The organism is Pseudarthrobacter polychromogenes, assembly GCF_014644495.1.
Classification (GTDB): domain Bacteria; phylum Actinomycetota; class Actinomycetes; order Actinomycetales; family Micrococcaceae; genus Arthrobacter; species Arthrobacter polychromogenes.
In genome coordinates this window covers 1-41,964 of record NZ_BMKU01000019.1, presented here as the reverse complement: position 1 = coordinate 41,964, position 41,964 = coordinate 1, and the positions used below count along the sequence as shown (strand labels likewise).

Genomic DNA, 41,964 nt, shown 5'->3' with positions numbered 1-41,964 from the left:
TCCTGGCCTTGTTCACGATGCCTAGTACCCCAGGTGGGACTCGAACCCACAACACGCGGATTTTAAGTCCGACGTCAGGACGTGCGGGGTGGTGCGGCTAGGTGCAAAACCCCCGGAATCACGCGGAACTTACGTGCGTCTACATGCGTCTACGTGCGGGGTCATTTGGAATATAGGCCACCAGATAGGCCACCATTGGCGTCAAGATAAACTTGACGACCGGAGGGGCGTCAACCTACAGTTGACGCATGGCAAAAGACAAAAAACAGGAAGCGCTGGAGGCCATCGGGTGGCCCCTCAAAGCGATCAAACAGGAGGAAGCCCGGCTCCACGGATACGTGCAACTGGCACGCAACGAGGGTGCCTCGTGGACGGAGATCGGAAAGGTGATAGGCATCAGCAAGCAGGCCGCACAACAGAGGTTCGGAAAATGACTACGACAGCTGCCCCTAAGATTGGCCACATGCTCACACCCGCAATCGTTTCTCACTCCACCGTTCCCGGCGGCGCGGAAGCCTACCTGACCAGGCTTTACCGGACCTTTGCCCAGGACGGCCACTCCCCCATCATGGTGGGCGGCATCCCCACATGGGATGACGCCGGACTGGACCGGATCCCCCTGACCCTCAGCCCCAAGTGGGGCGGCAAGACGATGGCCACCGGCCTGCTCAAGCTCAGCGGCGAGCGCCGCAAGTTGAAGGAAGCCATCGAGGACCTGTCACCGGATTATTTCCATGTGCAATACAAGCGCGAACAGATCGGTTTCACGGACCTGCTCGCGCGGCGAGCGCCTGTGGTGTGGACGGAGCACGGTCGATTCCTGCGGGGACCTAAGGGCGCCCTGCTGGCCGCCGGTTACCGGGAGGCGGCGAAGCGCGTGGCTGTGATCATCTGCGTTTCGGCCGATGTCGCCGATGACGTGCGGCGGGTTGTGGGGCCAGGGCCTCGCATTGAAGTGATTGAGAACGCGGTTGACACGTCGGCACTTCAGCCGGCTTCCGACGTTGAGAAAGTTGCAGCCCGTGAGTCTTTGGGAATCCCAGACGGGCTGCCGGTGCTTTTGTGGATTGGCCGACTGGCCGAGAGTAAGCGGCCCCGGTTCGCCGTGCAACTGGCGGCTGCGTGGCCAGGCGTTACGTTGATTGCCGGGGATGGCCCCCTGCACTCGGCCGTCGTGCAGGATGCTTCCAGCGTGACTGGCGTCCGCGTCCTTGGCCATGTTTCCGACACTGGCCGGCTCTACCGCGCGTCCGATGTCATGGCCTTTACGTCCACGGGGGCCAGCGAGGGCTACCCCACGACAACGATGGTCGAGTCTGCTGCCCACGGCGTTCCCATCGTTACGGACGGGCAGTCCGGTGCGTTGAGCGCCGTCTCTGCGAGCGGCGGGTTCGTTCTCCCCTCTGACGCTACGGCGAAGGATTGGGCGGAGGCCCTTCTCGAGTCCATTAGCCCGGAGCGCAGTGCCGCTGTGCGCCGATGGGCCGTGGAGCATGATGTGCGGGCATGGGCCCAGAAGCACGAGGACATCGTCCGGTCCGTGCTCTGAGCCCATGCCCCGTGGCTCCGGCTAGGAGACCTTGATCAGCGAGAGTCCGATGAAGCTGATGTCGGCCGGGAAGGTGTCCAGCGCGTCACCGCCGATGCGGCGGATGCTGAACTGGAGCAGTGGACGGTTGGCCGGATCGACAGTCGCAAGGTTGATCGGATTTGCGAAATCGTTGACTGCAAGCACTGACTGGTCCGGCGCGTCCAGGGTCAGCGACTGGGTGCCTTCGCCAGTGTTCAGCAGTTCGCCATTCACCTTCACCGGCAGGGCCCGGAACTGGATCATGGCGTTTCCGGCCTGGGTGGACTCGGCAGACCAGTACAGGCGAGCCTTGGCGGTGTTCCATCCCAGTGGCGGGTGCATGACTGTGTTGACGATCTCGGTGGCCGCTGGGTCCAGCAGCCAGCGGGGGTATGCCACGGGGGCCGCGCCGGTCAGCGTGGGGGCGCCGGAGACGATCACGAAGGCCGTGGCCGGGATGAAGATAGATGCCGGCGAGTTTGCCTCCAGCCCGGCGGTACGGGTGTCGAGGTCGTTGACTGCGACGTTGGTCTGGTTGTGCAGAGCGGTGTGTCCGCCGGAGCCGGGGGTGACGTTGGTGGGGAGGTTGTAAGCCATGGTGTTCTCTCTTTCCTTAGAAGTTGATGACGGTGGTGCCGGACTGGATTGTCGTGTTGTTGTAGGTGGCGGTCATTCCGGGCGGGATGGTGATGGTGATGGCCGTCGCGTCCCACGCCACCGCTACCGTCCCCCTCGGTGTTTTCACCGAGGCGGAGACAGAGGGCAGCGCCGCGGGGCGGTAGGGCTTTATCTCCACCGTTGAACGGGAAGTGACCTTGATGCCGGCCAGGTACTGGTAGAGCCATGCGAGGTAGGCCCCGTGCATGTGGTGGGACAGCGTGCGTTGCCCGTTCTTGGATCCCCACCCGTTCCACGTGGTTGTAGCGCCGAGTGAAGCCCAGTATCCCCATGCCGGAAAGGTGGTCTGGGAAGCGACCGCATAGGCGGTGTCCGTGAACCCTTCCTCGCAGAGCACCCCGAGGAGATGTTCCTCCCCGAGGATCCCCGTAGTGAGGTGATTCGTGTTGGTCACCCGGACGTTGGCTTCCAGCGCTGCGGCCGCCGACGCCCGGATTCCTGCCGGCACGTACCCGTGCTTGAGTGCCAGCACCGTGGGCGTCTGCTTCATTGCTCCCGTGTAGTCCGGGCCGGGCTTGTAGACGCCGGTTGCGGGATCCATGTTCCTCGCATTCAGCGCGGTGATGATTCCCGCCGCCCGGTCGCGGTAGATGGCCGCCACATCCGGTTTGCCCAACACATCAGCCATGTCCGCCAGAGCCCTGGCGGACTGAATCACGAACGTGGTTCCGACCATGTCCTTGCCGCCGTCGTTGTAGTTCCCCGACGGGCTGGACCAGTCCCCGAAGGCGGAGTCCCATGCGTTGATGGCCGGGTTCTTTACCCAGTAGTCAACGTAGGCCCGCATCCGCTCGAAATTCTGGCTGATGAAGCTGACGTCCCCGGTGAAGGAATACAGCTTCCACGCGATCAGCAGGAAGGCAGCGCACCACTCCGGGGCCCTCGTGCCGCCCATGAAGCGGTAACTGGTGGGCACAATGACAGTGAGCAGGCCGTCCTTGTCGAGGTTGTCTGCCATGTCCGTGAGCCATTTCTTGAACAAGCTGTGCATGTCCAGGCTGTAGATCGCGGAGGTAGCCATGACGTTCGCATCGCCGAGCCAGCCGTTCCGCTCGGTGTGCGGCGTGTCGGTGATGAACCCGTGCGAGTTGATCCGGAAGGACTGCCGGGACATATTGTGCATCTGGTTCAGCGTGGCGTTGGCACACGTGAAGGTCCCCGTCTCCTCGTAGTCCGTCCAGACCGGCACTCCGACCACCGTGTCCGGCTGTACCGGCCCTGTGATGTCCACGTAGTTGAAGCTCTTGTACGAGAACCGCGGCTCCCAAGTGAAGGCGCCGCCTGCCGCAGTGTACTTGTCGGTGTTGATGGTGCCTTCGATTTCGGAGGCAGTGATCTTCAGCGAGCCGTCCGCATTCAGGTTCTCCGCGTACTCAATGGTGAACAGGTCTCCGGCGGTGGCGGTGGCTGAGAGGCGCACCCAGCCGACATGTACGTTGGGGAAGGTGTAGCGCCAGGTGTCGGCGTCACGCTGCACAACGCTTACTGGGGTGATGTCCGCGCCTGCCCGGATCGGCTGTTGCATCTGGGCCACCAAGGCGCCCTTGGGCGCCGTGAGCAGCTCAGCTGCGGTCCATGCCGAGTCGTCGAACCCGGCCGCCTTCCACCCGCTGGTCTCCAGCCGGGCATCGTAGTAGTCCCCGAGGTAAACGGAATCCGCGGTCGTGGGCCCGGTGGATGCCTTCCACGATGCGTCGGAAACAATGCTCTCGCTGGTGCCGTCGGAATAGCGGATGAACAGACGGACAATGGCGCGGGGATGACCCCACCATGGCGTGTTGTTCCACCCCCAGTCGGTAGCAGTAGTGCAGCCGAAGAAGCCGCGCCCCAATGTCAGGGAGACAACATGGTCCGTGGTGTTCATGAGGGCGGTAACGTCGTGGGCGACGTACTGGACGCGCTTGTCGTAGTTGGTGAAGCCGGGCTCCAAAGCATTCGATACCCGGATGCCGTTGACGTTCGCCTCGGCGTATCCCCCGGCGCCAACGTAGAGGCGTGCCCAGGCAACAGCCTTCGTCGTGGTGAACGCTTTGCGTAGCTGCGGGGCCTGAGTGCCAGCCTTGCCGATCCACTTAGCGCCCTTCCAGTCCGCCACGGACCACAGCCCGGTATCGAACGTTCCATGGGCCCACGCCGACACCGTGTCTGTCTCGTCCCATACCCGCACCCGCCAGTAGTACTGGGTGGCTGAGGTGAGAGGTTTGGTCAGCTCGAACTCCTGAGCCGTGCCAAGCTGCTTTCCGGTAATGAAAAAGTCCGATCCGTCCAGCGTGGTCCCAACCTGCAGTTCGAAGGCGGTCTGTTTGTCGCCTGGGACCGTCGAGCTGAGGCGCCAAGCGAGGATTGGTGATGGGTCATCGATCCCCTTGGTGGTACCCGCCCCAGGCAGGTAGGTCGCCGAAACGATCACACAATCACCCCGTCCAGAGACAACCACGCCGGGGCCGAGCCCGTGAGGATCGAGTCGATTTCGAGTGTGGTGGCGGTGGACCGCAGAAGGACGCGGCCGGTATCAGTGGCGGCTATGGCTTTGATACCCGCCGCCCAAGTGCCGCCTGTGGCGATCACAGCCCCCACGATGAAATCTGATGTCCCGGGGGCTAAGTGCCCGGCGAGGTGCGCCTCGCCGAGGAGCACAGTGAAACTCGGCTGGCGACCCCACGATGGCTTGGTGAACCCCGCTCCGAGGACGAGATCCTTACGCGACGTCCCGGAGACTGAACCGCCAGTGCCGCCGGTTACCGCCGGCAGGACTGCCGCCGGTACCTTGCCGTCCTTTAGCACCACCGTGCGCAGTGACGTCAGGACTGCTTGGGCAGGGTCCACGGCGGGGATGTCGGCGAGTACCGTATCCCCGACGAGGTCTGCAGCGTTGGTGTCGTAATACGAAAGCTGGAGTACGTCCCGGTTCAGCGGGTCGATGTAACCCTGAAACTGGGTTGCCTCAGCGACTCGCTGAGGCAGGTGCTTGGCATACATCCGGCCGGAGCTATCAAGGGTGGGTACATCACGAGTTGCCATACTGGCGGGCTCCTTAGGTTGTGATGGTTAGTACATCGGAATCGGATGGTTTGATGACCACGGTTCCGTCGTTTTTCGTGCTGACGATGAGTACATCTGGGTCCGTTGGCTTGATCGCCACGCCTCCGCCACTTGCTGCGGCGGCGGCGTTTTCAGCAGCTGTCCTTGCCGCCGCTGCTTCGGCGAGCGCCGTTGCAGCTGATGCGGCGGCGCCGGTTGCCGCAGTCTTCGCTGTCTCCAACTGGGCCGTAGCTGCCTCGGCCGCTCCGGTGCCGGCTGCTTCGGCGAAGTTGCGGGCCTCTTCGGCTGCTGCCCTTGCCGCAATAGCTTCATCCCGAAGGCCTTTGTAGGAGTTGAAGACACCGGAGAATTGTCCGGACTTCCACAGGCACTGGGGCACTGGGGCGATGCGGCGGCCGATGACGCCGTATTCGTTGGACATCATGGGGTTTGGGATCGGGTTCCCAGAGGTGTCCTTCAGCGCGAGGAGAGCGGTGCCCTCCAAATCGTTGGCGTCATAGATCTCGATGAGACCCCCGCGGACAATGTTGTTGGGGTTGTCCGGGTCAAAGCAGATGTCCAGGTCGTAGAGGTAGTCAGTCACCTGTGGCCGCCTCCTTTAGGTTCTTGGGCGTTACCTTCAGCCGGAGCAGGTAGGATCCCAGCGCGGTCAGGAAGGACTTGGTGACGAGGATCAGCAGGCTGATCCAGAAAGCCTCAGTGGTGACCTCGTGCTCAAGCATGAGGTTGGCGATGCCCCCGCCGATGAGGACGAGGGCATCGAGGATGAAGCCGGTGTAGAGGGTGCGCCAAGCCCGGACCAGTGCGTCGGTGTGCAGCGCCCACCATGGCTTGTCCGTGGCGGCTTCGTACTTGCCCATTCTGGGTCTCCTATCCGAGGTTGATGACCTGACCGGGGTGGATCAGGTCCGGGTTGATGCCGGGGTTGGCCCGGAGGATCTGATCCAGAGGGACTCCGTACTGGACCGCGATCCCGGAAAGCGTGTCGCCGGGATCGACGATGCACTGGCTAACTGCCGCCGGAACCGGGGCCGCCGCCCCGCCGCCTGGAAGGTTCAGGACCTGCCCCGGGAAGATCCGGTCCGGGTTGGCAATGCCGTTCAGCGCGATGAGTCCGTCGAGGTCCACGCCGAACTGTGCTGCGATACCGGACAGAGTGTCGCCGGGATCGACGATGCACTGAGCAGGCGCACCAATCACCTGCCGAGGAGCGGCGGTCCCGGCCGGAACCTTGAGCAGATCGCCGGGGAAGATCCGGTCATAGTTGAGACCGGGGTTCGCTGCCTTGAATGCGCCGAGGTCGAAGCCCCACGCGGCGGCGATGCCGGAGAACGTGTCCCCTGCTTCCACGATGAGCAGATCCGAGCGGACGACGGGCGCCGCGGGGACGCTTGTGGATGCCGGTGCTACCGGGTAGAACCCGCGCCCGCCGGCCAGCTCGGCCCACGCTGCACTATCGCCGTAGAAGACGTTGACGTCGAGGTCTCCGTCCCACCCTGCGAGCCTGCCCGACTGGGCGTGCTGCCACATGGCCACCGTCCACCCGGGAAGGTTTGGGAGGCTGGCGACCGGAGACCATGCGACCGGGGAGCTGGTGGGGTACCAGGCGAGCCACAGCGGGTACGTGCTCTTCACTGCGTCCCAGCCGCCTGCTTGGGTGGTGCTGAGGTTGATGTAGAGCAGGCACTTCCGGCCTGTGGCGGCCGATACCCGGTCGAGGAAGACCTTGGCGACGTCGGGTGACTGGTTGTCGCTTTCGAGATCCAGCACCACGAGGTCGCCGTCGCTGAGGTGCGGGGCGATGATCTGCAGGAAGCTGTCCGCTTCCGCCTCGGGGGTGTTGCCCGACTGGGCGAAGAACCGCGAGAAGTGGTAGAAGCCGAGCGGGATGCCTGCGGAGCGGACGGAGGCCACGTTCGCAGCGAGCTGGGGGTCTGCCCAGCCGACGCCTTCGGAGGCCTTCACGATGGCGAACTGGGCGCCGGTTGCCCCGACGGAGATGCCGCGCTGGTGGTTGCTGATGTCAATGCCGACCAGGGTGCTGCTGACGGCGGGTGCAGCTGGCTGCTGTACCTGCTGCTGGAGGGCGTTGGCTGCAATGACGGCGATGGGGTCTCGGCGGCCGTACATGCCGTCCTGGTAGTTGACCGGCTTCGGGATCATCTCCAGATGGAGGTGGGGGCCCGTGCTGAGGCCGGTGCTGCCCGAGCGGCCGATGACGGTCCCCGCGTCCACCCAGTCGCCGGGCTCGAAGTAGGAGTCGTTGAGGTGGCCGTAGATGCTGATGTGGGTGCCGTGGTCGATCACGACGACGATGCCGGCGTTCTGCGGTACGAGGTACCAACGGGCTTCCCAGCTCCGATCGGCGAGCGCCGTTCCCCAGTTGCTCCAGAGGATGGTGCCGGGGGCTACTGTCCTGACGTCGGTGCCGATGTTGCAGCCGAAATCCGTGCCGAGGTGGCCGGTGCCGAGCTGCCAGCTGAGTTGTTTGCCTTCGCCGAATCCTTGGGTGATGGCGTCTGCTACTGGTCGGGTGTAAGACATGGCGGTTCCCCTTCCGGGCATGAGAAAGGCCCCGGAGTTTTCCGGGGCCTTTCAGGGGTGGTTGGTGTTAGTCCTTGTTACGGGACAGGTTCGAGGGGTGGTCTGCGATCACTACTCCCTCGGGTGGCTCGGGCAGGAGGTCGATTCCGCCTAGCTCTCGGACGACTCGGACCGCGGCATAGATCCAGTCGATGAGGATGCGGTTGGCGTTGGCTGCCTTTTCCGCGATCGCGCGTACTTCCTTGACCTCGGCGACGAGCCCGTCGATGCGTTTGTCCCGCTCCTCCAAGAGCTTCTCGAACCGGGCGAGGAGCCGTTCGTCCGCCTCGATCCCGATCTTGCGGTCCTCCCGGTCGTCGGCCGGGGTCCGCCACTTTTTGCTTAGGGCCGAGAGCGCTGCGGTTATGACTGCACTTGCCAAGCCCACTAGCCCCAGCAGCAGTGGCAATGGCATGGGCAGATCGGCCTCAGTCACCCGGGTCCTCCGTCTTCTCCAGGTACCGGTAGATCACTGTCCGGGATTTGGCTGCGCTCTTGATCATCACCATGCGTGCCAGGATGGCCGAGGCGATGACGTAGCAGAGAGCAATGGCCGTTCCCTTGTCTTGGCCGGTATCTATCCAGATGCCGGCTTGGACGCCGATGAAGACAAGCGGTCCGGCGAGCATGAGAGATAGCCCGGTCATCTCCACCCGAAAGCCGCGGCGGCGGGTCTCGTGTTGCTGGGCCGAAAGCACCAGCCCCACAACGCTGACCCAGAATCCGATAAGCGTGACGGCCAGCCAGGCGACGATGAACCATGCGGTTGTCGCGTTCTGTATGGAGCCGAGCTGGCTTAGCGGGATCATCAGCATGATCCCGATGGCAGCCTTGAAGTGGAGGAAGGCCCAGTCCACTCTGGTCAGTCGCCCGAGTGCCCGTATCAAGGTTTCGCGCTTGTTCATTTCAGGACCCCGACCCCGCCTAGCTGGCAGACAGTTCCGAGAGGGAATGGACCGACGGCGATTCCGCCTGCGTACACGGAATAGACCGCGCCGGAGCGATAGCCGTTCGTGGTCCCTGGCACGAAGGTATGTTCCTTGGGGATCATGCCGCCGGGGAACTTCGCGATGATCCAGCCTTCGTAGATCGTTGAGCCGGTGTAGCGTACGTCGGCTTGGACTTGGATGAATGATCCTCGGCCCATGGTTCGGGCCCTTGCACGGCTGGCTCCGTTGTTGGCCCAGCCTTGTTCAAGGGTTAGCTCAACCCAAGGGCCCGAGCCGTCCTCGTTGACCCAGTCTGCTTCAGTGGCCGAGAGCCGCTCGTATGACCAGACCTCGCCAGCGATCTTGACCTTCGTACCGATCTTGTTGAGGTATTGTCGCGCGAGCGGATCCACGGCGAACATGCCCCCGTTGTTGGACCACACCCTTAGGTCGCGGATCTCCATGGGTGCGGACGTGCCGCCCTGCCATCTCACGAGGGCGATGGGCTGGTCATCCTCTACGCCTGGCCCTACCTTGCGTGTAGGTGCATCCGGGATGACCGGATTAGTTCCGACGTCGATGACTGCAAACGTCGATGGGCCTCCAAGCTCTGGCTGCCAGTTGCGGCGAATTACGATGAGGTCCCAGCGGACCCCGGACGCCAATGGCGGGCAGTTCACCACTTGGTCAATCTCTGCTTCGTCTGTGACGCCGTGGCCGTGTGCCCGTCCCTTTTTCACCAGCACCGCGTAAGGGATAGAGGGATGCGCCGTGACCCTGAAGTCCTCATTCCCGTAGACGCCATACTCGATCCGGCCCGCGGGGTTCTGGGCGCGGTCTGACTCAGTTACCGGGCCGTCGTAGTACGTGCTAATCAAAGGCATCAGCGGGCCATCCTGTCTGTGTCGCCGCGCTCCAGAGCGCGGAGTTTCTTCGCTAGTCGCGTATCGGTGTCATCGCTGCGTTCTCCCAGCACCGGGGTTGCTACGTCTCCGGTCTTGTCCCACGAGAGGTGGACCTCACGCAGGACGTCGGTGAAGAGCTGGCCGTCAATCTCGGCGGTCACCCTGTCGCCCACGCGGAGTCCCTCGCCGCCGTAGCGGAAGTGCTTGGTTTCGGACAGCTCCAGGGAGAGGCCTGCCATGGCAGCTCCCGCGGCGAGCGCCTCGTCCGCTCGTGCTTGGTAGATATCGCCTTCTGCCGTGTCCCGGGCGTCCTGCAGGGTCTCGATGATGTCGTTCCAGTCGGTTTCCCGTGCGGGATCCGAGAATGCGCGGAACTCGCGTAGGACGCCTTCGCCCTGGCCGCCGACCACTACTCGTGTGGTGCTGGGCGCGGTGAGTGAGAACGTGCCACCCACCACTGTCCCGTCCTCGGGTGAGAGGCGGTGCTCGTAGTCGCGAGGCTCGTAGCAGTCGAGCAGCAGTGCCTTGCCTTCCATCCGGACGGTGACTCCGATTCCCGCCTGGTCGACTGCTGGGAACAGCCGGTCATAGATGGGGTGGAATCGGAAGCTGTAGGTTCCGACGGCGCCGCGGCCTTGGTCCACCGCCACAGTGAGCGGGTACCCCAGCCGTGCAGCGTTCTCAGCCATCACCGTTTTCACTACGGTCTCGGCGGGGCCGGTGATGGTCCGGTACTCGACGGTCTGCCCGCCGTTGATGGGAGCCCCCGGCACGGGCCAGCCGAGCCAGTTGTTGACCACCCGGAAGTCGCTCTCAACGGTGAAGGTCAGGTCCGGCCCGAGGGTGAACGGTCCGCCAACACGCCTGACCGGCCCCGACATCTCGAAGCGACCGTGCTTGTAGATCATCACGCGAGCGCCTGGCGCCTTCAGATCTGCAGCGCGTTTATGGTCGGCGTCTATCCGGAAGGTGGCGGTGGACTTGACGTTGTGCCGGATTACGGGCTTGACGTCCAGAGGCCGCCCCACCCAGCCCACGAAGTCGAAGGCCCTGTCGTAAACGAGGATCTCGTAGGGGATCTCCGGGTCCATTTACCACGCCCTCCGATACTTGTTCCGCACCTCAGCCATTACCGTTCCGGTCCCTGTCATCGTGATGGTGAGCGGGCGGTTCTGCCCCCGGGGGATGGAGACGCTGACGGCCGACGTCGGGTCCATTTCCTTGGTTCGGTCCACGGGGGACTTGATGGCCTTGGCGACGTTGTCCCATTCGCCGTACCAGAGCACTTGGCCATCGGTGGGGTCAGTGTCGAATTGGACCGCGTATCCGGCCGGGATTTCGAATGGGACTTTGATCTGCCTGCCTCCGACGCCGAAGGAGACGTCGGTGGTGTGGCCGATTACTGTCCACACTGCGTAGGCCGGCACGTCGCCATCATTGGTGATGGCTGCGGTGCCGAGCTTGCCGCCCGATGAGAGGTAGTGGATTACGTCGGGCGGGTAGCCGTACGTGATCCGGTCTTCCTCAGTGACGTAGTAATTCCGCAGGTCGCTCTGGCTCCATGACCTACGGATTGTTTCGCCCACCCACAGCGGCTTGTCCGCCAGCAGATTGATGGCGTACTGCGCCCAGCCCCGCTGGATCGGATCGTGCTGCATGTCGTCGTCGGATCCCGACAGGCGGAGCGCCAGAGTGCGCTGCCCCCTACCGGGAACCTTGGCGGTCCACGTTCCCTCCATGTCCGGATCGAGGCTGCCCCAGAAGAGGCGGTCCCTCGCCACGAACCCATCCGAGCCGGAGTCATTGTAGAGGTAGAGGGGCCAGAAGACGTCGCGGTCCTTGGTCACGGTTCCCAGATGGCGGGAACCGGCGACCATAGGCGACGAGCTGGACTGCCTCTCAAACTCAGGCAGGTGCAGGCCCCTAACGCCCGGTCTCAGGAACAATCCTGAGGCCGGGCGAGTCAGAGGCCATTCGCTGCCGTCCCAGCCCGTCCATGTGAGGTCCAGACCCCGATACGCCCGGCCCGGTGCTGCCGGTGGCCGGTACGGCACCGCGAAGGCAATGCCCATGTGAACCCCCTAGATTCCGAAGGCCGCGAATGTGTCCCGGCGCTTCGTCTCGATTTGATGAGCTACCTCGTGCGGATCCCACCCGACGTTGCCCTTGAAGATGACATCGCCGCGGCCGCCCCCTCCGCCTGCCAGCTCCGCGCCGCGGGCCGCTAGTGACTGCAGAGCCCGGTTCTGCTCGAAGTTGTAAATCGCCTCCGGCTTGCGGGTGCGGTTCAGGATCGCCGAGAGGCCGGGGTTCAGCACTCCCCCGTTGTCGTGCAGGTACGGAAGCCCTGTAGACCCGATGCCGTCGTCCTTGCCACCTTGACCGGTGACAAATTCCACAGCGCCGTCCAGGATCTTCTTGCCCGCCCCGATGGCCAGGTCCGCGATGAACCCGGCCGCCGGGAAAGCGGACTTGAAGCTGGCGACCAGCCCACCGACGATGTCGGCAATTGGGTTCCAGCCGCCGGAGCCAGCCTCGCCGCCGCCGGACAGGTAGTCCGCCGGGTTGACGTAGTTGGGCCAGCCGCCCTTCATCACCATGTAATGCAGGTGAGGGCCGGTGCTGTTACCTGTCGATCCCACCGTGCCAATCCGCGTTCCAGCCCTGACCGACTCGCCCATCTTCACCGCGAAGGAGTTGAGGTGGGCGTACCAGGTCTGCAGGCCGTTCGGATGGTCGATGTGGATCTCATTGCCGCCGCCGTAGGAGGACCATCCAGCGGACGACACACGGCCCGGCCCGGCCGCCACAATGGGCGTGCCGGTCGGGGCAGCGAAGTCGATGCCGTTGTGTCCGCGGTGGAACGGCTGCGAGACCGTGCTTGCCCGCACCGGGTGCACGAGGCCACCCGTGGCGTAGCCCCGCAGTGACTTGGCCAGCGCGAACAGGTTGCTTACGCCAGCCCTGCTGGTCTCCTCTTTGGTGAAGACGAACTCACCAGCGTGGACCACGCCCGCCGGCTGGTACTTCCCGCCGTCGCCCGTGTACCCGCCGTTAGCGAACCCCTGGGGGAGCTTCACATGCGGAATATCGGGCAGGCCTAGGAAGTTGCCAATCCCGTTCAGCCCGTCGATCAGGCCCTTGTTGATGACCGTATCGACCACGAACTTGACCGGGACCTTAGCCAGCTCCTGCAGCTTGCCCCACGCCTCGCCGATCCATTTGACACCCTGCTCGAAGGCGTTCGGCACGTCCTCCGTGATGAACTTTGTTAGGTTCGCCAGAGTCGGCAGGATGTGCTTGACCCACATATCGCGAGTCCAGCCACTGATCGTGTCCCAGTTTGCGATGATGATTGCCGCGAGTCCTACGACAGCGGCGATCACCAAGGCAATTGGCCAGAACGCGATGACCCACGCCAACGCCATCCGGGCGCCATGGATCATGGACTGCGCCGCCATGAAGGCCCACGCGCCCACGACGATGATGCGACTAACCACCATCGCCGCCGCCATGACCCCCGCAGCCGCGGCAGCAGCACCGAGGACACCGATCAGGATGCCAAGCGCGACAGGGCTGCCAGCCACCGCTGTCAGGAACGGCGAGAGGAAGGTAATCACATTGGCGATGCCGTCGGCCACGAACGTCAGCACCTGCACCAGCGCCGGCCCGAATACGGCGACAATCGGACCTACGGCTGAGAGCAGGTTTCCGAAGGCAGCCGCTAGCCCTGGCATGTGTGGTGCCATGGCCTCGACACCGGCTTGCAGGCCCTCCAGGAAGGTTGTTAGCCCGGCGCCGAAGGTCGGGTCCGAGAACGCCGTGAAGATGCCGCCGATAAAGGTTCCGGCGATTTCCCCTCCCAGCCGCAGGAACTCGGCGAGCGCTGGTGCTCCACGGGTGAAGGCGTCACCGATGGGGCCAAGAGCTGCTCGCAGCCCCTCGGCACCTTCTGCCGCGCCCTTGAAAATGGTGGACATCGTGGTCTGGAAGACCGGCCCCTGCATCACGGCTTCGACGTCCCGTAGTCCGGATGCCAGCCCGCCGAGCGTCGTGGCAAAGCCGCCGGCCTCGGCCGCCTTGTTCAAGGATCCGAAGATCCCTGAGACGGACTCGACGATGGACCACAGGTCCTTCAGCGACTGGATGCCGCCGTCGATCCATGCTTTCAGCCGCCCATCAGCAGCGGCGGTTTGGATGAAGTCGTTGAATCGGGTAGCAATGTCGGCGATGAACTGGGCAAGCCGGGGCATGTACTGCATGCCGACGGTGCCCAGTGTGGCGAAGGACTCGACCATGGGGTCGATGCCCTTATTCAGGATGCCGACGCTATCTGCCACGCCCATCAGCAGGGACTCGAGAACTCCGTTTCCGAAGGACCGCTCCAGAGCCCGCATGAAGATTTGGGCGCCAGCACCAAAGGCGGAAGAGATAGCCCCCACCCCGGTGGCAAGCTGCGGCATGACCGCGTTTGCAAGGGACAGCAGCGGACCGGAGAAGCCCGAAAAGAAGTTCTCCTGCGCAATCCTCCGGATGCCGCCTAGCTGCTCCTTTACGGCCATCAGCGAGCGCACGGCCTCCTGAGCGGCGGGGGTGAGCTTGCCCATCGCCTCGGCAGACTTCTGGGCTCCAGCCGAAGCGGCTTCCGCCTGCTGCAGCTGGACCCGCTCCAGTGCCCGGTGGGCGTCTGCCACGCTCTCGGCGGAGTCCCGCTGGGTGCGTGCCGCCTCAGCTGTCGCATCAGCAATTGCTTGCTGAGCCTCCATTACCCGCTCCGCGCCTTCGCGCTCCGTGGCCGCCGCTTCCTGCACAGCGTCCTCACGGGCCTGCACAGCCTTGCCCGCTGCTTCCCTAGCGTCAGCAAGGGACTGCTCCGCCCGGATGACCTGCTTGTTGCCCTGGACGCCTTCCTGCGCCGCCTGCGCCTGCTCCTGCCGGAGTGCTTCCGCCTCTTCCTTTGCTGTCTCAAGACCGAGTGCTGCCTGGTCGAGGTCGAGCCGGAGCCGCCGCATGGCGTGCGAAGACTCCGAGGCGCCCGACGCAACGCCGGAGTTGAACGCTGCGAGCGCCTCCTCATAGCGAAGGGCAGCTTCACGTTCGGACAGATTCGCCCGATCCAGCGAGCGCGACAGATCCTGTACGCGCCGCACGGCCTCCGCACGGGCGTCGTTCAGTTCCTGCTGGGATTCGGTGACGCGCCTGTTGGTTCGCTCGATGTCCTTCTCGGCTTCAGCTACCCGGCGGACGGCAGCTGCCTGCTGGGCCGCGTTCTGCTGGACTACGCTGGCGAGGTTCTTTTTGGCGTCCTCGACCCGGCGTGCGGCCTGCATCTGCTGCTCTGCGGCGTTCTGCTCGGCACGGGTGATGTTCCGGGCTGCGTCTTCCATTGCCATGGCGTTGAGCCGGGCGTTGCCGACGACTTGGCCGGAGGCCTCGGTTGAGGTCTTCAGGGCTTCACCGACGCCGGAGAAGGCTGCGACCAGTACGCCCGCTCCGGCGCCGATGGACATAAGCCCGGCTGGCACGAGGGCAGCGACCCCGCCAAGAGACCCAAGGGAGGCCGCCAAGGTAAGCACGCTTCCGGAGGCACTGAGGACGGATGCACCAGCGGCACCGGCCGCTGGTGTGATTGCGGAGAGCCCGCCCATCAGGGAAACAAATCCCTGTGTGAAGGCCCGCCCACTGCGGGCGCCTTCCTTGGAGACGTCAGCGCCGAGCTTACGCACTTCCTCTCGGACGCTGTCGCCGTCATGGCGCATGCTGGACACGAGCCCAGCCAGGGGGCTGCCTCCGAAGGCGCTGCTCAGCATGGCGCCGAGGCGGCCCATCTTCGTGTTGGTCTTCTCGGCCTCGTCGCCTACACGCTTCATGTGGGTTTCGAGGTTTGACGCGGCCTGCGCTGAACCGCGCTGGGCTGCGCTGAGATTGTCCGTGGCCCGTGCGAGCGAGTGCTCGGCGGACTCCCGGCTCGTTGTCGCGGCTGCCGCCCGCTGCCGGATGACTTCCAGGCGTTCCTCAGCCGCCGCGATCTGAGAGGCCTTGGCGCGGGAGCTCTCCCGGGTCTCCTGCAGCTTCAGCTCCGCAACGCGAAGCTCCCCCAGTGCTTTGGACTCGGCAGCGGATGCCGTCGCCATCTTGCCCTTGGCCGAGGAGATGTCCTTTTCGGCGTTGGCTACTGCCTTGCCCAGCCGGGCCACCTCGGCCTCAAGCCCGGCGGTCTCTTCCGAGAACGCCGAGGCCATTCCCTTACCCATCTTGGAACCAGCGGAGCGGGCTGCCTTCTCTGCCGCCGGGCCGAACACCTTGGAGATTTTCGCTTGGGTGCCGGTGAACACCGGCTCTACGAGTACTTCAGCGATGCCGACGACGGGCATGGGGTACCTCAATCTCTATTCAGATGTCTGTGGCATCAAATCCGAACTGGGTTACGAAGGATTCCGCCCACTGTCGTTCGAGGGCCGCGATGGCACGGTCTACCTCGGTACGTGGCACGGGGAAGGGCTTGACCTCGCCAGGCCGGCCGCCTGCAGCGCCGATGGCAATCTGGCCGTTGTGCTGGACTGCGTGGAGCAGCTCCCGCAGCAGGTGGGCCTTGAGGTCAAATTCGGCCACGCGGGGTGACCAGGGCGTGGATGGCTTGGGCATCTTCGCGATGACGGCCGCCGCCTCGGGGTCGTTCACGATTGCCTCGTTGAGCCGGCTGGCAGCGGGCAGGCCGTCGATAAGATCGAGCAGCCCCACCCACCGTCCTGCCGCGTACCACTCCGCCAGGTCCACGCGGTACTCGCTAAGGAGGTCTGCGCGGACCTGGGGGCGGTAACGCGTGATCAGCTCGCGGAGGCGATGCCTTCCCCCGCGGTGCCGTAGTGCTCCTGGTAGTACTTGGAAGCAGCCCGCATGACGTGGACCAGCTCAGCGCGGGTGAGCTTCTCTTCCTTTAGCGCCTTCGCGTCTTCAGGTGAGAGCCACTCGTTCAGCACGCTCCAGTTATTCCGGCCGGATTCGAGCTTTTCCAGCAGCTCGTCGGACTCCTCCGACTCAAGCGCGTTGAGGTCCGGGAACGTGATGATCTTCGAGTTGCTCAGCGCAATCGCGTAGGGCTCCGGCTTTTCGATTTCACTCTTGAGAGCGGATAGGGACGCGTGGACGGTGGGCTTGTCTTTTGTTGCCATGGGTGTTTCCTCCGGGTGTTGAGGTGTTGGTTGGGTTACTTGCCGGGCTTGGCCGGCGCCGCAGCGTCTTGCGCTGCTTGGTCCGCTGACGGTGCTGCGGCGGCAGCATCGGAGGCGCGGACCTCCTTCGTCCGAGCTTTGTGCTCGGTGAAGCCTTCAGCGCGGAGCTGTGTGATTTCGCGGGGGTTCGAGGTTTCGACGACGGCGTCGTCCTTTTCGAAGCGGGGGGCCATGGTGACTCCTTTGGGCTATTCGGGTGTTGGGAGGGTGCTGGGGCGCCGCACACCCGGAGACGGCGCCCCAGCGGTCAGTGGGGGCTACGGGCCTACCGGAGCCTGGGTGAAGCCGAGGACGTCCTTGTACTTCACGGCGCCGGTACCGGCGATGAAGTGGCGGACGGGGGTGCCAAGCTCGTCGTCGGTGAAGACGTCGAGAGTGATCTGCGAGGAGACAGTGCCCTCACGGCCCCAGACCTCTTCAGCGGTGCCGGAGAGCTTCACGCGGCCGAAGCCCTTGCCGAGAATCCAGTTCTCGGTAGCGGGGCCGTCATCGCCCAGCACCAGGAGTCGGTACTCGGCGTTGATGGGGACGTCGGGCTCGTCGAACACAATCTCGCCGTTGGCGGCCTGCGTGACGCCGGACAGGTCGGTGCCGTAGGTGAGTTCGAGCATGTGCTTCCGGCCCTTTTCCAGGGGCGTGAAGGACACGGAGCGGGGCACCCGGGTAACGTCCGAGCGGACGGGGGACGCGTAGCCCAAGGCGTCCACGTCTTCCTTCTCGATCTCGCGGCTGAAGTTCCAGCCATCCGGGGAGACGATACCTACGGGGAGGAACCCGGCGGTCTTCAGGTCGATGAGGGAGCCGGCGTTGTAGAGCGTGGTGGGCAGCTCCACTGTGAGCGGGGCAAGGAACCCGATAGCCCGCTGGATCTTGCGGATGAGGGCGCGGGAGTCGGCCTCAGCCATCTGGGTAGCGAATGTAGGAGACATGGCAAATAACCCCTTTCAAGGGCTCATGGTTCTGTGATGAATCCCCGGATGGGGTTAGTTGATCGGCCGCGTGGTGACCAGGACGGTAGCCGCGGCCTTGTTCAAAGTGTCGGACTGGTACGGTACGTCCTCCGGGTTTTCGTCCACCTCGATCTTGTCCAGGTATCCGGAAGGCGTCTCGATGCCCGTCCCGCAAATAGATGCCACGATGGATTCGAGGACGTCCAGCGCCAGCTCACCCGGGGCATAGACCTCGATCAAGCGGCGGTCCACACGGTCCACGAAGCCCGTGGTACCGCCTGGCCTGCCTTGGATGTGCGCCACCGGGTACGGCCCAGCCGGCGCCCCGTAGTCCCCAGCCTGCAGCCACGTGACCGCCCGCACCGTCTCGTCCATGTGCGTGGCCCCGTCGATGAGTTCCAAGAGCGCCACCTTGGTATCCGGAAACACCAATCCGTCGATCACTTGCGCCCCCTAACCCTCATCGCCGCAGTCACACGAACGAGGACCGCGTCCTGCCAGTCCCGCCAGTGCGGCTTCACTTCCCGGACCACAGCACCAGCGCGTTTCTCGTTCGCCCAGCCTGAAGTGACCTTGGCCGCGTGCGCCTCGTAAGTCGAGTCGCCCACGGCGTTGGCATTGCCAGCCAGCCGCTCCCCGATGGCGAGCGCCAGGGCGCCCATCTTCGGGGATTTGCCGATGGTGCTGAGGGCGCCGTTGAGGGGCTTGTAGTGGTTGTTTCGTGACCCGGCCACTATGCCCTCTTCAGTGCGACTTCGGAGCTGCCCGGCCATTCGCCCGGGCGGCCCTCGATTGACCATTCCCCCGCCATCAGCTGACCGGCCGGCACGCGGATCCGGTCAGTGTGTAGGAAGGTGAAGCCGTCCCGTATTAGGACCGCTGAGGAGTCCACGAGGTCCGAGCGGTCCACGGGTTCAGACGTGGACCGCGGGGTGATCTGGCAGTCGCTCAGGGGTATTTCCTGCCCCGCGATGGGGTTGCCCCGACTGTCCCGTCCACCGGCACGGACCACGATAACGTCCACCGTCCACTCGTCCGGCAGGAAGCTGCTCCGGAAGAAAGTTCCCATCAGTAGCTGCCCTCCTTCCAGTGGAAGACCGGCTCATACTGTCCGGAGGGTGGAAATGATCCGACGGGGACCGCGGCCTGCTTCGGCACGAACACCTCGATCATCCAGTCCTGAAGGGTGATGAGGTCGGACTTGCCGCTTTCCAGCGTGACCGACTGCGAGAGCGGGCCCCGGGTTTCGGACCAGGACTTGGCTCCGCGGACAGGGGCGCCGTCGATGATGCCGAGGACCATGTGCACGACGACGTCGGCGACGTCCTCTGTGGCGAGGTCCCCGGCGGCCAGGCGGGCATCAACGTTGCTCCAGCGGCGGCGGATAAGGCGGGAGGAGAAGCCGAGGTAGTACTCGGCCCTCGGCCTCTCCTCCACAGTGAGGGCACGCCATGCCTTCTCCAGATCCGCTACTTCGGCTAGTGGTTCAGCCATGGCGTGCCTCCTCCGCTACTTGCCAGCCGTCTTTGCTGCAGCCGCTGCCTTGGCCTCGGCATCTGCCTTGGCTTTGGCGTCGGCCTTGGCTTTTGCATCTGCGTCCGCCTTGGCCTTCTCTGCTGCGGCAGCCGCGGCCTCGGCGTCGGCATCGCTGGTCTCGGCCGCGGTCACCTTCTCGATGAGCCCGCGCGATTCGAGAAGATCCAGGCTTGCCTGCTCCACGCCCTCGGGGATGATGCCGCCGCGCTTGATGAAGCGGGCGACACGGTTGCCGCTGGCCGGGCCAATGGATACCTTCACGACAGTCGATGCTGCCCGGTAGGTCGTTGCCATGGGTTATGCCCCCGTTCCGGTGAGTACGAAGCCGGCCAGCGGGTTGGTTACCACCGGCACGTGCGGGTTGCGGGCCTGGATCCGCGTCTTGTCCGCCTTCGGCTCGCGGATGGTCGCGACCTCGACCCCGGTGTCCCCGCCTACCTGCCGGTACTCGGGGGACGGGATCGTCTCGCGGGCGATACCGCCGAGGCGGCGGCGGTCCACGAAGGTGGGGTCGGAGAACTCGTCGTCGTCGCTGGATACCCAGGTCAGACCGGCGATGGTCGGGAAGTCACCCGTGAGAGCGGTGTTGTCGCTGTCCGGGAGGACGTCCAGCAGCTCCGGGATGGTCGTCGCGTACTGCTCGCTGTTGAGCACCACGGTGTCGAGCGAGTAGCCCAGCTTGAGGCGGCGGGCAGCTGCCTGGACGCGGAGAGCGTCTTTCAGGATCTGCTTGCCGTTGGTCCAAGCCCCGCCAGCAGCCACAGTCTGCGTGATCGAGGACTGGATGACGCCGAGAGCAAGCTCGTTGGCGCTGAACACCAGCTCGGTCTGCAGGAAGGTCAGGGCGTCCTCGATCGGCTGCCGCAGGCTGCGGCCGATCTCCTCGTCCGTGACCTCCGTGGCGATGCCTTCCTTCGCGGCCGTGTAGACCTCGTACTGCTCAGCGCTCAGCGGCGTGAGCTTGTACTCGGCGCCGGGGGCCACCGTCTCGGCGCCGCGATCGGTGCGGATCTTCTCGTTGGAAGGAACCGCGATCGCGCCGCCCTGCATGCCGTAGCGGCCCTGCAGGAGGAACAGGCCGATGAACTGCTGGGCGGTCAGGATCTCGCCGAGACGGCGGGCCACCAGGGTGGGCGACTTGATGAAGGCCAGCAGGTCCGTGGCGGACGCCTGGGACAGCTGGCTCGGGGTGAAGGGGTACGTCTTCATTACGGGTGGTCCTTTCTCAGGCCTGAAGGACCTGGACAGCGGCCCCATCGGCCGCAGCGGTGAGAGCGATGCCGATGTTGGTTCCGGCGGCGAGGGTCCGGACTCGGCCGGCTCCCGCGGTTTCGAGCTTGGCGCCGAGAGCAATGGCCCCGGCCGCGATCAGCTCGTGGACCGGCTTGCCAACCTCGACGGTGACCTTGTCGCCCACGGCAGCGTCGTGACCGGCAATGCCGACGTACTTGTTGGAACCCGCGGCCGCCGGAGCCACGGAACGGTCCGCGGTACCAACTTCTACGGGGTGGCCACCGGTTACAGCAGCCGTCACGTCGAAGGTGACGGTCTGGCCCGGGCGGAAGAGGGGCAGGTACTGGCCCATGATCAGGAGTCCTCTCGTACGAAGATCTTGGAGTAGATCGTGTCCTCCTCGGAGGACTCATCCACTCCGCCCGTGTAGCCCACGGAGGCGACGGGCACGAGGCCCTTTTCGAGGCTGGCCAAGGTTTCTTCCATGCCCGGATCAGCGGCAAGGGAGTTGAGCCAGTGCTCACGGCGGGACGGGGCGATGCGGCCGTCATTGACGGCGGCAGTGACCAGTGCCTCGCGGCGGTCCTGCAGCTGCTGCTCGCGGGCGGCACGGCCGTCCGCAGCAGATGCCTGCAGTTCGCGGTACTGGGCTTCGTCCAGCACTACTGTGCCCGGGGCGGCTGCAGCGGGTGCTGCTGCCGGTGCGGGGTCCTGCTCGGCGAGCGCCTCGTCCAGTGCGGACAGGAGGCCGTCCTCGTCGAGGACGGAGTCGGCCGGGATGCCGAGCCGCTCACGGAGCCCCTGCTTCAGTGCTTCCGACATGGTGTCGGTTCCTTTCTCTTGGGGGTGGGTGGTTTCCTTCGGCTCGGCCGGAGGTTCTGTGGTGGTCGCGGTGACCAGTTTGTTGACGGTGGCCAGCGCGGAGCCGTTGGCCAGGCTTAGGCCCGGGCGGCGTTGGTGGCTGGTGTTGACCGTCGGGGCCGGTGCGTTGCGGCGGCCGGCGTGGGCGAAGATCGAGAGATCGAAGCGGTTGGTTGCCTCTTCGTCCGACTTGGGGTCCTTGCCATCGACCCGGTCGGCGAGTCCAGCGGCGACCGCTTCGTCTGCGGTGTACCAGGTCTCCGCCAGCATGGCCTCGCGCCATTCTTCTGCCGTTCCTCCGGCGCGTTCGGCGTACAGCTCGGCGATGGTGCCGGAGATGCGGTTCAGGTGGGCGGCCGCGTCGACCATGTCCCGGGCGTCTCCCCAGCAGATGGTGGAAGCGTCGTGGATCATCAGCTCGGTTCCGCGGCCCATGATGACCTCGTCTGCCGCCTGGATGATGAAGGAAGCAGCGGAGGCAGCCAGCCCGTCCACCGTCGCGATGACGTTGGCTGGGTGGCGGCGGATGGCGTTCATGATGGCCACGCCGTCGTAGACCGAACCGCCGGGGGAATTGACCCGAAGGTGGATGGTGTCGACGTCGAGCGCTGCGAGATCCTTGACGAAGCGGTTGGCGCTGACTCCCCACCAGCTATCGATCGCGTCGTAGATGTAGACCTCGGCCGTGCGTTCCCCGGTGGCCTCCATCCGGTACCACGGCGCCCCCTCTGCCGAGGGCTTGAGCATGTTCGGGTTCATTTCATCTCCGTTGCGGGGGTTGTTCTGGGCAGTGGTTCGCGGGCGGTTGCAGGGTCTGCCGCGGGCAGGCCGTAGACCGTCCTGAGGTGGTCGTCGAGCTTCTGGTCCGGCTTGATGGCGCCGCAGTCGACGAGTGCCCGGATAGCTTCTGCCGTTGCGGGGTGTCTGGATCCGATCTCTTCGAACACCAGCCGTGGAGCCGGTTCGCTTGGCCCCCAGTTGATGTCGACGAGGTCCTCGATGACGTGCTGAGTGGTGGTGTCTGCGATCTGCATGGCCACCGTCTGGAGCGACAGCGTGAAGAAGTCGGCGAACGTCGAGCCGAGCGCCCAGGATCCTGTCTCGGTTCCGAGGTTGAGGAAGTGCGCCAGCACGGCCCGGGCAATCTGCTCGTCGTAGTAGCGGATGGGCTTGTCCGCGTCCGGCAGAGTTCCAGTTACACCCTTGACATCCAGCTCCGCGCCGTTGGGGATAGACGCTCCGGAGTTGTCACCAGAGCGCAGACCCTTGGCCAGCTTGAGCCCTGCAGCTACTTCGTCCGCTTCCCGCTTGGTGCGGTCCTCGCCGGTAACCGATTCGGGCAGCTCCGATGCCGTGTAGACCGGGATGCCCATGCCGTTGCGGTCGTTCGTCTGCGCCTGGACGCGGAGCATGCGATCCTTGAGCAGCCAATATTTGTACGCCGGGCGGAGCAGCGACTGGCCCAGCCAGTTGCCGCCTTCACGCTCGTTCACGTACACGGCCAGCCGTTCGACGCCCATGGGCTTCTCGTTGCCGTGCTGGTGGATGGCCACCAGCCCGCCGTCGGACGCGACATCGATGCGTGAGATGGTCTTCGGCGGCCGCCATGCCAGCTTTCGGAGGCGGGCCATACCCGCCTCGTCAATCCTGTAGACCTGCTCAAAGATCGAGTGGCCAAAGGGCAGCATCAGCAGCGACAGCCGCAAGTGTTCAGACCACGAGAACCGATCCCGGGTCCTGATGACGGGCTCGTTCTCGTCACCCACCAGCGGCAGGCCCAAGTCATCGGCCACCTGGCGGGCGACTTCGGGCCGGGCGCCGTTGGGATCGATACGCCACTTAGTGCGCCGGATGGGCAGCGTTACGGCCCGGATCACCGAAATGACCTGGGCGTCCTGCCGCCGCATCCTGTCGTAGACGTCGATGTTCTTGGGCCACTGAAGCTCGGGGGTTTCCTCGTTCCCGATCTCCGTCCACCATGCGGTGGCGCCGTTGGCGTAGCCCTGCTCCTGTACGGGAACCGTCACTCCAAGCTCCTTTCATCAGAAGCCCATCTGGGCAACGTCGTCGTCTGCGTATGAGGCGATGTCATCGGATCGGACCGCTTCCGGCGGAGGCGGCGGTGGTGGTGGTTCGACTTGCTTGCGGCCCATCAGCCACTTGGCAGCGATGAATGCCATGAGCGGCGCGACTTCCGCCGGAGATGCCCGATGGTCCGGGATGGCTGCGCCGCCGCTGAAGATCTTCAGGACGGCTGTGGCCGCTGCGGTGTCCAGCACGGGCTGCGGGTTGTGGCGGACCTTCTCGTCGCGGACTGAGTCGAATACGTCCGCCCAGCCCGCGGTGAGGTCACTGCCGGACCACTCAACGACGGGGATGGTGAACTCTTCGTCCTCGGCGAGACTGACCAGCAGCGGCGAGATCGGGGCACCCTTGGACTGGCCGGCCAGTCCCTTGATCCTGCCGCGGCGCTTGTCGTCCATCAGGTAGCCCTTGACCCAGTCCGAGCCGTGACGCGCCGTCGCGATTTCGATCTGCGGCAGGCCGTCGGCCCGGTAGCCGCCAAATGCCACGTACGTCATGGAGCGGTCGTGGGACTGATCAACACCGGCCCAAACTTCGGAGCCGGGGACGATGCGGTCCTCGGGGGCTATGCCCTGGCTTCCGTCGTCCAGCGTGACCATGGCATTCTTGCCCTTGTCCCAAGAGCCTGGCGGGAAGGGCCCGCTCAGCGTTCCCTCGGACCACTGGCAGAGCACCTCAGTACGGAAGACCCACTCGGGATCCGTCTTGCAGGCAGAGGCGATGGTCCGCTCGGTGAAGCCGGGGTTCCAGTTCAGCGAGGGATTCGCCTGCGCCCAGCCCTGCCGGTCCCTCTTATCGCATCCCGGGGCGGCGGACCACTCGGCGAGGAAGAGCGTTTCCTCGTCCTGCTCGAAGTCCTCCAGGTCGTCTTCGTCGAAGTCCTCGTCCTCGGTAAGGTCCGCGACGTCCAGTGCCGTCGGCCCAGCCGCACCGATCTCTTCACAGATGCCGTCGGGATCACCGATGGCCTCGTGAGCCATCTTCCGCAGGTACTTCAGGACGATGGACGCCATATCGCCAGCGTTCGAGAGCGCCAGGATGAGCGCCTCGGCCTGCGCCATCGTCGTCTTCGTGATGGCGCCCCAGGCTTCCCAGTTCTGATGCTCTCGCAGCTCGTCGAGCATGATCAGGTTGCCGGTGAAGCCACGGCCGGCGCGGCGGTTGGCCGCCTTGACCTTGTACCGGTGGGAGGTCTTCTCGTGGTGCGGCTTGCTCTTCAGCTCCAGCGCTTTTTTGCCGTTGACTTTCACGACGCGCTGCATGAGCTTGGAAAGCTCGTCGTCTTCTTCGACGAGATCGACGGCGCCCTGCCAGACTTCCTCGGCGGTTTCGAGGTCCTGCGCTGTGCCCAGAACCAGCGGCCAGCCCCAGACGATCATGAACCAGAGCGCGAGCACCTGTGAGAGCGTGCTCTTGCCGTTCTGGCGGGCGATCAGGACGACGGCGGTACGGAAACGCAGTGAACCGTCCGGGAGCAGCTCCAGCATGCGGCACAGCAGCACCTTCTGCCACGGGTACAGCTTGAGGTGCAGCGCGTTCTCGGCGAAGTCGATGACGTCATATCCGAGCGTGGTCTCCGGCGTCAGCGGCCGGAGGGGCGGGGTGCAGATCCGGGGCTCGGCGTAGCCGTAGATCTTCGGCTTTTTGCCGGTCTGCGGTGGGTCCGGGACGTGGCAGATGGAACGGTAATAATCGCCGGGGTCGACGGCGTTGGGCCCGCTAGCCGGAGCGGCGTGACCTGGCGCGATCTTGGAAGCTAGAGACATTGGACGCCTCCCCTTCCTTCGGCGCCGGCTCAGCGCTGCCGCCCTTGGTCTTCGCTGCTCCGGCCGGGAGCGAGGCGGGCGTGATCTGCAGCTCTGAGCAGGCCTTGAGGTAGTTGGGGACCGTGGTGACCATGGCTTTCTGAAGGGCCTCCATGCTGTCCCGCTGGGCCTCGTCGATCATCCATGCCAGCGTCTTGACCGCTGCGACCGCTCCGGCGTACTTCGGTCCGGACAGGTGCGGGTGATCGGCGATGGATATGGCGGTGGCATCGGCCATGTACCCGCGCTTGCGAGCTGGCTTCACCAGCGGCGCGAAGCGATCTCCCCATGCCCGGACCTGCTCGGCTGTGGCCCGCTCAACGGCGAGCGCTGGGTGAGGGATTACGCGGCCGCGGGGGTCCTTGACCACCATGCCCTCGTCTTCCACTCTGCGGCGGGCTTCGCGGAGGCGTGCCATCAGCGTGCAGTAGGTTTCCAGTGCCGTTCGGTCGACGTTGGCCACGAGGTCATTGCTGGCAACGATCTCGCGCCAAACGTCGGCGACAGCCTTGGGCAGGTGGGCGGGTGGCTGGATGAGGTCTTCTGGGCTTACGGGCTTCGTCACAGCTTGACCTCCCCTAGTTGCATCGTGCCGTAGCTGATTTCGGTGATTGTGAGCAGGCCGGCGCTGATGCTGCCCACGGGCAGCGCGTCGACGTCGCCGCTGTTCTCGATGTACTCGGGCCGGAGCTTGGCGACGAGATCCGACAGTGTCCGGCGGGCGTGGCGCCAGTCGATCAGGACGGCGATGTCAGCCACGCTCATTAGTGGGTAGTCGGCGAGGACGTCGCGGACGGCTGGCTCGGCATCTGCTGAAGCTGAGGCTCGGTGGTAGTGATCGCGAGCGCCTGGTGCCAGTGCTCGGCGGACGGCGTTGCGGGAGGCTCCCTGCTCGCGGGCGATGCCGCGGATGCTCTCGCCGTCGCCGTGCAGCAGGCGCAGCTTGGGGCGGTCGTGCATGCCGCCTCCTCTGTGGACTAGAGGTATCCGACGATGGCTCGCTCGTTGCTGGTCGCGATGAGGGGCTCCAGCTCCAGCATGACGTCGTGGCGGACGTCGCCCGGCACGTAGAGGCGGTCATAGGAACGCGCCCGGGGTATCGAGCGGGTGGAGTGGAAGGTGATGAGGCCACCGGAGCGGAAGTCGATGGCGTACTTGCCATGGACCCGGGAGACCTTTTGCACCTGCTCCTCGTCCCAGATGGCCTTGATGTCGTCCAGGTAGCTCTGGGCGACGACGAGGCTCTGGGCGTAGAGGCCCACCTTGCTGCCTCTCTGGGCTGAGGTGACGATTTCCTGCAGGCACCTGGGACTAATTGTCGGTTCCTTGGCCACGTCAGTTGCTCCTCGCGCGGATGTACTTGGCGGGCTCGTGACCCCGCAGCACCCGATAGCGGCACGGGACAACCAGCAGCTCGGTCTTGTCCGGCGTCAGCTGCAGGACTCCGTCCACCTCCATAAAGCGGTCGACTCGGATCTCGCGTTTGCGGCCGTCGTAGATGAACTGCTGCAGCGGGACTCGGTTGGGGTCGACGCCGTTGGCGACGAGGAAGTCAGAGATGCTCTCTCGGGTGTGTGTTTCGGGGTCCAAAACTCGCAATTTCGAGTCCTTCGTTCGAGGGGCTGGATGGGTCCGTTTTCCCCGCCAATTCAACGATTTTGAGGGATTTCAAGGGGGAAACTTCCGGGGGGAGAGGCCGCTGCCGGCGCGGAGGGGCCGGGCGCCGCGCGAGCTGGATTTTTTTCGACCCCGGTGCCGGTCACCAGTCCTCGGAGCTGACGCCGAGGTCGGGCTCTTGGATGGCTGCCCAGCCGGTGAAGTCCTTCACTCGGTCTTGGCGTTCGAAGCGTTGGAACCAGGTGTCGACTCCGGCGATGGTCCGGACAGCATCAGGTCGGCCGCGGCGCTTGATGCGTGCGACCAGCTCGTGCTTGTCGGCCATGACGAGCATGACGTGAGTTGCCTTGACCAGCTCGGCTGCTCTCGCCCTGGCGTAGCTCGTCGCTCCCGATCGGATGACGACGGCTTGGGCATGGGGGTCAGCAGCGAGCTTGAGCAGCTCGTCGGTGAAGTGCTTCTCGCCTTGCCAGTGTGGGTCGTCTCGGTCGAACACCGTGAGGCCGGACTGCCGGGCCGCGGTGGTCTTGCCTGCACCGGGCGGGCCGCAGAGGATGACGACGGTTCGGCTCACCAGTCCTCCGACGTCGTGCCGAGGCCCTGCTCACCTTGGATGCCGGCTGCCTTGTTGCAGTCGAGGTGGGCGGGCTCCCAGTTGCTCTTCTCCCACGTCAGGTGCGGGTAGTTGAAGCGGGACTTGACGTGCTGGACACTGCAGGACTGCGGGTGCGGATAGGTCAGGTCGTAGTCGATGCCCTGCTTGCAGATGCAGCAGACCGACTTGTTCCGACGGCCCAGCGCCTTCACGAAAGCCAGTGCTTCGGCCCGACGTCGTCCAGTCCATGCGGGGATGGTTACGCCTTCGCTCACATCACATCCACCCCCAAGTCCGGGACATGACAAAGCCCCGAGGTCCTTGCGATCCTCGGGGCCGGGTGGTCATTGGATATAGTCCGCCACCATCAAGCGCTAACGTTACCTCTGTCAAGCATGTCTTGCGAGCAAGTGTGAACGGATCCGCGTGTCGGGAGTGTCCTTGGCCGAGGACAGGACGTCGTCCATTCGGTACTTCTGCGGCCGCGTCCCGAGCCTCCCCCACTGGTCAAGGCTGGCCCGCTTCACCACATACCCCCGCTTCCACCCGGTCAGCTTCACCACCTCCTCGACCGTCAAGTACTGGGCCGTCATTCAGCCCTCGCGGTCCGGCACTGAGATCCAGACGCCAGGCCGGGCCTCGGACTCGACTGCTTCCCAGTCGATCTCTTCCGGGTCCGCCCAAGAGAAGAGCAACGACGGGCCAAGGATGCCCGCTCGTTGCCGGGCGATCATGTCCCCATTGATCGGCCACTCCATCCAAGTCATGCGCTCCTGAGCGTGAAGCAACAGCCGGATGATGCCGTGAGACAGGTCGGCCCACGTCGTCGAGTGATCCACCCCGCACACCTCGCAAATCATGACTCCCTCTCGACCCATTCAGCACGAGCCTTGAGCCAAGCATCCGTATTGCCCCTGCGGATTGCCAACATGCCCTCGTACTCGGCTCGCCCTTCCGCGTTGGGACGGACGTACTGCAGCCCGGACAGCTCCGCCGCCGCTTCCCGGAGGGCTTCGGCCTTGGCCTCCCTGCGCTTGGATTGGAACCAGTCGTCTGCAAGTGTCGGATCGTCCGCGAGCCCCTGCGTTATGGCCTCCTCGAATCCGGCGTTATGCCCCCGGGCGTATGCCTCCGGGTCGCACGGCGTGATCGTGATGCTTGGTTGGGGCTGCTTTCGGTAGCCGGCGGCAAGTATCTCGTTTACCGCAGCGGTCGTGGTTCGGCCCATTATCAGCCGGGCCAGCTCGGCGTGTTCGTTGCTCATGGTTCGCTCCAGATCAGGTGGTCGTGGATCCGCTGGACGAGGTCGGCATCGCCCATGGCCGTGTGCATGTCTTGCTGGTCAAAGCTGATGCCCAGCCCGGTCGCGGTGGCCTGGAGCCCGCGGGGCTTCCACCACCTCTTGGCGCCCATGGCCAGCGCCTCGACGTCCACCAGCCGAAAGTGCCACGGCGGCTTATGTCGGCAGGCCCGCAGCAGCCGCTCAATGATCGAGGCGTCGTATGCGGGATTGGCTGCCACTAGATGCTTGTCGGCGAGCAGGCTGACCAGTCGGCTCGCCGCCCACGGTAAAGGCATATCGATTGCCTCCTCGGTCTTTCCATAGCGGTCGGCGAATCCACTCACGGCTAGGGCCTCGGGCTCGAAGTCGCTCTCGTCGAAGCCCTCAATCTGAATGAGCAGCTTCTGATCCTGTCCCCTGGGCTCGAAGCCCTTTCGGAGGATCAGCCCGATTTCCCATGCTTGGGCATCCGGGCCCAAGCCCGTGGTCTCGGTGTCGATGAAGGCCAGCCCGGTTGCGGTCCGGCTCATCCTTCGCTCCCGAGCGCTTCGGCCAGAGCGGCCCTGAAGAGCCTGGAGTAGTGCCTGTCGCCATCCGCGAGCTGGTCCAAGTCCCTGCAGCGCCCCTCCACGGCTTCGACGGCGGCCACGAGGCGGGCGATGTCCGTGGGAGCGTTAGCGATCAGGGCGGCTATTCTGCCTGCTTTGTAGGTGGACGGGAGCCGGATCTCGATGTCGTCCGCGTCCACGATCCACGCGGGCGCCGTCGTCCGGTCCCCGGGGTCGGTCAACTCCGCCCACTCGGTGCGCGGATCCGGGACGGCGGCTTGGAGCCGGGCTTTGATGCTGTCAAGTACCTGTGCGGTGGTGGACTGTGCGCTGTCGATGACGTCGACCAGCTGCTGGACGACGTGGGCCCGGTGGTCGATGGACGGGGTGTCTTCGTTGAGAGGTACACCGCAGCGGCACTGCCACTGGCGCTTAGCGGCGTCATACTCCGTGATGTGCTGGTCCAGGATGGCCGCGATGGCCCCTTTGGGTGTTGTCATCTTGAGGTCCTTCGTTGTTGGTCTGGGTGGTGGGTGCAAGGGCACTTCTCGCCCTGGGAGTTGGTGCCCGGGCACTTGGTGTGCTGTCCGTGCAGGCACTGCTCGGACGGCCAAATTCGGGCCATCAATCACCCGCCAGGGCGGCCGGCGGCAGGTCGTCCGGGTCGATGCTCCAGAGGCCGAGCTTGCCCTTGGCCGGAAAGGTGTCTTCGAAGTACTGCTGGTTGGACAGCTCCCAGTGCCAGAAGCCGGACATCGCCCACGCCGAGCAGTACTCCTCGCGGATGACCCCGACTTGGGCGGCCTCCAGAGTGGTCCGGCAGTCGTCGGCATGGTGGCACCCGACGATGTGCGCCTGGCCGATGACCATGCCGTGGTCCAGCGAAGCGATGGGCAGGATGCCGGTGATCTTGAAGATGGCCTCCGGGGCTTCCTTCGCCCATGCCTTCCCGGCGTGGATCAGCACGGGCCCGCGGTACCTCGTCCGCTGGCTTCGGTTCTCGACGTCCTTGCCGAGCTGGATGATTGCGTAGGCCCACGGCTGCTTCACCGTGAGGGCCTTATGGGTCCCGCTCATCGTTCCCCCTGCTTCTGCTTGGCCTTCAGCATGCCGAGCCACTCGTATTCCTGGATGGTGTGCGCCTCGTCCGCTGCGCAGATGACCTCGGACCCGCGGCCGTCCGCACTGTCCCGGACGTAGGCGAAGAGCTGGCCGCCGCACTTCACGAACTGGCCACGGTCATTCACCCGGTGCTGGGCACACGTCACCGGGATGTCCAGACGGCGCTGCCCTGTCGGGTAGATCTGGGCCCGAATCGACCGGATCAGGTCGTCCAGCTCCGGCAGGACCGCCTCCGGCAGGGACCGCTCCGGATGGGATGCGAAGTACTGGACGTGATACCGGCCGAGCCAGCCAGCAAGGGAAGGAGTGGACTGGTCCGCCGGGAGACGCTTGCCAGGCATGTCCTCAATGAAGTGCTCCACCTGCGACCAGACCCAATCCCGCGCCGAGCCCATCACGTCAGCCACGGCCACATCCAGCGGAGCCGGAGACCCGGTGTTGGTCGACGAGACGCGCTCGCCGCCCTTCGGAGCACCCGGATAGAGCAGGGCCTCCAGCATTCCCCACGAGGACTCAATCAGAATGAGCAGCTTCCGCAACCGTTCGGTGCAGTTCGTGCACAGCCACGAGCCGCGCTCCGCCAGCACCAGCGGCTCGTCGTGGATGTTCACGATGTCCCGGCAATGCTCCGATACGCAGAAGCCATCCCCGTAACTGGCGTGGCCCTTCGCCGTCGAATACGGGACTCGAGAAACTACTCCGGCCACCACCATCGGATACCGCCGCTCCAGCAACCGAAGCTTGTCCGCCTCGGACAGCCCGGACTCGGCCAGCGCTCGCGGATTCATTCGCAGTTCCTGGCGCTGGTCTTCTGTCAGTTCACGCAACGGCTGTTCCCCTCAGCTCTTTCTCGACTACTCCGTCGGCCCAATCGGACGGGCGGATGATGATGGCGTTGATGCCGGCCGCATTCAGGGCGGCCAGCCAGATCTTTTGCGCGGGCGAGACGCGCCCCTTCTCGGCTTTCAGCTCCCAGAAGAGGACTCGTCCCTGCTTGGGGTGGACCAGTGTGAGATCCGGGAACCCGGGTTCGGACCGGCGGCTGTCATGGGTGTGGTACACCAGCCATCCCAGCGCTTTGGCCATGGCGATGATCTGGTCCTGCAGCTGCTTCTCGGTCCAGTCGCAGATGACGATGCGGCGGTGGTCAGCAACCGGTACTCTCCACGGCTTATCCGGCACGCTTCACCGCCACGGCCTCGACGGCATGCTGCACGGGAGTGACTCCGAGGAGCTCCGGGCCTTCCTCGGTTTCGACGACGGCCCATGCTGTGGCTCCGCAAGGAATTAGGCCATCACGGAGGGCCATCTCGTGGACTCGCTCTCGGCCTTCCTGCTGCAGTTCGCTGAGGTGCATGTCCTGGTCTGTGATCTGGAAGCGGGATGCGTACTTGAGCATCACTTTCCCCCTCTGGTTCTTGGGCGTCCTCTGCGGGATCGCTTGGGTTTGTTTCGAGGGGAGGGGTGGCCAGCTTGAGAGCTGGCCTCCCTTCCCTTACCTGCCCGACCCGTCCCGCCCCGCCCCGTCCCGGAAAGTCCAGACTTTTTGGGCATGTCCGCTGGCGGTTCTGCCAGAAGCTCTTCTGCGGGCCTTTCCGGGCCGTCGTGAGCATCAGGAGCCGGTAACCGATCCTCGGCGCCGTGCGGGGCCGTGGGGCTCGATGGGCGGCCGGTTGCTGCTTCCGTTGCCGTTCCCAGAGCTTCGGGAGTCTCCGCCGGGGGTTGCGTCCGTTGCGGAGTCTGCGGGGCGTCCGGGCGGGGTTGCCCGGGGCGCGGTGGTTCTGATGGTTTGACGTCGTATCCGTACTTGGCCAACCAAGCGGCTGTGCTTTCGCTGTAGTAGGGCTTGGGCGGTGGCGGGAGCAGCGGGTAACGAATCTCGCGGTCCTCGTAGTCCTTACGGCCGCTGTTGCAGCTGCCGCAAGCGACTACCAGGGTCTCGACGGTCCCGGGCTCGCCGGTCTGGGTCCGGTGGTCATAGGTCCCTCGGCGAGCGCCGGAGCGAGCGCCGAAGTAGACCACTTGCTGGCAGTATCGGCAGGTGTCGCCGTCGCGGTGGCGGACTGCTGAGGTGAGCTTGGTGTTCTTGGAGTCGTTGGCTTGTTGGCGGTCCCATTCGATTTCGGATTTGAGGCGGAGGTGGATGAACTGGGGGTCCTCGATGAGCTTCCATGCGGGGGCTCCGTCTAGTTCCCACGGTTCAAACAGTCCGGCGCGTTCGGCAAGGTCGATGCAGTTGCGGTAGTTCGGGCCGCCGATCATCTGGGCGGTGCCAAAGTCGATGACGTAGTCCGTGGTGTGACCGGCGGCCTGAAGGGCGCAACGGAAGACGAAGCCTGCCACCTCGTTGAGGTAGCGGTCGTCATCTCCCAGATAGGCGACTTTCATAAGCGGCGGGTATGTTGCCGCGTTGTCGCCGAATTTTCCCCAGGCCACCGATCATGCGTCCTGTACGGCTGCGAGGCGTGCGGGCAGCCGGTCTTTCCACTCGCTGCGGAACTTGTCGTAGAGGGCGGTTACGTCGTCGTCGAGGTGGGTGGGTGTGAGCAGGCCGATGAAGTGCTCGCCGCATCGGACGATGAGGGTGCCGGTGGAGTCGCCCATCTCGAAGATGAGGGGTTCCTTGTAGACGGCGGCTGCGGTCTTGAAGAGTGCCACGTTCTGGGAGCTGACGGCGGTGCGGCGGGGCACGGTGCCGAGGCGGCGGGTGCGGACGGCGATGTGGTGCCAGAGCTGCTCGACGTCGCGGTCCCCGATCCATGCCTGCTTGAGGGTCAAGGACTTGCCCGGAATCATGCCTGAGACGTCGGTGATGCGGATCTTGCTGGCCCGGACGGCTCGGGCCGCCTCGTCATCGCGGCTGATGATGTTGGAGAAGTCCGTGGCGGCTTCCGTCTCGAAGCGGATGGAGACCTCGTCGACGCCGGCCACCTTTCCCGGGAAGACCTTGAGGATGGCGCCCACATCCTTGAGGCTGATGGCGAAGGCGTCCAGGGTGCCGTCAGAGTCCCAGAGGTCGACGAATGCCACCCCGGTGGTGGATCCGTTCGAGGCGGTGATCAGCAGCTCCTCGGACTCGTTGACGTTGAAGAGCAGCGTGGAGAGGTGCGGGACATCATCGCTCTTGTAGGCATGGGCGGCTACGGCCTGCAGGGCCTTGGCCAGGTACTCGCCGTTTACGGTGAAGCTCATTGGTTCCCCCTCGATGGGTTCGATGCGGTGCGGTTTGGTGCCCAGATGACGGTGTCCCGCTTCTCGACTTGGACGTCCGGTGGGAGGTCCGCCCACTGCTGCGGGGTGAATCCCCACCAGCGGGCGTACATCCGGTCCTCCGGACTGATGCGGGGGCGGGGCGGCGGCGCGGGGTCGGGCCGCTTACGGCGGAACCAGCGGATCACTTCGTCTCCTTCGGCTTGATCGGTTGGTGGACCTCAATGCGGCCGGTCCACTCGATGCGGGTCTGGGGCTGCGCGGGTGCTTGGGTGGGCTGCGAGGAGGTCATTCGCCTTTCGCCTCCCGGATGGCTGCTTCGGCGGCTTCCTTCGCCAGCCGCATGGCCTTCCGGGGCCTCAGCGTCCGCCGCTCGGGCTGGTCGCCTATCTGGTAGATGGCAAAGAACGGCGCCAGGACAGCGACCCGGAAGACTTGGCGGTCGCCCACGGTCAGCGTCGTTACGGTCCCGCTGATGGGGGCCGGCGTCCGGCGGCGCTTCACTTGGCCACCTCCGCCCACTGCTGGGGAGCAAGGATCGCCTCGGGCTGGCCGGTCTCGTTCGCGACCTGCGAGAGCCCGGAGGGCAGCACGCCGCCCTCGTCGTGCTGCTCGGGGTTGGCAAGCTTGAGCAGGATGTCGGCATGGCAGGGCATGCCCGGGGCGCACCAGCACGCGAGGTCCTTGCCCTTGAGAGTGGCGATCTCATCCGCCGTAGGGCCCTCGCCGCGCGTCAGGTGGACGTGGTATCCGGCGACTGCCCGCTGGGCTGCTTCCCGGTAGTGGTCGAAGGGGTGGACGTGGTCCACGCCGCGGTATCCACGGAGCACGGCGGCGTATTCCTTGGTGTCTCCCGGGACGGGCGTGAACCGCTCCACCTTCCACGGGTTCCCGAATCGGGTGCCGCGGCCGACGTATACGGCGCCGTCCGGCATCTTGAATCCCTTGCGGCGCTGCCGCTGGACACGTACTGGGCTCACTTCTGGCCTTCCTTTGGGCTGGTGATGATCTGGTAAAGGTGCGGGTCGGCTACCGCTAGCCGCACGAGCTTGGATGTCAGGACCGGGTGGGGGTCCGGCTGCGTTGCCGGATCCGTGACGGCCTCCACTTATGCCGTCCGGCGGTGGCGGCCCGGGGTGAGCTGCTCGGTGACGAGGCAGACCAGACGGCGGCGGAGAGTCCAGCGGGCAGCACGGCGACGCTGCGGGGCGGACGGGGCGATGATCAGGTGCATTCGGGTGTCTCCTGCTTCGGGTGTTCGATCGGTTCGTACCAGCGGCATCCGCAGGTGTTTTCGACGGACTCGGTATCGTCCGGGTTGGTCCAGCACTCCCCCGCGTCGTGATGCCCGACGGGGTGGCCGCATTCCTTGCAATCAGTGGCGGCCAGGGTCTGCTCGGCCATTCAGCGCTTGCGCCAGTTCTTGGGCTGCTCCGGGCCGTGGTTCCGGTGCTGCTTCATCCACAGCGCCCGGGCCCGGGGATCCGTCGGCGGTTCCTCGGGGACCAGTCCGGCCTCCCTGGCGGCTTCGGCGAACTTCACGAGCCCGACGGTCATTGCCTCGAATCCCTCCGCGAGCTTCACGGCGAAGGACTGCATTCCGCGGGCGAAGGCGTCCATGTCGAGTGGCTCGTAGTAGTAGCCCCTTGCTGGCCTGCTGCGTCCGCCGGGTGTGAACCGGGGTATCTGTCCGTCAACGATGACGCCTTCCAGCACGTCATCCTGGGGCTTGAAGGGTACGAGCTCCTGCCCGCGAGCGCTGGGGGTGTCAGATGAGTTGGGGTACACGGCGGGTCCGTCCTCTGGTGTTGGCGATTCGGAGCTTGGTGGTTCCGTCTTCGGGGATGCCTCGGGCTTCGCGGCCGAGGCGTATGCGAAGCGCTACGGCTTCGGCGGTGGACGGGGCCTTGGGGCGGGGGTCGCTGAGGGTCTTCGGTTTCCAGCCTTTGGCGACCATGTCGCAGCGGGGGCAGGTGCCGTCCGCCTTGTACTCGACGACGGTGCCCGGGAAGTCTTCGGCCGTCTGGCCTTTCTTCCGGGTGGGGCGGTTGCAGGTGGGGCATTGCTTGCTCATAGGAGGGCCTCCGTGGCGTAGATGAAGTCTTCTGGGGTGGTGAAGATGCGGTGGCAGCTGTGCTCGGGGCACATCACCTCGTCTTGGGTTTCGACCGCGTGCCGTAGGGCCCGGGCGAACTGGGTTTGCATGGTGGCCAGGCAAGTGGCGCAGATGAGGACGACGTCGCCTTCGGGGTGGCGGCAGCAGTGGATCCGGGCGGCGACGGCGGCGCGGTTCTTGCATCCGGCGATCTCTCGGACCTTGGCGTCCTTGATCCTGCCGACGTCGCAGCCGACGAAGAGGTCTTCCGCGAGCGCGGCCAGCAGCTCGGCCTCGTTGGGCTTGTGCTCTCCGGTCATCAGTCCTCCTCGGGGATGTCGAGCAGCGTGGGGTTCGACCATTCGCAGAAGGTGCAGGCTTCGCCTTCGCAGTCGTGCGGCGCGGCCACCCTGGCGGGGGCTTCTGTCTCGCTCATCAGTAGGCCTGCAGGGTTTCGGCCATGCAGGCGACCAGGTCGCGGGCGGCGGGCGGGGTGACGGCGTTGCCGGCCATCTTGACCTGCTCGCGCTTGTTGCCGAGCATGATGTATTCCTTCGGGAAGGCCATGCCTGCTTTGATCTCGTGGGGCTCCAGCATCCGGAACTCGCAGTCGTCCACCTCGGGCACGGTCCACTCGGCCAGTCCGTGGTGCAGCCCGTTGGCAGCGAAGGTGTCCAGTGGCTGCCCGACATCCTTGGGCGCGTTCTGCCCGCGAAGGGTGGTGATCATGGCGAAGCGGTCGTGCGTGGTGATGGTGGGGATGGCTTTGGACGTCTGGTGCATCTGCCCGTTGCCGTAGTACTCCATGAGCATGTGGTGCCCTGGCGGCGTGATCAGCGACTGGTGACCCGCGGTGGTCAGCGTCCGCATAACCTCATCGGTGGGAGTCGACATCTCCGCGCCGGAACCCCGACTCGAGTTATTTCTCATCAGCAGCGGGGGAACCAAGAGTCCTGTTTCGTTGCGGGTCGTCTGCGTCCGCATAGGGTCGCCGGCCAGCTGCGCCTGCTTGCCCTCGCGTCCTTCCATCGGCACGAGCAGCGAGCGCGTGTAGGCAGTCGTCTGGGTCTGGAAGGGCTCGTGGTTTACGGGGCTGATGATCTGCGAGCCGCGGACAGAGTCGATGCTTACGGGCTCGGCGCCGTACTTGGCGAGCCCCGCCCGGATCCGGGCCAGCGTCTTGTCAGCGAGGGGCCGCGTGCGGTCTCCGATGCGTTCGCCGCGGAGACTCCAGTCGATGGCGTGGGAGGCGGGCAGCCAGCCGGGCTCGACGATCTGGTTGCGGCAGGACGAGCTGGGGCAACGGTAGACGTACTGGGCGCGGTAGCGGCCCCACTGCTCGGCTTTCTTGAAGACCTGCATGGCCTCCACGATCTGGTCGCAGCCGGAGCAGTAGGCCTTGGGCCGGAAGTACTTCTCGACGTCGGGAGCCTTGTTGCCCTTTTTCCAGAAGAGGACATACATGCGGTCGCGGGACTGCGGTGCGGGCAGGCCGCCGTGCTGGGCGTGCATGCTGTTGAGGTACTGGATGCGGTGCTCGTAGCCGAGGGACTTCATGGCCATCAGCCAGGCTTCGAACATGACCCACTTGGCGGCGTCGACGACGTTCTCGGTGATGATGGCGCGGTAGTGGTGGACCTCGGCGAAGCGGGGTACGTCCCACATGGTGGCGCGGGAGCGATCGGCGGCTTCGTCGGGCAGAGTGTCGCCGAAGAGGTCCGGCTGGTTGGTGATGCGCTTCTTGCCCTTGGCTACCGAGTGGTTGGTGCATTCCGGGGATGCCCAAAGGATGTCGCTGTGGCCGATGTAGCGGGGGTCCGTCTCTTTGATGTCGGCCTGGACGTGGATGGTGTCGGGGTGGTTGGCGTTGTGGGAGTCGAGCGCCTTCTGCCAGTGGTTGAGTGCAGTCTTCACAGAGATGCCCGGGAGCATCGTTGCCCCGGTACTTGATCCGCCGGCGCCGCAGAACATATCGGTCATCGTCAAGCTCACAGGGCCACTCCCCTGCCTGCGTCGATGGCGTCGGCAGCCACGAGAGCGATAAGGGCGGACTGAGCAGCGGCGAGCGCTGCGGTGCGGTTGCCGTTGTTCTGGTAATCGGTGGCCTGCTGCAGGTAGTCGCTTGCCATGTTGTCCATGGCGCCGCTGCGGGCGGGCCCTGTGGCATTTCCGAGCCATTCTTGCTCGGTCGCGGGGGCTGGTGTGATGGTCATTTTTACCTTGCTTCGAGGACGACGGCGGATGTGCCGGTGAGGATGAGGAGGAGGCCGAGGAACGCGGGCCCGTTGAGAGTGCCGGTGAGTCCTGGCACTGCGTAGAGGACGGCGCCGAGCATGATGGCCGGGAGCCAGAGGCGGAGGACCCGGCGCTGCCTGGCGGTCATGGGACCAGCGCCTCGGATGGTTCGTATTCCTTTTCGTGGGGCAGGTAGATCGCGAAGTTCGCGGCGGCCCGGCCGTCGATCAGGATTTCCTTGGTGTTGAGGTCCACCTCGACGCGCTTGGCGGCGAACCACTTTGTCTTCGCGAAGGCGACCAGCTGGGCAGTCAGCTCCCGGTTGTTCCGGTAGTCCAGCTCGGCCGGGTCCTTGTAGTGCCGCGTGCCCTTGGGCTGGATGTAAGCGCGGGCCTTCGTCCGGCCGCTCACAGCGCCTTACCCCAGAGCTTGGGCGACATCCGGCGAGCGTTAATAACCGCGGCAACGTCCTCCGGATTTGCGTGCGAGGTGATCTGGATTCCGAAGCCCGGGCGGATCGCGGCCTGATCATCGGCGAGCGCTGGAGGGTTAGCGCGTTCCCACCGTCCTCCGGCGGCTTCGACGTCGTCCGAGAGGATCTGGAAGGAGTCCGCGAGGAACTCGATGCGGGTGCTGATGTATTCGATGCCGTGGATGGTCAGTCCGGCGTCGTCCATGGATGGCAGGGCGTCAACGGCCTTGACCACGTTGCGGGCGTCTTCGAGTACTTTGGCGAGCTTGCGCATGCGCTGGCTGCACTCGATGCCGTACTGGTCCGGGACCTTGGGGTTCTTGGGCTTGGCCTTCAGCTCGGGGCGGTCTTCGGCTTTGAAGTACAGCCCGCGGGGCGCCCGTTCCTGGCCGCTCATGCGGCATCACTCACGGCGTGGGTGGTGTGCTGCTCGATGAGCGCCTGCAGGGTGTCGTTCCGGATGCGGAGCTTGGGCTTCAGCTCGGTTCCGATGTCGACGGTGGTCACGCGCCCGTCGCGGATCCGCTCGTAGAAGTAGTTGGGGGTGACGCCGAAAGCCTTTGCTGCGTCGGCCACCGTGAAGAGCGGCAATGCCGAGGCGGGAAGTGTTTCTGTGGAGGTAGACAAGGTAAACTCCTGAGTGAGGTTTGAAGTACTTCTGGTCCCTCGCCTAGTTGCTGCTAGGCGGGGGATTTTTTATTCGCTGAAGTAGCCAGCGCCCACGGCCGGGGCGATAAGCCGCGTGATCGGCACGTCCAGCCATCCGGCGATGGCCTCGATTTCGTTGATAGTCAGATCGCTCTCGCCATTGATGCGGCGGTTAGCGGTGGAGCGGTGGACCTGCAGGTAGTTGGCCAGGTCGATCGAGCCCAGTTTCCGAGCCGCCATGATGCCCCTGATTTCGGTGGCGATACGCTGCGCAGCGGTGGGCTCTGCGTCGGTTGCCGGCGCGGTGCCGGAGCCGTTTTCGGTGGTTGGGGTGGTTTCCAAGTAGTTCTCCGGTCCAAGTCGAGTACTGCGGGGGATTGACAATCCAGTGGATTGCGTAATTGAGACGCTAACCCTGCTCGGTTAGAAACGCAAGTTCTGCGCAGGTTTGTCACAGAATGCTCTTACAGAGCGACAAACGCTCTAGCTTCCGCTATCGTGGTTTAGGTCAACCTGAAACGCGCTAATCGTGCGTACAGCGAGCGTTTAACTCACGAGCGGGGTAGTTTGTATGTCTATGCCGAAAAAACGACCAGAATCTGGTGCGCTGGCGCGCGCCGTCTCCTCAGAGGTACGAGCCGCCATGGGAAGGCACCGCGTCAGCGGCATGCAACTGGCGAACCTGACAGGGGTTTCGCAGAACTACATTGCTAGTCGGCTCCGCGATGAATCGCCCTTCACCGTCAACGACATCGAGAACATCTGCAAGGCCCTCGGCGAAGATCCCGGGAGCCTTTGGGCTGCTGCAATCCAGCACCTCGGCGAGCACTAGACATGGCCACCGCACGTCGACCAAAGGGCGAAGGGACCGCTCCGCGTCTCCTTCCGGACGGAAGATGGCGGGCCGAGCTGACCATCGGCACGGACGCAAACGGCAAGCGGGACCGCAAGGTCGTATACGGGGCCACGAAGACCGAATGCTCAGCCAACCTCCGCGCCGTCATCAAAGCCAAAGACGACGGGATCCTCACCAACGGCCGGGCTCCGACCTTGGGCGAGTGGATGCACCACTGGGTGGACAACATTGCGCCCATCAAAGTGACCGGCGGCAAGGGCTGCCGTCCGCGTACCCTCGTCGGGTACCGCTCCTACATCCGGACTTGGGTGGACACTTCTCCCGTCGCAAAGGTGCGCCTGGACAAGCTCACGCCCGAACACCTTGAGCAGCTCTACAAGCCACTCCGGGACCTCAACCGTTCCGAGTCCACCGTCGCGCAGCTGCACCGCATCCTCTCCCGCGCCCTGACCGTCGCCATGCGCCGCGGCCGCGTGGGATTCAATCCTGCCCAGCGAATGGACGCGCCACAGCCCGCCGAATACGAGCCCGACATCCTCACCCCGGACGATGCCCGGAAGCTCCGCGCCGCCGCCGAGGACGCGCCCGACGGCGCCCGCTGGCTGGTCGCCCTCGCGCTGGGCCTGCGGCAAGGCGAAGCGTTGGCCCTGGCATGGGACAAGATCGACCTTGACGCCGGAGTGCTTCATGTCCATCGCGAGCTGTACTCGCTGCCGTGGAAGCATGGCTGCCCCGAGGCCGAGGCCAAGCCCAAGGATGAACGCCCGTGCGGCCGCCGGGCCGACCACTGCAAGCATCGCCACTCCGGCGGCCGCTTCGTTGGCACTCCAAAATCCGACGCTGGCAAGCGCACCCTGTCGCTGCCGGAGCAGCTGGTGGACGTACTGCGCCGCCACAAGGAAGCCCAGATCCGCATTCGCGCCGAGGAGGGCCCGCGCTGGCGAGGCTTCACGGCTGCCAGCGGCGAGACGCTGGAGCTGGTCTTCTGTCAACGTTCCGGCAACGCTTACCAGGCGTCCAAGGACTGGCAGGCGTGGAAGGACTTCCTCAAGGCAGCCGGAGTGCCTGCCGTCCGCGTCCACGATGCCCGGCACACCGCCGCCACCCTGCTGCTCCTGATGGGCGTGGACGGCCGCGTGGTGATGGACATGATGGGCTGGTCCGTCGCCTCCATGCTCAAGCGCTATCAGCACGTCCTCGACGTCATGAAGGTAGACGCTGCCAAGAAAGTCGGAGACGCACTATGGGCCACGCCCGCCGAGCCAGAGCCGCAGCCGCAAGCCGCGGTCCTCTCCATGGCGGACTTCCGCGCACGTCGGAAGGCGTAGGCAATTAACGAGACAATTGAATAGTCAAGCTTTAGAAACGGGCCCCGACAGGACTTTGTCCTGCCGGGGCTCTCCTATTGTCAGACCCCGCTGCTAGAACGTTGGGGTCAGGTGTAACAAGTTTTGAGGGGGCGTTTTAGTGGGGAACAGGGTACGGGCGGTCGTCGGCTGTCCAGGCTGCGGAGATGGTGGATGCAAGCCGGGGCAGGACGTCAGCTGCGGCCGGTATGTGGTCCGAGGGGACGGCGTGGAGCTGGGCAGGATCGTGGACAGCGTCGTCGTGGGGGACGGCGAAGTCTGGGAGATCGCCTGGCCGGACGGGACCATTGATCTGCTGAGCACGACGCAGCTTGCGGGCGTCAGGACGTATAGGCCACCGAATAGACCACCAAAGGATGAAACGGCACAGTAGCCGGACAAACCAAAAAGACCCCCGATTTCCCTAGAACTCAAGGGAAATCGGGGGTCTTGCTTTTGTACCCCAGGTGGGACTCGAACCCACAACACGCGGATTTTAAGTCCGCTGCCTCTGCCAATTGGGCTACTG

General features: G+C 65.0%; 62 protein-coding genes. 5 read left to right on the top strand and 57 right to left on the bottom strand.

What is annotated here, in order from left to right:
• Positions 1–248: 248 nt before the first annotated feature.
• On the top strand, positions 249–434 hold the full coding sequence (locus IEX43_RS20385) for a hypothetical protein (protein ID WP_229666556.1): 186 nt from the start codon (positions 249–251) through the stop codon (positions 432–434).
• Positions 435–463: 29 nt separating this feature from the next.
• Entirely contained in the window at positions 464–1,549 is a 1,086-nt protein-coding gene (locus tag IEX43_RS19590) for a glycosyltransferase family 4 protein (RefSeq protein ID WP_188813856.1), read from the top strand.
• 21 nt (positions 1,550–1,570) lie between these two features.
• Here the strand turns inward: IEX43_RS19590 and IEX43_RS19585 are convergent, their stop codons facing one another.
• The 57 genes from IEX43_RS19585 to IEX43_RS19305 all read right to left on the bottom strand — a co-directional run bounded on the left by IEX43_RS19585 (position 1,571) and on the right by IEX43_RS19305 (position 39,575).
• Complete coding sequence (locus tag IEX43_RS19585) at positions 1,571–2,167, bottom strand: hypothetical protein (protein ID WP_188813854.1); 597 nt, start codon at positions 2,165–2,167, stop codon at positions 1,571–1,573.
• A 16-nt stretch (positions 2,168–2,183) separates the two neighbouring features.
• Entirely contained in the window at positions 2,184–4,658 is a 2,475-nt protein-coding gene (locus IEX43_RS19580) for a family 78 glycoside hydrolase catalytic domain (protein ID WP_188813852.1), read from the bottom strand.
• On the bottom strand, positions 4,655–5,269 hold the full coding sequence (locus tag IEX43_RS19575; protein ID WP_188813842.1) for a hypothetical protein: 615 nt from the start codon (positions 5,267–5,269) through the stop codon (positions 4,655–4,657). Before IEX43_RS19575 ends, IEX43_RS19580 begins: the two co-directional genes overlap by 4 nt.
• Positions 5,270–5,282: 13 nt before the next feature.
• Positions 5,283–5,873 carry a hypothetical protein gene (locus IEX43_RS19570; RefSeq protein ID WP_188813841.1) on the bottom strand — a complete coding sequence of 197 codons (591 nt, stop codon included), beginning with the start codon at positions 5,871–5,873 and terminating at the stop codon, positions 5,283–5,285.
• Positions 5,866–6,150 carry a hypothetical protein gene (locus tag IEX43_RS19565; protein WP_188813839.1) on the bottom strand — a complete coding sequence of 95 codons (285 nt, stop codon included), beginning with the start codon at positions 6,148–6,150 and terminating at the stop codon, positions 5,866–5,868. Before IEX43_RS19565 ends, IEX43_RS19570 begins: the two co-directional genes overlap by 8 nt.
• A 10-nt stretch (positions 6,151–6,160) precedes the next feature.
• On the bottom strand, positions 6,161–7,834 hold the full coding sequence (locus IEX43_RS19560) for a LysM peptidoglycan-binding domain-containing protein (RefSeq protein ID WP_188813837.1): 1,674 nt from the start codon (positions 7,832–7,834) through the stop codon (positions 6,161–6,163).
• A gap of 67 nt (positions 7,835–7,901) precedes the next feature.
• Entirely contained in the window at positions 7,902–8,309 is a 408-nt protein-coding gene (locus IEX43_RS19555; protein ID WP_188813829.1) for a hypothetical protein, read from the bottom strand.
• A complete protein-coding gene (locus IEX43_RS19550) occupies positions 8,302–8,778 on the bottom strand; it encodes a hypothetical protein (protein WP_188813827.1) in 477 nt (158 codons plus the stop codon). Before IEX43_RS19550 ends, IEX43_RS19555 begins: the two co-directional genes overlap by 8 nt.
• On the bottom strand, positions 8,775–9,686 hold the full coding sequence (locus IEX43_RS19545; RefSeq protein WP_188813826.1) for a hypothetical protein: 912 nt from the start codon (positions 9,684–9,686) through the stop codon (positions 8,775–8,777). The genes IEX43_RS19550 and IEX43_RS19545 overlap by 4 nt, the downstream gene beginning before the upstream one ends.
• The gene (locus IEX43_RS19540) at positions 9,686–10,798 is read right to left on the bottom strand and encodes a Gp37-like protein (RefSeq protein WP_188813824.1); all 1,113 of its coding nucleotides are present in this window, start codon (positions 10,796–10,798) and stop codon (positions 9,686–9,688) included. Before IEX43_RS19540 ends, IEX43_RS19545 begins: the two co-directional genes overlap by 1 nt.
• The gene (locus tag IEX43_RS19535) at positions 10,799–11,584 is read right to left on the bottom strand and encodes a hypothetical protein (RefSeq protein WP_188813822.1); all 786 of its coding nucleotides are present in this window, start codon (positions 11,582–11,584) and stop codon (positions 10,799–10,801) included.
• A 204-nt stretch (positions 11,585–11,788) separates the two neighbouring features.
• On the bottom strand, positions 11,789–16,081 hold the full coding sequence (locus IEX43_RS20380) for a peptidoglycan DD-metalloendopeptidase family protein (protein WP_229666555.1): 4,293 nt from the start codon (positions 16,079–16,081) through the stop codon (positions 11,789–11,791).
• Between the two features lie 19 nt (positions 16,082–16,100).
• The gene (locus IEX43_RS19525) at positions 16,101–16,484 is read right to left on the bottom strand and encodes a hypothetical protein (protein ID WP_188813820.1); all 384 of its coding nucleotides are present in this window, start codon (positions 16,482–16,484) and stop codon (positions 16,101–16,103) included.
• 50 nt (positions 16,485–16,534) lie between these two features.
• Complete coding sequence (locus IEX43_RS19520) at positions 16,535–16,879, bottom strand: hypothetical protein (RefSeq protein WP_188813818.1); 345 nt, start codon at positions 16,877–16,879, stop codon at positions 16,535–16,537.
• Positions 16,880–16,914: 35 nt separating this feature from the next.
• Positions 16,915–17,112: a hypothetical protein gene (locus IEX43_RS19515; protein WP_188813816.1), complete on the bottom strand. Its 198-nt coding sequence runs from the start codon at positions 17,110–17,112 to the stop codon at positions 16,915–16,917.
• 84 nt (positions 17,113–17,196) lie between these two features.
• The gene (locus IEX43_RS19510) at positions 17,197–17,868 is read right to left on the bottom strand and encodes a hypothetical protein (RefSeq protein ID WP_188813814.1); all 672 of its coding nucleotides are present in this window, start codon (positions 17,866–17,868) and stop codon (positions 17,197–17,199) included.
• A 54-nt stretch (positions 17,869–17,922) separates the two neighbouring features.
• Positions 17,923–18,333: a hypothetical protein gene (locus IEX43_RS19505; RefSeq protein WP_188813813.1), complete on the bottom strand. Its 411-nt coding sequence runs from the start codon at positions 18,331–18,333 to the stop codon at positions 17,923–17,925.
• Positions 18,330–18,623 carry a hypothetical protein gene (locus tag IEX43_RS19500; protein WP_188813811.1) on the bottom strand — a complete coding sequence of 98 codons (294 nt, stop codon included), beginning with the start codon at positions 18,621–18,623 and terminating at the stop codon, positions 18,330–18,332. Before IEX43_RS19500 ends, IEX43_RS19505 begins: the two co-directional genes overlap by 4 nt.
• Positions 18,623–18,958, bottom strand: coding sequence for a hypothetical protein (locus tag IEX43_RS19495; protein ID WP_188813809.1), 336 nt, complete (start codon positions 18,956–18,958; stop codon positions 18,623–18,625). Before IEX43_RS19495 ends, IEX43_RS19500 begins: the two co-directional genes overlap by 1 nt.
• On the bottom strand, positions 18,958–19,383 hold the full coding sequence (locus IEX43_RS19490) for a Gp19/Gp15/Gp42 family protein (RefSeq protein ID WP_188813807.1): 426 nt from the start codon (positions 19,381–19,383) through the stop codon (positions 18,958–18,960). The genes IEX43_RS19495 and IEX43_RS19490 overlap by 1 nt, the downstream gene beginning before the upstream one ends.
• Positions 19,384–19,398: 15 nt before the next feature.
• On the bottom strand, positions 19,399–19,719 hold the full coding sequence (locus IEX43_RS19485; RefSeq protein WP_188813806.1) for a hypothetical protein: 321 nt from the start codon (positions 19,717–19,719) through the stop codon (positions 19,399–19,401).
• A gap of 3 nt (positions 19,720–19,722) precedes the next feature.
• Entirely contained in the window at positions 19,723–20,634 is a 912-nt protein-coding gene (locus tag IEX43_RS19480; protein ID WP_188813804.1) for a phage major capsid protein, read from the bottom strand.
• 16 nt (positions 20,635–20,650) lie between these two features.
• A complete protein-coding gene (locus IEX43_RS19475) occupies positions 20,651–21,010 on the bottom strand; it encodes a capsid cement protein (protein ID WP_188813802.1) in 360 nt (119 codons plus the stop codon).
• 2 nt (positions 21,011–21,012) lie between these two features.
• The gene (locus IEX43_RS19470; RefSeq protein WP_188813800.1) at positions 21,013–22,278 is read right to left on the bottom strand and encodes a head maturation protease, ClpP-related; all 1,266 of its coding nucleotides are present in this window, start codon (positions 22,276–22,278) and stop codon (positions 21,013–21,015) included.
• A complete protein-coding gene (locus tag IEX43_RS19465; protein WP_188813798.1) occupies positions 22,275–23,546 on the bottom strand; it encodes a phage portal protein family protein in 1,272 nt (423 codons plus the stop codon). The genes IEX43_RS19470 and IEX43_RS19465 overlap by 4 nt, the downstream gene beginning before the upstream one ends.
• A gap of 15 nt (positions 23,547–23,561) precedes the next feature.
• Positions 23,562–25,370, bottom strand: coding sequence for a terminase large subunit domain-containing protein (locus IEX43_RS19460; RefSeq protein WP_188813796.1), 1,809 nt, complete (start codon positions 25,368–25,370; stop codon positions 23,562–23,564).
• Positions 25,324–25,974: a P27 family phage terminase small subunit gene (locus tag IEX43_RS19455; RefSeq protein ID WP_188813794.1), complete on the bottom strand. Its 651-nt coding sequence runs from the start codon at positions 25,972–25,974 to the stop codon at positions 25,324–25,326. The genes IEX43_RS19460 and IEX43_RS19455 overlap by 47 nt, the downstream gene beginning before the upstream one ends.
• Entirely contained in the window at positions 25,971–26,369 is a 399-nt protein-coding gene (locus tag IEX43_RS19450; protein ID WP_188813792.1) for a hypothetical protein, read from the bottom strand. Before IEX43_RS19450 ends, IEX43_RS19455 begins: the two co-directional genes overlap by 4 nt.
• A 17-nt stretch (positions 26,370–26,386) precedes the next feature.
• Complete coding sequence (locus tag IEX43_RS19445) at positions 26,387–26,743, bottom strand: hypothetical protein (RefSeq protein WP_188813790.1); 357 nt, start codon at positions 26,741–26,743, stop codon at positions 26,387–26,389.
• Position 26,744: 1 nt separating this feature from the next.
• Positions 26,745–26,999, bottom strand: coding sequence for a hypothetical protein (locus IEX43_RS19440; protein ID WP_188813788.1), 255 nt, complete (start codon positions 26,997–26,999; stop codon positions 26,745–26,747).
• 169 nt (positions 27,000–27,168) lie between these two features.
• Positions 27,169–27,600 carry an ATP-binding protein gene (locus IEX43_RS19435; RefSeq protein ID WP_188813786.1) on the bottom strand — a complete coding sequence of 144 codons (432 nt, stop codon included), beginning with the start codon at positions 27,598–27,600 and terminating at the stop codon, positions 27,169–27,171.
• On the bottom strand, positions 27,597–27,896 hold the full coding sequence (locus tag IEX43_RS19430; RefSeq protein ID WP_188813784.1) for a hypothetical protein: 300 nt from the start codon (positions 27,894–27,896) through the stop codon (positions 27,597–27,599). Before IEX43_RS19430 ends, IEX43_RS19435 begins: the two co-directional genes overlap by 4 nt.
• A gap of 114 nt (positions 27,897–28,010) precedes the next feature.
• Positions 28,011–28,214 (bottom strand): hypothetical protein, encoded by a 204-nt coding sequence (locus IEX43_RS19425; RefSeq protein ID WP_188813781.1) that lies wholly within the window; start codon positions 28,212–28,214, stop codon positions 28,011–28,013.
• The gene (locus tag IEX43_RS19420) at positions 28,215–28,388 is read right to left on the bottom strand and encodes a hypothetical protein (RefSeq protein WP_188813779.1); all 174 of its coding nucleotides are present in this window, start codon (positions 28,386–28,388) and stop codon (positions 28,215–28,217) included.
• Positions 28,389–28,477: 89 nt separating this feature from the next.
• On the bottom strand, positions 28,478–28,885 hold the full coding sequence (locus tag IEX43_RS19415) for a hypothetical protein (RefSeq protein WP_188813777.1): 408 nt from the start codon (positions 28,883–28,885) through the stop codon (positions 28,478–28,480).
• Positions 28,882–29,433, bottom strand: a complete 552-nt coding sequence (locus tag IEX43_RS19410; RefSeq protein WP_188813776.1) for a 3'-5' exonuclease — start codon at positions 29,431–29,433, stop codon at positions 28,882–28,884. The genes IEX43_RS19415 and IEX43_RS19410 overlap by 4 nt, the downstream gene beginning before the upstream one ends.
• Positions 29,430–29,951: a hypothetical protein gene (locus IEX43_RS19405; protein ID WP_188813774.1), complete on the bottom strand. Its 522-nt coding sequence runs from the start codon at positions 29,949–29,951 to the stop codon at positions 29,430–29,432. Before IEX43_RS19405 ends, IEX43_RS19410 begins: the two co-directional genes overlap by 4 nt.
• 124 nt (positions 29,952–30,075) lie before the next feature.
• Entirely contained in the window at positions 30,076–30,528 is a 453-nt protein-coding gene (locus IEX43_RS19400) for an ASCH domain-containing protein (protein WP_188813772.1), read from the bottom strand.
• On the bottom strand, positions 30,525–31,361 hold the full coding sequence (locus tag IEX43_RS19395) for a hypothetical protein (RefSeq protein WP_188813770.1): 837 nt from the start codon (positions 31,359–31,361) through the stop codon (positions 30,525–30,527). Before IEX43_RS19395 ends, IEX43_RS19400 begins: the two co-directional genes overlap by 4 nt.
• A 31-nt stretch (positions 31,362–31,392) precedes the next feature.
• Positions 31,393–31,755 (bottom strand): VRR-NUC domain-containing protein, encoded by a 363-nt coding sequence (locus tag IEX43_RS19390; RefSeq protein WP_229666554.1) that lies wholly within the window; start codon positions 31,753–31,755, stop codon positions 31,393–31,395.
• Entirely contained in the window at positions 31,745–31,972 is a 228-nt protein-coding gene (locus IEX43_RS19385) for a hypothetical protein (protein WP_188813768.1), read from the bottom strand. The genes IEX43_RS19390 and IEX43_RS19385 overlap by 11 nt, the downstream gene beginning before the upstream one ends.
• Positions 31,972–32,961 (bottom strand): hypothetical protein, encoded by a 990-nt coding sequence (locus IEX43_RS19380; RefSeq protein WP_188813766.1) that lies wholly within the window; start codon positions 32,959–32,961, stop codon positions 31,972–31,974. The genes IEX43_RS19385 and IEX43_RS19380 overlap by 1 nt, the downstream gene beginning before the upstream one ends.
• A 51-nt stretch (positions 32,962–33,012) precedes the next feature.
• Positions 33,013–33,765 carry a hypothetical protein gene (locus IEX43_RS19375; protein WP_188813764.1) on the bottom strand — a complete coding sequence of 251 codons (753 nt, stop codon included), beginning with the start codon at positions 33,763–33,765 and terminating at the stop codon, positions 33,013–33,015.
• 306 nt (positions 33,766–34,071) lie between these two features.
• Complete coding sequence (locus IEX43_RS19365) at positions 34,072–34,287, bottom strand: hypothetical protein (protein WP_188813760.1); 216 nt, start codon at positions 34,285–34,287, stop codon at positions 34,072–34,074.
• Positions 34,284–34,763 (bottom strand): DUF4326 domain-containing protein, encoded by a 480-nt coding sequence (locus tag IEX43_RS19360; protein ID WP_229666553.1) that lies wholly within the window; start codon positions 34,761–34,763, stop codon positions 34,284–34,286. The genes IEX43_RS19365 and IEX43_RS19360 overlap by 4 nt, the downstream gene beginning before the upstream one ends.
• Positions 34,764–34,891: 128 nt before the next feature.
• Positions 34,892–35,017: a hypothetical protein gene (locus IEX43_RS20475; protein WP_268238384.1), complete on the bottom strand. Its 126-nt coding sequence runs from the start codon at positions 35,015–35,017 to the stop codon at positions 34,892–34,894.
• On the bottom strand, positions 35,008–35,187 hold the full coding sequence (locus IEX43_RS19355; RefSeq protein ID WP_188813759.1) for a hypothetical protein: 180 nt from the start codon (positions 35,185–35,187) through the stop codon (positions 35,008–35,010). Before IEX43_RS19355 ends, IEX43_RS20475 begins: the two co-directional genes overlap by 10 nt.
• Positions 35,188–35,571: a hypothetical protein gene (locus IEX43_RS19350; RefSeq protein ID WP_188813757.1), complete on the bottom strand. Its 384-nt coding sequence runs from the start codon at positions 35,569–35,571 to the stop codon at positions 35,188–35,190.
• Positions 35,552–35,857 carry a hypothetical protein gene (locus tag IEX43_RS19345; RefSeq protein ID WP_188813755.1) on the bottom strand — a complete coding sequence of 102 codons (306 nt, stop codon included), beginning with the start codon at positions 35,855–35,857 and terminating at the stop codon, positions 35,552–35,554. The genes IEX43_RS19350 and IEX43_RS19345 overlap by 20 nt, the downstream gene beginning before the upstream one ends.
• The gene (locus IEX43_RS19340; protein ID WP_188813753.1) at positions 35,854–36,198 is read right to left on the bottom strand and encodes a hypothetical protein; all 345 of its coding nucleotides are present in this window, start codon (positions 36,196–36,198) and stop codon (positions 35,854–35,856) included. Before IEX43_RS19340 ends, IEX43_RS19345 begins: the two co-directional genes overlap by 4 nt.
• A gap of 115 nt (positions 36,199–36,313) precedes the next feature.
• Entirely contained in the window at positions 36,314–37,870 is a 1,557-nt protein-coding gene (locus IEX43_RS19335; RefSeq protein ID WP_229666552.1) for a DNA cytosine methyltransferase, read from the bottom strand.
• Complete coding sequence (locus IEX43_RS19330; protein WP_188813751.1) at positions 37,867–38,091, bottom strand: hypothetical protein; 225 nt, start codon at positions 38,089–38,091, stop codon at positions 37,867–37,869. Before IEX43_RS19330 ends, IEX43_RS19335 begins: the two co-directional genes overlap by 4 nt.
• A 2-nt stretch (positions 38,092–38,093) precedes the next feature.
• Complete coding sequence (locus IEX43_RS19325; RefSeq protein WP_188813749.1) at positions 38,094–38,261, bottom strand: hypothetical protein; 168 nt, start codon at positions 38,259–38,261, stop codon at positions 38,094–38,096.
• Positions 38,258–38,524, bottom strand: coding sequence for a hypothetical protein (locus IEX43_RS19320; RefSeq protein ID WP_188813747.1), 267 nt, complete (start codon positions 38,522–38,524; stop codon positions 38,258–38,260). The genes IEX43_RS19325 and IEX43_RS19320 overlap by 4 nt, the downstream gene beginning before the upstream one ends.
• On the bottom strand, positions 38,521–38,982 hold the full coding sequence (locus IEX43_RS19315; protein ID WP_188813745.1) for a hypothetical protein: 462 nt from the start codon (positions 38,980–38,982) through the stop codon (positions 38,521–38,523). The genes IEX43_RS19320 and IEX43_RS19315 overlap by 4 nt, the downstream gene beginning before the upstream one ends.
• Complete coding sequence (locus IEX43_RS19310; RefSeq protein ID WP_188813743.1) at positions 38,979–39,212, bottom strand: helix-turn-helix domain-containing protein; 234 nt, start codon at positions 39,210–39,212, stop codon at positions 38,979–38,981. The genes IEX43_RS19315 and IEX43_RS19310 overlap by 4 nt, the downstream gene beginning before the upstream one ends.
• 69 nt (positions 39,213–39,281) lie before the next feature.
• Entirely contained in the window at positions 39,282–39,575 is a 294-nt protein-coding gene (locus IEX43_RS19305; protein ID WP_188813741.1) for a helix-turn-helix domain-containing protein, read from the bottom strand.
• Between the two features lie 301 nt (positions 39,576–39,876).
• On the opposite strand from IEX43_RS19305, the gene IEX43_RS19300 reads away from it, so the two are divergent.
• From IEX43_RS19300 to IEX43_RS19290, 3 genes are all read left to right on the top strand, one after another.
• A complete protein-coding gene (locus IEX43_RS19300; RefSeq protein WP_188813739.1) occupies positions 39,877–40,065 on the top strand; it encodes a helix-turn-helix domain-containing protein in 189 nt (62 codons plus the stop codon).
• A 2-nt stretch (positions 40,066–40,067) separates the two neighbouring features.
• Complete coding sequence (locus IEX43_RS19295) at positions 40,068–41,417, top strand: tyrosine-type recombinase/integrase (protein WP_188813738.1); 1,350 nt, start codon at positions 40,068–40,070, stop codon at positions 41,415–41,417.
• A 247-nt stretch (positions 41,418–41,664) separates the two neighbouring features.
• Complete coding sequence (locus tag IEX43_RS19290) at positions 41,665–41,829, top strand: hypothetical protein (protein WP_188813735.1); 165 nt, start codon at positions 41,665–41,667, stop codon at positions 41,827–41,829.
• The last annotated feature ends 135 nt before the right edge of the window (positions 41,830–41,964 follow it).

Coding starts and splice junctions, on each gene's coding strand:
- IEX43_RS19385 (WP_188813768.1), bottom strand. CDS start 31,972: ATGCTCAAGTACGCATCCCGCTTCCAGATCACAGACCAGGACATGCAC.
- IEX43_RS19330 (WP_188813751.1), bottom strand. CDS start 38,091: ATGACCATCACACCAGCCCCCGCGACCGAGCAAGAATGGCTCGGAAAT.
- IEX43_RS19585 (WP_188813854.1), bottom strand. CDS start 2,167: ATGGCTTACAACCTCCCCACCAACGTCACCCCCGGCTCCGGCGGACAC.
- IEX43_RS19535 (WP_188813822.1), bottom strand. CDS start 11,584: ATGGTCGCCGGTTCCCGCCATCTGGGAACCGTGACCAAGGACCGCGAC.
- IEX43_RS19400 (WP_188813772.1), bottom strand. CDS start 30,528: ATGAGCGGGACCCATAAGGCCCTCACGGTGAAGCAGCCGTGGGCCTAC.
- IEX43_RS19470 (WP_188813800.1), bottom strand. CDS start 22,278: ATGAACCCGAACATGCTCAAGCCCTCGGCAGAGGGGGCGCCGTGGTAC.
- IEX43_RS19545 (WP_188813826.1), bottom strand. CDS start 9,686: ATGCCTTTGATTAGCACGTACTACGACGGCCCGGTAACTGAGTCAGAC.
- IEX43_RS19425 (WP_188813781.1), bottom strand. CDS start 28,214: ATGACGGCCCAGTACTTGACGGTCGAGGAGGTGGTGAAGCTGACCGGG.
- IEX43_RS19405 (WP_188813774.1), bottom strand. CDS start 29,951: ATGACAACACCCAAAGGGGCCATCGCGGCCATCCTGGACCAGCACATC.
- IEX43_RS19420 (WP_188813779.1), bottom strand. CDS start 28,388: ATGACTTGGATGGAGTGGCCGATCAATGGGGACATGATCGCCCGGCAA.
- IEX43_RS19510 (WP_188813814.1), bottom strand. CDS start 17,868: ATGTCTCCTACATTCGCTACCCAGATGGCTGAGGCCGACTCCCGCGCC.
- IEX43_RS20475 (WP_268238384.1), bottom strand. CDS start 35,017: ATGCACCTGATCATCGCCCCGTCCGCCCCGCAGCGTCGCCGTGCTGCC.
- IEX43_RS19395 (WP_188813770.1), bottom strand. CDS start 31,361: ATGAATCCGCGAGCGCTGGCCGAGTCCGGGCTGTCCGAGGCGGACAAG.
- IEX43_RS19300 (WP_188813739.1), top strand. CDS start 39,877: ATGGGAAGGCACCGCGTCAGCGGCATGCAACTGGCGAACCTGACAGGG.
- IEX43_RS19410 (WP_188813776.1), bottom strand. CDS start 29,433: ATGAGCCGGACCGCAACCGGGCTGGCCTTCATCGACACCGAGACCACG.
- IEX43_RS19295 (WP_188813738.1), top strand. CDS start 40,068: ATGGCCACCGCACGTCGACCAAAGGGCGAAGGGACCGCTCCGCGTCTC.
- IEX43_RS19375 (WP_188813764.1), bottom strand. CDS start 33,765: ATGAGCTTCACCGTAAACGGCGAGTACCTGGCCAAGGCCCTGCAGGCC.
- IEX43_RS19540 (WP_188813824.1), bottom strand. CDS start 10,798: ATGGACCCGGAGATCCCCTACGAGATCCTCGTTTACGACAGGGCCTTC.
- IEX43_RS19480 (WP_188813804.1), bottom strand. CDS start 20,634: ATGAAGACGTACCCCTTCACCCCGAGCCAGCTGTCCCAGGCGTCCGCC.
- IEX43_RS19475 (WP_188813802.1), bottom strand. CDS start 21,010: ATGGGCCAGTACCTGCCCCTCTTCCGCCCGGGCCAGACCGTCACCTTC.
- IEX43_RS19515 (WP_188813816.1), bottom strand. CDS start 17,112: ATGGCCCCCCGCTTCGAAAAGGACGACGCCGTCGTCGAAACCTCGAAC.
- IEX43_RS19565 (WP_188813839.1), bottom strand. CDS start 6,150: ATGGGCAAGTACGAAGCCGCCACGGACAAGCCATGGTGGGCGCTGCAC.
- IEX43_RS19590 (WP_188813856.1), top strand. CDS start 464: ATGCTCACACCCGCAATCGTTTCTCACTCCACCGTTCCCGGCGGCGCG.
- IEX43_RS19450 (WP_188813792.1), bottom strand. CDS start 26,369: ATGCACGACCGCCCCAAGCTGCGCCTGCTGCACGGCGACGGCGAGAGC.
- IEX43_RS19460 (WP_188813796.1), bottom strand. CDS start 25,370: ATGTCTCTAGCTTCCAAGATCGCGCCAGGTCACGCCGCTCCGGCTAGC.
- IEX43_RS19520 (WP_188813818.1), bottom strand. CDS start 16,879: ATGGCAACAAAAGACAAGCCCACCGTCCACGCGTCCCTATCCGCTCTC.
- IEX43_RS19355 (WP_188813759.1), bottom strand. CDS start 35,187: ATGGCCGAGCAGACCCTGGCCGCCACTGATTGCAAGGAATGCGGCCAC.
- IEX43_RS20380 (WP_229666555.1), bottom strand. CDS start 16,081: ATGCCCGTCGTCGGCATCGCTGAAGTACTCGTAGAGCCGGTGTTCACC.
- IEX43_RS19495 (WP_188813809.1), bottom strand. CDS start 18,958: ATGGGAACTTTCTTCCGGAGCAGCTTCCTGCCGGACGAGTGGACGGTG.
- IEX43_RS19560 (WP_188813837.1), bottom strand. CDS start 7,834: ATGTCTTACACCCGACCAGTAGCAGACGCCATCACCCAAGGATTCGGC.
- IEX43_RS19575 (WP_188813842.1), bottom strand. CDS start 5,269: ATGGCAACTCGTGATGTACCCACCCTTGATAGCTCCGGCCGGATGTAT.
- IEX43_RS19490 (WP_188813807.1), bottom strand. CDS start 19,383: ATGGCTGAACCACTAGCCGAAGTAGCGGATCTGGAGAAGGCATGGCGT.
- IEX43_RS19550 (WP_188813827.1), bottom strand. CDS start 8,778: ATGAACAAGCGCGAAACCTTGATACGGGCACTCGGGCGACTGACCAGA.
- IEX43_RS19380 (WP_188813766.1), bottom strand. CDS start 32,961: ATGAAAGTCGCCTATCTGGGAGATGACGACCGCTACCTCAACGAGGTG.
- IEX43_RS19315 (WP_188813745.1), bottom strand. CDS start 38,982: ATGAGCGGCCAGGAACGGGCGCCCCGCGGGCTGTACTTCAAAGCCGAA.
- IEX43_RS19340 (WP_188813753.1), bottom strand. CDS start 36,198: ATGACCGGAGAGCACAAGCCCAACGAGGCCGAGCTGCTGGCCGCGCTC.
- IEX43_RS20385 (WP_229666556.1), top strand. CDS start 249: ATGGCAAAAGACAAAAAACAGGAAGCGCTGGAGGCCATCGGGTGGCCC.
- IEX43_RS19325 (WP_188813749.1), bottom strand. CDS start 38,261: ATGACCGCCAGGCAGCGCCGGGTCCTCCGCCTCTGGCTCCCGGCCATC.
- IEX43_RS19415 (WP_188813777.1), bottom strand. CDS start 28,885: ATGAGCAACGAACACGCCGAGCTGGCCCGGCTGATAATGGGCCGAACC.
- IEX43_RS19485 (WP_188813806.1), bottom strand. CDS start 19,719: ATGGCAACGACCTACCGGGCAGCATCGACTGTCGTGAAGGTATCCATT.
- IEX43_RS19345 (WP_188813755.1), bottom strand. CDS start 35,857: ATGAGCAAGCAATGCCCCACCTGCAACCGCCCCACCCGGAAGAAAGGC.